The 55,793-nt window shown below is 69.3% G+C and carries 51 protein-coding genes and 1 pseudogene (2 of these 52 running past the window's edge); 20 read left to right on the plus strand and 32 right to left on the minus strand.

Annotated elements, in window-relative coordinates; genetic code table 11:
• Positions 1-2 carry a 2-nt sliver of a CaiB/BaiF CoA transferase family protein gene (locus tag J5T34_RS19160; protein WP_208581881.1) on the minus strand. It extends 1,240 nt beyond the left edge of the window, so only 2 of the gene's 1,242 nt are visible here; the start codon is cut by the window's left edge — 2 of its three bases fall inside, at positions 1-2; its stop codon lies off the left edge, out of view.
• A gap of 309 nt (positions 3-311) precedes the next feature.
• Here J5T34_RS19160 and shc point away from each other — a divergent pair, with 309 nt between their 5' ends.
• Entirely contained in the window at positions 312-2,354 is a 2,043-nt protein-coding gene (gene shc / locus J5T34_RS19165) for a squalene--hopene cyclase (RefSeq protein WP_432207686.1), read from the plus strand.
• A pseudogene (locus J5T34_RS19170) lies at positions 2,342-3,010 on the plus strand (phosphorylase); the annotation flags it as partial. The gene shc and the pseudogene J5T34_RS19170, both read left to right, overlap by 13 nt.
• A 53-nt stretch (positions 3,011-3,063) precedes the next feature.
• Here J5T34_RS19170 and J5T34_RS19175 read toward each other — a convergent pair.
• Together J5T34_RS19175 and J5T34_RS19180 are read right to left on the minus strand one after the other, a co-directional pair.
• Positions 3,064-3,918, minus strand: a complete 855-nt coding sequence (locus J5T34_RS19175) for an MlaA family lipoprotein (RefSeq protein ID WP_208582027.1) — start codon at positions 3,916-3,918, stop codon at positions 3,064-3,066.
• 106 nt (positions 3,919-4,024) lie between these two features.
• Positions 4,025-6,646, minus strand: coding sequence for an MMPL family transporter (locus tag J5T34_RS19180; protein WP_208581890.1), 2,622 nt, complete (start codon positions 6,644-6,646; stop codon positions 4,025-4,027).
• Between the two features lie 104 nt (positions 6,647-6,750).
• Here J5T34_RS19180 and J5T34_RS19185 point away from each other — a divergent pair, with 104 nt between their 5' ends.
• Positions 6,751-7,392, plus strand: coding sequence for an MlaC/ttg2D family ABC transporter substrate-binding protein (locus J5T34_RS19185; RefSeq protein ID WP_208581892.1), 642 nt, complete (start codon positions 6,751-6,753; stop codon positions 7,390-7,392).
• 11 nt (positions 7,393-7,403) lie between these two features.
• On the opposite strand, the gene J5T34_RS19190 is transcribed toward J5T34_RS19185, so the two are convergent.
• The 6 genes from J5T34_RS19190 to ispH all read right to left on the minus strand — a co-directional run bounded on the left by J5T34_RS19190 (position 7,404) and on the right by ispH (position 14,321).
• Entirely contained in the window at positions 7,404-8,450 is a 1,047-nt protein-coding gene (locus tag J5T34_RS19190) for a lysylphosphatidylglycerol synthase domain-containing protein (RefSeq protein WP_208581906.1), read from the minus strand.
• Positions 8,447-9,295: a hopanoid biosynthesis-associated protein HpnK gene (gene hpnK, locus J5T34_RS19195; RefSeq protein ID WP_208582035.1), complete on the minus strand. Its 849-nt coding sequence runs from the start codon at positions 9,293-9,295 to the stop codon at positions 8,447-8,449. Before hpnK ends, J5T34_RS19190 begins: the two co-directional genes overlap by 4 nt.
• Positions 9,296-9,384: 89 nt before the next feature.
• Positions 9,385-10,806 carry a hopanoid biosynthesis associated radical SAM protein HpnJ gene (gene hpnJ / locus J5T34_RS19200; protein WP_208581916.1) on the minus strand — a complete coding sequence of 474 codons (1,422 nt, stop codon included), beginning with the start codon at positions 10,804-10,806 and terminating at the stop codon, positions 9,385-9,387.
• Positions 10,803-12,143, minus strand: coding sequence for a bacteriohopanetetrol glucosamine biosynthesis glycosyltransferase HpnI (gene hpnI / locus J5T34_RS19205; RefSeq protein ID WP_208581925.1), 1,341 nt, complete (start codon positions 12,141-12,143; stop codon positions 10,803-10,805). The genes hpnJ and hpnI overlap by 4 nt, the downstream gene beginning before the upstream one ends.
• Positions 12,144-12,149: 6 nt before the next feature.
• On the minus strand, positions 12,150-13,319 hold the full coding sequence (gene hpnH, locus J5T34_RS19210; protein WP_208581934.1) for an adenosyl-hopene transferase HpnH: 1,170 nt from the start codon (positions 13,317-13,319) through the stop codon (positions 12,150-12,152).
• A gap of 66 nt (positions 13,320-13,385) precedes the next feature.
• On the minus strand, positions 13,386-14,321 hold the full coding sequence (gene ispH, locus J5T34_RS19215; protein WP_208581936.1) for a 4-hydroxy-3-methylbut-2-enyl diphosphate reductase: 936 nt from the start codon (positions 14,319-14,321) through the stop codon (positions 13,386-13,388).
• 253 nt (positions 14,322-14,574) lie between these two features.
• Here ispH and hpnA point away from each other — a divergent pair, with 253 nt between their 5' ends.
• Positions 14,575-15,588, plus strand: a complete 1,014-nt coding sequence (hpnA, locus tag J5T34_RS19220; RefSeq protein WP_208582037.1) for a hopanoid-associated sugar epimerase — start codon at positions 14,575-14,577, stop codon at positions 15,586-15,588.
• A 110-nt stretch (positions 15,589-15,698) separates the two neighbouring features.
• Positions 15,699-16,232 carry a hypothetical protein gene (locus tag J5T34_RS19225; protein ID WP_208581938.1) on the plus strand — a complete coding sequence of 178 codons (534 nt, stop codon included), beginning with the start codon at positions 15,699-15,701 and terminating at the stop codon, positions 16,230-16,232.
• Positions 16,233-16,324: 92 nt separating this feature from the next.
• On the opposite strand, the gene J5T34_RS19230 is transcribed toward J5T34_RS19225, so the two are convergent.
• The gene (locus tag J5T34_RS19230) at positions 16,325-16,798 is read right to left on the minus strand and encodes a hypothetical protein (protein ID WP_244259074.1); all 474 of its coding nucleotides are present in this window, start codon (positions 16,796-16,798) and stop codon (positions 16,325-16,327) included.
• Between the two features lie 249 nt (positions 16,799-17,047).
• Between J5T34_RS19230 and J5T34_RS19235 the strand changes: the two genes are divergently transcribed.
• Positions 17,048-17,386, plus strand: a complete 339-nt coding sequence (locus J5T34_RS19235) for a hypothetical protein (RefSeq protein WP_023265133.1) — start codon at positions 17,048-17,050, stop codon at positions 17,384-17,386.
• Positions 17,387-17,470: 84 nt separating this feature from the next.
• On the opposite strand, the gene J5T34_RS19240 is transcribed toward J5T34_RS19235, so the two are convergent.
• The gene (locus tag J5T34_RS19240) at positions 17,471-18,067 is read right to left on the minus strand and encodes a lipocalin family protein (protein WP_208581940.1); all 597 of its coding nucleotides are present in this window, start codon (positions 18,065-18,067) and stop codon (positions 17,471-17,473) included.
• A gap of 169 nt (positions 18,068-18,236) precedes the next feature.
• On the opposite strand from J5T34_RS19240, the gene mdtD reads away from it, so the two are divergent.
• Complete coding sequence (gene mdtD / locus J5T34_RS19245) at positions 18,237-19,685, plus strand: multidrug transporter subunit MdtD (RefSeq protein WP_208581943.1); 1,449 nt, start codon at positions 18,237-18,239, stop codon at positions 19,683-19,685.
• A 25-nt stretch (positions 19,686-19,710) separates the two neighbouring features.
• On the opposite strand, the gene J5T34_RS19250 is transcribed toward mdtD, so the two are convergent.
• Together J5T34_RS19250 and J5T34_RS19255 are read right to left on the minus strand one after the other, a co-directional pair.
• Positions 19,711-20,013, minus strand: a complete 303-nt coding sequence (locus tag J5T34_RS19250) for a hypothetical protein (RefSeq protein WP_208581945.1) — start codon at positions 20,011-20,013, stop codon at positions 19,711-19,713.
• Positions 20,014-20,259: 246 nt separating this feature from the next.
• Complete coding sequence (locus tag J5T34_RS19255; protein ID WP_174104779.1) at positions 20,260-20,499, minus strand: hypothetical protein; 240 nt, start codon at positions 20,497-20,499, stop codon at positions 20,260-20,262.
• A gap of 149 nt (positions 20,500-20,648) precedes the next feature.
• Between J5T34_RS19255 and J5T34_RS19260 the strand changes: the two genes are divergently transcribed.
• The gene (locus J5T34_RS19260) at positions 20,649-21,803 is read left to right on the plus strand and encodes an AGE family epimerase/isomerase (RefSeq protein ID WP_208581947.1); all 1,155 of its coding nucleotides are present in this window, start codon (positions 20,649-20,651) and stop codon (positions 21,801-21,803) included.
• Positions 21,804-21,828: 25 nt separating this feature from the next.
• On the opposite strand, the gene J5T34_RS19265 is transcribed toward J5T34_RS19260, so the two are convergent.
• The 3 genes from J5T34_RS19265 to J5T34_RS19275 all read right to left on the minus strand — a co-directional run bounded on the left by J5T34_RS19265 (position 21,829) and on the right by J5T34_RS19275 (position 23,460).
• On the minus strand, positions 21,829-22,200 hold the full coding sequence (locus tag J5T34_RS19265; protein ID WP_174104777.1) for a hypothetical protein: 372 nt from the start codon (positions 22,198-22,200) through the stop codon (positions 21,829-21,831).
• A gap of 81 nt (positions 22,201-22,281) precedes the next feature.
• Positions 22,282-23,004, minus strand: coding sequence for an alpha/beta hydrolase (locus J5T34_RS19270; RefSeq protein WP_208581949.1), 723 nt, complete (start codon positions 23,002-23,004; stop codon positions 22,282-22,284).
• Between the two features lie 105 nt (positions 23,005-23,109).
• A complete protein-coding gene (locus tag J5T34_RS19275) occupies positions 23,110-23,460 on the minus strand; it encodes a hypothetical protein (protein WP_208582041.1) in 351 nt (116 codons plus the stop codon).
• Positions 23,461-23,984: 524 nt separating this feature from the next.
• Between J5T34_RS19275 and J5T34_RS19280 the strand changes: the two genes are divergently transcribed.
• The 5 genes from J5T34_RS19280 to J5T34_RS19300 all read left to right on the plus strand — a co-directional run bounded on the left by J5T34_RS19280 (position 23,985) and on the right by J5T34_RS19300 (position 31,071).
• A complete protein-coding gene (locus tag J5T34_RS19280; protein ID WP_208581951.1) occupies positions 23,985-24,260 on the plus strand; it encodes a hypothetical protein in 276 nt (91 codons plus the stop codon).
• 299 nt (positions 24,261-24,559) lie between these two features.
• A complete protein-coding gene (locus tag J5T34_RS19285) occupies positions 24,560-25,180 on the plus strand; it encodes a TetR/AcrR family transcriptional regulator (RefSeq protein ID WP_208581953.1) in 621 nt (206 codons plus the stop codon).
• Between the two features lie 156 nt (positions 25,181-25,336).
• Positions 25,337-26,986 (plus strand): histidine kinase N-terminal 7TM domain-containing protein, encoded by a 1,650-nt coding sequence (locus tag J5T34_RS19290; RefSeq protein WP_208581960.1) that lies wholly within the window; start codon positions 25,337-25,339, stop codon positions 26,984-26,986.
• Positions 26,987-27,044: 58 nt separating this feature from the next.
• A complete protein-coding gene (locus tag J5T34_RS19295; RefSeq protein WP_208581962.1) occupies positions 27,045-27,671 on the plus strand; it encodes a LysE family translocator in 627 nt (208 codons plus the stop codon).
• A gap of 1,720 nt (positions 27,672-29,391) precedes the next feature.
• A complete protein-coding gene (locus tag J5T34_RS19300) occupies positions 29,392-31,071 on the plus strand; it encodes a hypothetical protein (RefSeq protein WP_208581964.1) in 1,680 nt (559 codons plus the stop codon).
• 72 nt (positions 31,072-31,143) lie between these two features.
• Here the strand turns inward: J5T34_RS19300 and J5T34_RS19305 are convergent, their stop codons facing one another.
• The 3 genes from J5T34_RS19305 to J5T34_RS19315 form a co-directional block, all read right to left on the minus strand.
• On the minus strand, positions 31,144-31,926 hold the full coding sequence (locus J5T34_RS19305) for an alpha/beta fold hydrolase (RefSeq protein WP_208581966.1): 783 nt from the start codon (positions 31,924-31,926) through the stop codon (positions 31,144-31,146).
• On the minus strand, positions 31,923-32,960 hold the full coding sequence (locus J5T34_RS19310; RefSeq protein WP_208581968.1) for a M14 family zinc carboxypeptidase: 1,038 nt from the start codon (positions 32,958-32,960) through the stop codon (positions 31,923-31,925). Before J5T34_RS19310 ends, J5T34_RS19305 begins: the two co-directional genes overlap by 4 nt.
• 197 nt (positions 32,961-33,157) lie before the next feature.
• Positions 33,158-34,045 carry a LysR family transcriptional regulator gene (locus tag J5T34_RS19315; RefSeq protein WP_208581970.1) on the minus strand — a complete coding sequence of 296 codons (888 nt, stop codon included), beginning with the start codon at positions 34,043-34,045 and terminating at the stop codon, positions 33,158-33,160.
• 167 nt (positions 34,046-34,212) lie between these two features.
• Between J5T34_RS19315 and J5T34_RS19320 the strand changes: the two genes are divergently transcribed.
• The gene (locus tag J5T34_RS19320; protein WP_208581973.1) at positions 34,213-34,614 is read left to right on the plus strand and encodes a tautomerase family protein; all 402 of its coding nucleotides are present in this window, start codon (positions 34,213-34,215) and stop codon (positions 34,612-34,614) included.
• A gap of 37 nt (positions 34,615-34,651) precedes the next feature.
• On the opposite strand, the gene J5T34_RS19325 is transcribed toward J5T34_RS19320, so the two are convergent.
• Both J5T34_RS19325 and J5T34_RS19330 read right to left on the minus strand, forming a co-directional pair.
• On the minus strand, positions 34,652-35,305 hold the full coding sequence (locus J5T34_RS19325; protein ID WP_208581975.1) for a phosphoglycerate mutase family protein: 654 nt from the start codon (positions 35,303-35,305) through the stop codon (positions 34,652-34,654).
• 73 nt (positions 35,306-35,378) lie between these two features.
• Complete coding sequence (locus tag J5T34_RS19330; RefSeq protein ID WP_208581977.1) at positions 35,379-36,632, minus strand: DSD1 family PLP-dependent enzyme; 1,254 nt, start codon at positions 36,630-36,632, stop codon at positions 35,379-35,381.
• Positions 36,633-36,933: 301 nt separating this feature from the next.
• Here J5T34_RS19330 and J5T34_RS19335 point away from each other — a divergent pair, with 301 nt between their 5' ends.
• The 3 genes from J5T34_RS19335 (at position 36,934) to J5T34_RS19345 (ending at position 39,890) form a co-directional block, all read left to right on the plus strand.
• Positions 36,934-38,301 carry an AI-2E family transporter gene (locus J5T34_RS19335; protein ID WP_244259075.1) on the plus strand — a complete coding sequence of 456 codons (1,368 nt, stop codon included), beginning with the start codon at positions 36,934-36,936 and terminating at the stop codon, positions 38,299-38,301.
• Between the two features lie 104 nt (positions 38,302-38,405).
• Positions 38,406-39,044: a PadR family transcriptional regulator gene (locus J5T34_RS19340; protein WP_208581979.1), complete on the plus strand. Its 639-nt coding sequence runs from the start codon at positions 38,406-38,408 to the stop codon at positions 39,042-39,044.
• 3 nt (positions 39,045-39,047) lie between these two features.
• On the plus strand, positions 39,048-39,890 hold the full coding sequence (locus J5T34_RS19345; protein WP_208581981.1) for a siderophore-interacting protein: 843 nt from the start codon (positions 39,048-39,050) through the stop codon (positions 39,888-39,890).
• A 42-nt stretch (positions 39,891-39,932) separates the two neighbouring features.
• Here the strand turns inward: J5T34_RS19345 and J5T34_RS19350 are convergent, their stop codons facing one another.
• Positions 39,933-40,217, minus strand: a complete 285-nt coding sequence (locus J5T34_RS19350) for a nicotinamide mononucleotide transporter (RefSeq protein ID WP_006577853.1) — start codon at positions 40,215-40,217, stop codon at positions 39,933-39,935.
• Positions 40,218-40,435: 218 nt separating this feature from the next.
• On the opposite strand from J5T34_RS19350, the gene alaC reads away from it, so the two are divergent.
• On the plus strand, positions 40,436-41,716 hold the full coding sequence (gene alaC / locus J5T34_RS19355; RefSeq protein ID WP_208581982.1) for an alanine transaminase: 1,281 nt from the start codon (positions 40,436-40,438) through the stop codon (positions 41,714-41,716).
• A gap of 28 nt (positions 41,717-41,744) precedes the next feature.
• On the opposite strand, the gene J5T34_RS19360 is transcribed toward alaC, so the two are convergent.
• The 4 genes from J5T34_RS19360 to J5T34_RS19375 are packed head-to-tail and all read right to left on the minus strand — an operon-like array spanning position 41,745 to position 46,598.
• Positions 41,745-42,941: an enoyl-CoA hydratase/isomerase family protein gene (locus tag J5T34_RS19360; protein WP_208581984.1), complete on the minus strand. Its 1,197-nt coding sequence runs from the start codon at positions 42,939-42,941 to the stop codon at positions 41,745-41,747.
• On the minus strand, positions 42,938-43,837 hold the full coding sequence (gene mmsB, locus J5T34_RS19365) for a 3-hydroxyisobutyrate dehydrogenase (protein WP_208581986.1): 900 nt from the start codon (positions 43,835-43,837) through the stop codon (positions 42,938-42,940). Before mmsB ends, J5T34_RS19360 begins: the two co-directional genes overlap by 4 nt.
• Positions 43,838-43,874: 37 nt before the next feature.
• Positions 43,875-45,407, minus strand: a complete 1,533-nt coding sequence (locus J5T34_RS19370; RefSeq protein WP_208581987.1) for a CoA-acylating methylmalonate-semialdehyde dehydrogenase — start codon at positions 45,405-45,407, stop codon at positions 43,875-43,877.
• A gap of 57 nt (positions 45,408-45,464) precedes the next feature.
• Entirely contained in the window at positions 45,465-46,598 is a 1,134-nt protein-coding gene (locus J5T34_RS19375) for an acyl-CoA dehydrogenase family protein (protein WP_208581989.1), read from the minus strand.
• Between the two features lie 195 nt (positions 46,599-46,793).
• On the opposite strand from J5T34_RS19375, the gene J5T34_RS19380 reads away from it, so the two are divergent.
• The gene (locus J5T34_RS19380; RefSeq protein ID WP_208581991.1) at positions 46,794-47,831 is read left to right on the plus strand and encodes an AraC family transcriptional regulator; all 1,038 of its coding nucleotides are present in this window, start codon (positions 46,794-46,796) and stop codon (positions 47,829-47,831) included.
• 33 nt (positions 47,832-47,864) lie between these two features.
• Here J5T34_RS19380 and ybaL read toward each other — a convergent pair whose 3' ends face one another.
• Entirely contained in the window at positions 47,865-49,673 is a 1,809-nt protein-coding gene (gene ybaL / locus J5T34_RS19385; RefSeq protein WP_208581993.1) for a YbaL family putative K(+) efflux transporter, read from the minus strand.
• A 373-nt stretch (positions 49,674-50,046) separates the two neighbouring features.
• Between ybaL and J5T34_RS19390 the strand changes: the two genes are divergently transcribed.
• A complete protein-coding gene (locus J5T34_RS19390; protein WP_208581995.1) occupies positions 50,047-51,039 on the plus strand; it encodes a GlxA family transcriptional regulator in 993 nt (330 codons plus the stop codon).
• On the opposite strand, the gene J5T34_RS19395 is transcribed toward J5T34_RS19390, so the two are convergent.
• The 5 genes from J5T34_RS19395 to fghA form a co-directional block, all read right to left on the minus strand.
• Positions 50,996-51,859, minus strand: coding sequence for an ABC transporter permease (locus tag J5T34_RS19395; RefSeq protein WP_208582045.1), 864 nt, complete (start codon positions 51,857-51,859; stop codon positions 50,996-50,998). The two genes, J5T34_RS19390 and J5T34_RS19395, sit on opposite strands and share 44 nt — an antisense overlap.
• Positions 51,860-51,918: 59 nt before the next feature.
• On the minus strand, positions 51,919-53,187 hold the full coding sequence (locus tag J5T34_RS19400) for an ABC transporter permease (RefSeq protein ID WP_208581997.1): 1,269 nt from the start codon (positions 53,185-53,187) through the stop codon (positions 51,919-51,921).
• A 48-nt stretch (positions 53,188-53,235) separates the two neighbouring features.
• Positions 53,236-54,288 (minus strand): ABC transporter substrate-binding protein, encoded by a 1,053-nt coding sequence (locus J5T34_RS19405; RefSeq protein ID WP_208581999.1) that lies wholly within the window; start codon positions 54,286-54,288, stop codon positions 53,236-53,238.
• Positions 54,289-54,351: 63 nt separating this feature from the next.
• Positions 54,352-55,440 carry an ABC transporter ATP-binding protein gene (locus J5T34_RS19410; RefSeq protein ID WP_208582001.1) on the minus strand — a complete coding sequence of 363 codons (1,089 nt, stop codon included), beginning with the start codon at positions 55,438-55,440 and terminating at the stop codon, positions 54,352-54,354.
• Positions 55,441-55,641: 201 nt separating this feature from the next.
• A protein-coding gene (fghA, locus tag J5T34_RS19415; RefSeq protein WP_208582003.1) for an S-formylglutathione hydrolase crosses the window boundary here: on the minus strand, positions 55,642-55,793 show its 3' end. It continues 739 nt past the right edge of the window; 152 of the gene's 891 nt are visible here — the last part of the coding sequence; its start codon lies beyond the right edge, outside the window; it ends in the stop codon at positions 55,642-55,644.

Consider the following 55,793-nt stretch of genomic DNA (forward strand, 5'->3'; position numbering starts at 1 on the left):
ATCGCGGTCGCTTCGATGTTTTGGTGTTTTGATGTTCTATACAACAGAACATCGGTCTTTTGAAAGGAACAATGCGCGCCAGCATAGAAGGCGGGCAGGGGAGCTGTCAAGGCGAGCCGGCACGGCCGGCCGGCTTCGGACCTTGTTGCTATAATCGCCCGACCCCCAACACCGATCGCGAGATTCCACGCGCGCCGGTCGTGGTCCCGCCCCGCCGGCTGCCCTCGCGATGTCATTGCGTGACGAGGAGTGATGTGGCTGAAATCCAGATCGCCTTGCGAGGTTCGCCGCAGGCCGCCGATGCGGCGGCTATCGCGAATCCGCCGGATCCCGCCGTCTACCCTTCGTCATCCCCCGCTTCATCGGGTCACAGCCGGCTCGGCCTCGATGCCGCGATCGCGCACGCCGTCGACGCGCTGATCGCGCGGCAACGGTCCGACGGCCACTGGGTGTTCGAGCTCGAGGCCGACACCACGATCCCTTCCGAATACGTGCTGCTGGTCCACTATCTGGGCGAGCCGGCCGATGCCACGCTGGAAGCGCGCATCGGGCGCTATCTGCTGCGCCGGCAGAACGAGGACGGCGGCTGGCCGCTGTTCCATGGCGGGGCGTCGGACATCAGCGCCAGCGTCAAGGCGTATTTCGCGCTGAAGATGATCGGCGAGCCGATCGAGGCGCCGGCGATGCGGGGCGCGCGCGAGCGCATCCTTGCGCTGGGCGGGGCCGAAGCCAGCAATGTGTTCACGCGCACGCTGCTGGCCTTGTACGGCGTGATGCCGTGGCGCGCAGTGCCGCTGATGCCGGTCGAGATCATGCTGCTGCCGCTGTGGTTTCCGTTTCATCTGTCGAAGATCTCGTACTGGGCGCGGACCGTGATCGTGCCGCTGCTGGTGTTGAACACGCTGCGTCCGTGTGCGCGCAATCCGCGCCGGGTCGGCATCGACGAACTGTTTCGCGGGCCCAGCCAGGCGGCCCGGATGCCGGGCAGGGCGCCGCACCAGAGCCGCCTCTGGTATGCGGTGTTCCGCGGGGTCGATGTCGCGCTGCGCGTGTTCGAGCCGTTGTCGCCGCGCCGGCTGCGTCAGCGGGCGATCCGGCGGGCCGAGCAGTTCGTGCGCGAACGCCTGAATGGCGACGATGGCCTGGGCGCGATCTTCCCGGCGATGGTCAATGCGGTGATGATGTTCGACGCGCTGGGCGTGCCGCGCGACGAGCCGGCGGTCGCGCAGGCGCGCGCGGCGCTGGATCGTCTGCTGGTCGTGCATGGCAACGACGGCGATGAGGCCTACTGCCAGCCGTGTTTCTCGCCGGTGTGGGACACCTCGCTGACTTGCCACGCGCTGCTCGAGGCCGGCGGGGAACGGGCGATGATGGCGGCGCGGCGGGCGCTCGACTGGCTGCTGCCCTTGCAGGTGCTCGACGTGCGCGGCGACTGGACGGTGCGCCGTCCGCATCTGCGCCCGGGCGGCTGGGCCTTTCAATATGCCAATCCCCACTATCCCGATGTCGACGATACCGCCGTGGTGGCGATGGCCATCGACCGCGCGGCACGCGGCGATACGCGCTGGCGCGCCCGCATCGCGCCGGCGCTGGGCAGGGCCTGCGAATGGATCGAAGGCATGCAAAGCAGCGACGGCGGCTGGGGCGCCTTCGAGCCGGAGAACACGCACCGCTATCTGAACAGCATCCCCTTCGCCGATCATGGCGCGCTGCTCGATCCGCCCACGGCCGACGTGTCGGCGCGCTGCCTGTCGATGCTCGCGCAGCTCGGCAAATTGCCGGCGAACAGCCGCGCGGCCGCGCAGGCGCTGCGCTATCTGCTGACGGAGCAGGAGGGCAACGGCAGCTGGTACGGCCGCTGGGGCACCAACTATCTGTATGGCACCTGGAGCGCGCTGTGCGCGCTGCAGGCGGCCGGGCTCGGGCCGGATGCCGCGCCGGTGCGGCGCGCCGCGCAGTGGCTGCTGTCGGTGCAGAACGACGACGGCGGCTGGGGCGAGGACGGCAGCAGCTACCGGCTCGATTACCGCGGCCACGAGCGCGCGCCCAGCACGCCGTCGCAGACCGCCTGGGCGCTGCTGGGCCTGATGGCCGCCGGTTGCCGCGATCTGCCGGCGGCCGCGCGCGGCATCGACTATCTGCTGCGGCAGCAGCGGGCCGACGGGCTGTGGGACGAGGCGCATTTCACCGCGGTGGGCTTTCCGCGCGTGTTCTATCTGCGCTATCACGGCTATGCGCGTTACTTCCCGCTGTGGGCGCTGGCGCGATATCGAAATCTCGGCAATGCCGGCAATGCCGGCAATCCCGCCGACGATGCCGCCCAAGATGCGAGCCGCATGCCATGGGGCATGTGAGCGAGCCCGCAAACCGCGTGGATGCGGCGGCGCCGCGCTGGCTCGTCGTGACCGGCATGGCGTTCGAGGCGCGGCTGCTGGCGTGGCCAGGCGCAGCCACGGTGTACGGCCTGCGTGGCGATGCCCTCGATGCGGCGCTGACCGCCGCCTTGCACGACAGCGAAGGATTGGCGCACCGCTGCATCGGGCTGATCAGCTTCGGTGTGGCCGGCGGGCTCGACCCCGCGCTGCCGCCGGGCAGCGTGATCGTGGCCGATGCCGTCGCGGCCGCAGATCGGCGCTTCGACACCGATGCCCGCTGGTCCAACGCGATTCGCATGGCCTTGCCCGAGGCGGTTGGCGGAACGGTGGCGGGCGTCGATGCGCCCGCCGCGGTCATTGCCGACAAGCGGGCCTTGCATGCGGCGACGGGCGCCGTGGCCGTCGATATGGAGTCGCACCGCATGGCGGCCGCGGCGCGCGCGGCCGGGCTGCCTTTCGTGGTCTGTCGGGCGATTGCCGATCCGGCTGCGCGCCGCGTTCCCGCGGCGGCGCTGGCCGCGTTCGGGCCGGATGGCGGCATCGATCTGCGCGCGCTATGCGCAACCCTGCTGAAGCAGCCTTCGCAGCTGGGCGAACTGCTGCGACTCGCGGCCGATGCCGCCGCGGCACGGCGTGGTTTGCGCCGGCTGGCGGCGGCGCTGCAGCGCGCGACGGACGATTCCCGCGATTATTTTGAGGCGGGTGCTGTCGCTGGTGCCGGGGCCGGAGCCGGAGCCGGAGCCGGAGCCGGCGCAGGCGCAGGCGCGGGCGCGGGCGAAGAAGGCGGCTGCGCTCCGGCCGCGCCTTCCTCCTCGTCGCCCTCGTCGCCATAGTCGGGCAGCTCGCCGCCCGCGGCGCCGCGCAGCCGTTGACGCCGCTGCTGCAGATAGGCGTCGCGCACGAAGCTGTATTTGTCCAGCGCGGCCTGCTCCAGCAGGCTGGTGGCATCGAGCAGGTTGCTGCGCGTATTGACGAACTGCAGCGCGAACAGGCTGTTGCGCCAGGCCGGATCCATATAGGTCACCGGGTAGGCGTAGGCATCGCCGACGCGCCCGACGCCATCGCGCACGGTGCTCGGCCCGAACAGCGGCAGCACCAGATACGGCCCCGACGGAATGCCCCAGGTGCCCAGCGTCAGGCCGAAATCCTGCGGATGGCGGGGCAGCCCGGCCGGCGTCGCGATATCGATCAGTCCGCCCAGGCCCAGCACGGTATTGACCGCCACGCGCATCACGCTCTCGGCCGCCGCCACGCCCTTGCCCTGCAGCAGGTTGTTGATCGCATTGCCGACGTCGCCCACATTGTTGAAGACATTGGTCACCGCGGTGCGCACCGGCTGCGGCGTGATGCGCCGATAGCCCCTGGCTACCGGCACCGCGACATAGGTATCGACCTTGTCGTTGACGGTGTAGATCGCGCGGTTCATCGGTTCGAGCGGGTCCGCCGGGTTGGCGTTCGGGCCGGTCGCGCAGGCCGCGCAGCACAGCACGGCAAGCGGGACCAGTCGGCGCAGCGGTAGCGAAGGAGGCGAGGGCTCTGGCATCGGGATCATGGTGGCGTCGTGATGGCGTCGTTGTTGTTGCGTCGTGGTGCGTCCGCGGCTTGGGGTCAAGGTTCAGGCAAGGCTCGGGCAAGGCTCGGGCAAGGCTTCATGGAACGCCGCGCGACTGTCGCGGCCGTCCCATCAGGATAGGCTGGAAAAACACTGCGCCGGCCAGCGTGCACACCAGCGACAGCGCCAGCAGCTTGCCCATGCTCGCGGTGCCGGCATGGTTCGACAGCCACAGGCTGCCGAACGCGGTCGCGGTCGTTGCCGCGCTGAACAGCACCGCGTGGGTCAGGCTGGACTGCAGCAGACCGGTCTTGCCCTCGCGCCACGCGATCACGTAGTAGATCTTGAAGGCGACGCCGATGCCGAGCAGCAACGGCAGCGCGATCACGTTGGCGAAGTTCAGCGCGATGCCGAACACCACGCACAGCTCCAGGGTCAGCACCGCCGATACCAGCAGCGGCACCAGCGTGCGCAGCACGTCGCCGAAGCGCCGCAGCGTCAGCCACAGCAGGATGGCGATCGACAGTACCGCCCAGGCGCCGGCCTGGGCGAATGCGCCGAGGATGGTGTGCGCCGAGCCCCGTACCGCGATCGGGCCGCCGGTCGCCTCCGGCGCGATCGCCAGTACGGTCGGCACGAAGACGTCGAGCGCCGCCTCGCGCGCGCGCTCGCCCGGCGGCAGCCGTGGGCTGACGGTGACCAGCGCGCGGCCGTCGGGCGTCAGCCAGTCGCGCACCAGCTCGCGCGGCAGCGAGTCGATGGTGATGCGCTCCGCCTGCAGTGCCTGTGTCAGGCCGGCCAGCCCGAGCTGCAAGGGCAGGGCGATGGCCCGTTCGGCGCGATCGCGGGCCGCGCCGTCGGCATCGGCCAGCTTGCGCAGCGCCTGCGCCAGCCGCCGTGCCTCGGCCACGCCGGCGGCCGGCGTGGTGCCCGGCGCCGAGCGGGCGTTCGCCGCCAGTTCGAGCCGGGTGGCGGTCAGGCGCAGCGCGGCCACGCGCAGTGCATCGGTGGCCGGCGGCGCGGCCGGCTGGGTCAACGCAGGCAGCAGCGCTTGCGCTGCGTTGGCGATCAACGGCAGCCTGGCGTCCTGATCGGGCGGCACGAAGCTGTCGAGCGTGGTGACGCGCGCAATCTCCGGCCGCGCCGACAGCCGCGTCGCCAGCGCGCGTGCCGCGTCGAGCGAGGGCGCCAGCACGCTGACATCCTCGGTGCCGGCCTGCGGCGCATCCTTCAGCGCGCGCAGCGTCGCCATCGATTCGGAGGCCGGGTCCTTCAGGTTCAGCGGATCGAAATCGAAGCGCAGCTGCGTCAGCAGCGGCGAGGCGGCCACGATGACCCCGCAGGTGACCCACAGCACCGGCGTACGATGGCGCTCGAAGAATGCGTCGGCCGGCGCCAGCCAGCGGATGCCCGGCGCGACGGTCTCGCCGTCGGGCCGCAGCACGCGAATCAATGCCGGCAGCAGCGTGACGGTGGTGAAGAATGCGACGAACATGCCGACGCCGGCGATCAGGCCGAGCTCGGCCACGCCGCGATAGTCGGTCGGCAGGAAGGCGAAGAACGCCGCCGCGGTGGCCGCGGCGGCCAGCGACAGCGGCACGGCCAGCGCCTGCGCGGTATGACAGAGCGCCGTGACGATATGGTCGCGGTCGTGCCGCTCGGCCCGGTAGCGCACGCCGAACTGGATGCCGAAGTCGACGCCGAGGCCGACGAACAGCACGGCAAAGGCGACCGAGATCATGTTCAGCGCGCCGACCATCGCCAGGCCCAGCGCCGCGGTGACGGCCAGGCCGGCGAACAGGCTCAGCAGCACGGCGACGATCAGCCGCGCCGATCGCAGCGCCAGCCACAGGATCAGGATCACGACCAGCACCGTCACCGCGCCGTTCAGTGCCGCGCCATCGGCCACCGACGCAAATTCCTCGTCGGACAGCGCCTGCGGCCCGGTCAGCCGCACGTCGGCACCGTAGCGCTGCGCCAGTTGCAGCTGCGCCGCGCTGGCGCGGATCGCCGCGGAGGCATCGGCTCCTGCCTGCAGGTCGCCATAATCGAGCACCGGACTGACCGCGACGAAGGCCAGCGCGGGCCCGGCCGCCGGGGTGGGATCGGCCAGCGTGCGCCACGACAGCGCCGCCGGCCGACCCGCCAGCACCTGCTCCAGCGTCATCGCGCTGCGGGCCAGCAACGGCGCCATCTGCGCCAGGGTGACCTGGCCCATCTGCAGCGGCAGGCCGAGCGTCACCGACAGCGTGTCGGCCAGCCCGCGCAAGGTGGGATCGCGCGCCAGTGCGTTCAGCAAGGGCCGCGCATCGGTCAGATCGCGCGTGACCCTGGCCAGCGTCGGCGTATCGAGAAACAGCAGCCCATGGCGGGCGAAGAAGGCGCCGCCGCCGGGCTGGCGCACCGCCTCGAAGTGCGACGGCTGCTTGCGCAGCGACTGCGCGAGCGCGTCGGCGGCGGCCTCGGCAAGTTCCGGCACGGGCGCCCGCACTACCGCGAGGATCAGGCGGTCGCGATCGGGGAAGGCTTCGTTCAGCGCGGCGTCGTAACGGGCCCACGGGGCATCGACATCGAGCAGCCGGCCGATATCGGTGTTGATCGCGAAGTGCCGCGCCGCATACCAGCTGCTGCCGGCACAGAGGACGGCGGCCAGCGCGATCGTCAGCCAGGCGCGGGTCGTCGCCAGCATGACGAGACGGGTGATCGCCGCGGTCAGCATGCCGCGAACCCGTGGGGGGCCGCCCCTGCAGCGGCCGCCGCCACGGGGCTATACTCGTTCGCTCGGATCGCCATGTTGATCGTCATGCCGTCGGATCGCTGCCCATGTTCCCTATCCGTTCCCATTCGCCGATTCCCGCGTTGGCCATCGCCGTACCGGCGCTGATCTGCCCGCTGCAGGGGAACGCCGCCGAGCGCGCCGCGCCCGACCGGCTGGTCCGCACCGCCGTGGAAGGGGTGATCTCCGCGGTCCGCGCCGATCCGTCGGCCAGTGCCGGCGATCAGGCCCGGGTCGTCGCCGTGGTGCGGCGCCAGTTCCTTCCCTATACCGATTTCGCTCGTACCACGCGGCTGGCGCTGGGCCCCGCGTGGCGCACGGCCAATCCTGTCCAGCAGCAGCAACTGGTCGAGCAGTTCCGCACGCTGCTGGTCCACACCTACGCGCTGTCGCTGTCGCAGCTGCGCGGGCAGAACGTCGATTTCCGCTATACGCCGACCGAGCCCGGCGCCAATGCCGACGACGTGGTGGTGCGCACCCGCGTGATCACCGCCGGCGACGAAAACCAGATCGACTATCGGCTGCGGCGCGGTGCCGACGGCTGGAAAATCTACGACATCAACATGATGGGCGCGTGGCTGATCGAGGTGTATCGCCGCCAGTTCGCCGACATCGTCGAGCGCGACGGCATCGACGGGCTGATCCGCTATCTGTCCGACCACAACGCGCGCCAGGCCGGCAGCCGCTGAAGCCCGGCCGCTCATCGCTGGGGTCTCCGCATCGTCGCTGCAGCGGCAGGCTGGCCGTGCCGGTCGCGCCAGCGGCGCACCTCGAACCACTGCCACGACAGCAGCGCCGGCACGCCGTACAGCACCTCGCGCGCGCGCCGCACCAGCGCCAGCGACAGCGCGGTTTGCGCGTCGATGCCAAGCAGCTGTCCGAGCAGCATCACCACCGCCTCCTGCACGCCAAGCCCGCCCGGCACGAAGAAGGCCATATTGCGCGCGGCCATCGTCAGCGACTCGATCGCCAGCGCCTCGCCAAACGAGACCGGATGACCGAGCAGCTGCAGCGCGAACCAGGTCTCGACGGTGCCCGCCGTCAGTCCCAGCAACTGCCAGACCGCCGCGGTGACCGGCGTGCGCAGGCGTCCCAGCAGCGCGCGGATGCGCTGGTCCAGGCCGGCCCCGAGGTCGGCGCCGGCGATGGCATCGACCATCCGGTGTTCCTCGCCCAGCAGGCGCCGGGCCAGCCGCTCCAGCCGTGCGAACAGCGCGCCATGGCGCAACGCCAGCGCAAACGCGACCGGCAGCGGCAGCGACAGCAGCAGCCCGCCGCCGATCGTCAAGGCGCGCTGTTCCTGATGACCGCCGGGAATCGCCGCGATCAGCAGCAGCACGCCCACCACGCAGAACAGGTACTGCGAGAACAGCGTGACCATGACCTCGACCACCACGCTGGCAGTGACCGCGCTGGTGTCGCCGACCTGCAGCCGGCCGAGGCGGATGCCGGCCAGCTCGCCGCCGACATTGGCCGTCGGCAGCAGCCGGTTGACCGCCTCGCGCACGCTGGCCACCCACCACAGGAACAGCATGCCGGGATGCGCGGCGGGCGCCGCGGCGCGCAGCAGTCCCTGCCAGGCGCGCGCGTCGAGCGCGATCGCCACGCCGTGCACCGGCAGCAGCCACAGCAGCGGCCAGCCGGCGCGCGCGACCGTAGTGGCGATCTGGCCCACGCCCTGATGGATCACCAGCGCGGCCAGTGCGATCAGGCCGGCGAGCCCGGCCAGCAGTCCGAGCCGCTTCATCGCGGCCACCCCGGCGAGGCACAGGACGCATGGCCTGAGGCTGGCGCCGGCAACTGATCGGCGAAGCCGCCGCGGCGCGGCGCGACCTGCTTCAGTGCGGTGCGCACGCGCGGCGACAGCAGCGCGGCCAGCTCGTCGGCATGGCGGTAGCCGCGCATTGATGGCGAGATGCGTGCGCCGGACACCGTGGCCGGATGCAGATAGAGTTCGCCGACCCCGGGCGGCAGCCTCCGCAAGGCGGCCAGCACGGTCTGTTCGTCCATCGCGCCGCTGCGCGCGATGCCGATCACATAGTCGTTATGCGCGATGCCGGCGGCATCGAGGCGCCGGCGCAGCCAGGCGAGCCACGGGCGCAGCCACCACGGCGCGCCGGCTTCGCGCGGCAGCCGCATCGCGTGCAGGCCGTAGTCGCGGCCGATGGCGAGGATCAGCGACAGCACGGTCGGATGCAGATGGAAATGCTTGTGCGTATTGACGTGATCGAGCGGCAGGCCGGTTGCGGCGAAGGCGGCGAACTGCGCGCGGATCTCGGCGGCCAGCTGGCGGCGCGCCGAAGCGGACATGACAAAGCGCAGGCCATCGCGCGCCATCGCCGCGCCGAAGCGCCCCTCGGCGTCGACCAGGTCCGGGATCGCGGCCGGCGGCAGCACCGACGGTCCGTCGGCCAGCACCAGATGCAGGCCGACGCGCAGCCGCGGCAGCCGATGCGCGCGCGATACCGCATCGGCCGCGGCCGGCGCGCCGACCATCAGGCTGGCGGCATCGAGTACGCCGTGCCGATGCGCCAGCTCGACCGCCTCGTTGACGGCCGGATGCAGGCCGAAGTCGTCGGCGGTCAGGATCAGCGCGCGCGCGGGCGTGGGACGCGTCGCGGTGCTGGCGGGCGAGGTCGGTGTCGTTGTCGAGGTCGGGGTCGGGATCGGGATCGGCAGAATCAGGCCTCGTGGGTATGCAGGAAGCGGAAGAACTCGACGCCCTCGCGCAGCCGGCGTCGCGTCATTTCCCAGCTGCCCATCATCTCGCGGGTGATTTCCCAGATCTTGGACGGCCGGAAATAGAAGCGCCGGTAGAAGGTCTCGACGCCGTGATAGATCTCGTCGCGCGACAGATGCGGATAGCTGATCGCCGCCAGCTGCACGCCATGGTCGTTGACCAGCGGGATCACCTTGTCGTCCGCCAGCCAGCCGTTGTCCAGCGCCTGCCGGTACAGCGCGGTGCCGGGGTAGGGCGCCGCCAGCGAGACCTGGATCGTATGCGGATTGATCTCCTGCGCGAAGGCGATGGTTTTCTCGATGGTTTCGCGCGTCTCGCCCGGCAGGCCGAGGATGAAGGTGCCGTGGATCGTGATGCCGAGCTTGCGGCAGTCCTCGGTGAAGCGCCGCGCGATATCGGTGCGCAAGCCCTTCTTGATGTTCAGCAGGATCTGATCGTCGCCGGACTCGTAGCCGACCAGCAGCAGCCGCAGCCCGTTGTCCTTCATGATCTTCAGCGTGCTGTACGGCACGTTGGCCTTGGCATTGCACGACCACGTCACGCCCAGCTTGCCGAGCCCGCGCGCGATTTCCTCCACGCGCGGCTTGAAGTCGGTGAAGGTGTCGTCGTCGAACATGATCTCGCGCACCTCGGGCATATTGCGCTGGATCCATTCGACCTCGGCCAGCACGTTCTCCGGCGAGCGCACGCGGTAGCGATGCCCGCCGACGGTCTGCGGCCACAGGCAGAAGGTGCAGCGCGAGCGGCAGCCCCGGCCGGTGTAGATCGATACGTAGGGGTGCAGCAGATAGCCGATGAAGTAGTTGCGGATATTCAGGTCGCGCTTGTAGATCGGTGAGACGAACGGCAGCGCGTCCATGTTCTCGATCATCGGCCGCGGCGGGTTGTGTTCGATCGTGCCGTCGGCTGCCCGATAGCTGAGCCCGGCGATCTGCGCGAGCGGCATGCCGGCGGCGACGTCCCGGCAGGTGTAGTCGAATTCCTCGCGGCAGACGAAGTCGATCGCCTCGCTGGCGGCCAGCGTGCTGCCGGGATCGACCGCGGCCTTGGCGCCGACCATGCCGATCCGGATGGCCGGATAGCGGGCCTTCAGCGCCTGCGCGAAGCGCACGTCGGCCGGGAACGACGGCGTGCTGGTATGCACGATCACCAGCTCGTGTTCGCTGGCGATGGCCAGCGTCTGCTCGAGGCTCAAGCCGTCGGCCGGTGCGTCGAGCAGACGGCTGTCTGGCACCAGCGCCGCCGGCTGCGCGAGCCAGGTCGGGTACCAGAACGAGCGGATTTCGCGCTTTGCCTGGTAGCGCGAGCCGGCGCCGCCGTCGAAGCCATCGAAGGAGGGGGCTTGCAGGAACAGGGTCTTCATCGGGGCCTCCGGGAGACGGGAGGGTGTCGTGGTTCCGCGCGGGCTTGCGGGCGTGTTCGGTCTGCGTGCGCCGGCCCTCTCCCCCGGCCCCTCTCCCACAAGTGGGAGAGGGGAGAAGACCGCCGGCCACTCGTCGAGCTCGCGGTTCTCTCCCCTCTCCCGCTCGCGGGAGAGGGGTTGGGGGAGAGGGCAGCGGCGCTCCCCATCCCATCGCGCGTCCATTGAATGGCAAGGCGCGAGCCGCGCCAGCGGACCTGCCGGCCTGTCATCGCGACGGCCCATTCGAGCAGCAGCAGCGTATCGCGCCACGGCGCACGCAGCGCCGCGCCCGCGTCGCGGCAACGCAGCGACCGGGCCAGCGCGCCGAGCGCGGCCACCAGCGCGATCGCACGGGAGGACGCCAGCAGCAGCCCGAGGACCAGCATCGGCCAGGTGAGGGTCACGAAGATCAGCGCGAAGCCCGCAGGATCGAGCGCGCGCAGCGTGCGCAGCCAGCGCAGTTCGTGCAACCACAGCGCGCGAGGCGTGGTTTCCGCGATATCGGTGCTGACCTCGACGTCGGACAGCACCGTGCGCAACCCTTGCCGGCGGCTCAGCTCGCCGAGCCAGTAGTCGTCGGCGAGGCGGTCCGCCACTGCCGCGAAGCCGCCGATCCGCAGCAGCACCTCGCGCCGCAACGCGATGGTCGCGCCGAAACCGAAGCGCTGGCTGCCGCCCGCCTGCGCGACACGGACTGCAGGAACGAACCAGTCGTCGATGAACTGCGCGCCGAGCCGCGCCCACGTTGCATGCCGCGACTGGCCCCGCAGCGGCCGGCCGCGATACAGGCAGGTCACGATGCCGACGCCCGGGTCGGCCAGCGGCGCGGTGACGCGCCGCAGATAGTCGGCACGTACCGCGATATCGCTGTCGGCGATCACCAGCCGATCGTGTCGCGCCAGCGGCAGCATGGCCTGCAGGTTGGCGACCTTCGGGTTGACGGTGGTGACGTTCGACAGCGCCGGCGCAGGATGACGCGCGCCGATCGCGACGGCGATATCGCAGTCTGGAAAGGCCCGCTGCAATCGCGCCACCACCGCCAGCGCGGGATCGTCGGCCTGCCACACGCCGAACACGATCTGAAAGCAGGGATGGCGCTGCCGGCAGAAGCTGGCCAGATTGCGGGTCAGACGCGGCTCGTCGCCGCACAGCGGCTTGAGCACCGTCACCGGCGCGAGGCCGTCATCGTTGTCCGCCGATGGTGTCGGCAGCGGATGCCGGGTGGCCCACCAGGCCACGATCGCATAGCCCGATGCGAGCACGGTAAGGATGCCGCCGGCCAGTCTCGCCCAGTCCATGCGCGTTCAATGCAGGGCCGTGGCCTGCCGGTCCGGCTTCGACGAGCTGGCGGGATTGCCGGCCTGACGACGGATCTGCTCGAGCTTGATCTCGACATGGCGCGAGAACACGTACTCGGCCGGCCGCTGTCCGTCCAGCGCAATGTCGGGCGCCATCGGCCCTTCGGTGCGCACGCCGCGCAGCGCGACGCGCATCGCCTTCAGCGGATGGGCCACGGTATCGGCGACCGCGGTGGCCTCATAACCGCTGTGCACCATGCAGTTGGCGCATTTCTCGTAGTTGCCGGTGCCATAGGCATCCCAGTCGGTGTCCTCCATCAGCTCGCGAAACGTCGCGGCGTAGCCTTCGCCGAGCAGATAGCACGGACGCTGCCAGCCGAACACGGTGCGCGCCGGATTGCCCCACGGCGTGCAGCGGTAGGTCTGGTTGCCGGCGAGGAAATCGAGAAACAGCGTCGACTGGCTGAAGGCCCATTGGCGGCCGCGTCGGCCACGCGCCAGGATGTCGCGAAACAGCTGACGCGTCTTGCCGCGGTGCAGGAAATGCTGCTGATCGGGCGCGCGCTCGTAGGCATAGCCTGGCGAGACGGTGATGCCATCCACGCCCATCGCCTTGACCGAGTCGAAGAAGCGGGCCACCCGCTCGGGATCGGCATCGTTGAACAGCGTGCAATTGATGTTGACGCGAAAGCCGCGCTGCTTGGCGGCGCGGATCGCGGCGACCGCGCGCTCGTAGACGCCGGGCTGGCAGACTGCGCGGTCGTGCATCTCCGGGTCGCCGTCCAGATGCACCGACCAGACGAAGTAGGGGCTGGGCCGGTAGGCGTCGAGCTTCTTCTCCATCAGCAGCGCATTGGTGCACAGGTAGACGAACTTGCGCCGCGCGACGATGCCTTCGACGATGGCCGGCATCTCCTTGTGCAGCAGCGGCTCGCCGCCGGCGATCGATACCACCGGCGCCCCGCATTCGTCGACCGCCGCCAGGCATTCGTCGACCGACAGGCGCTGGTTCAGGATCGGTTCCGGATAGTCGATCTTGCCGCAGCCGGCGCAGGCGAGATTGCAGCGGAACAGCGGCTCGAGCATCAGCGCCAGCGGGTAGCGCTGGCGACCGGCCAGCCGCTGGCGGACCACATAGGCGCCCACGCGGGCGACCTGGAGCAGGGGGATGGCCAAGGCGCGCTTCCTCCTTCGATGTGGGTGGATGGGTGCCTGGGCGGCGTCGCGCCTCGCCCGGCGGCTTCAGGCCACGGTGACGTCGGCCAGTTCGGCGGGCAGCCGGAACTGCGCGTGTTCCTCGCGGCCGCTCATGGTGCTGACTTCGACGGGCCCCAGCCTGCGCAGCGCGGCCAGCACGTCCTCGACCATCGCTTCCGGCGCCGACGCCCCGGCGGTGATGCCGACCACGGCGGCATCGCGCACCCAGGCGGCGTCGAGCTCGCTGCCATCGGCGATCAGATAGGACGGCACGCCGCTCTCGGTGCCGATCTCGCGCAGACGGTTGGAGTTCGAACTGTTGGGCGCGCCGATCACCAGCAGCACGTCGACCTGCGTGGCGAGTTCGCGCACCGCGCTCTGGCGATTCTGCGTGGCATAGCAGATGTCGCGCGTATCGGGTCCGACCAGATCGGGGAAGCGCCGTTCCAGCGCGGCGATGATGCCGCGCGTATCGTCGACGCTCAGCGTGGTCTGCGTGACATAGGCGACCGGCGTATCGGCCGCCAGATCGAGCTGCGCGACCTCCGCCTCGTTCTGCACCAGGATGACCCGGCCGGGGATCTGGCCCATGGTGCCGACCACCTCGGGATGGCCGGCGTGGCCGATCAGGATGACGATGCGGCCGCTGGCCGCATATTGCCGGCCCTGGTTATGGACCTTGATGACCAGCGGGCAGGTCGCGTCGATCGCATGCAGCTGGCGGGTCCGGGCTTCTTCCTCGACGCTGCGCGCGACGCCGTGCGCGCTGAAGATGGTCACCGCGTCGGCCGGCACCTCGTCGAGCTCCTCGACGAAGCGCGCGCCCTTGCCGCGCAGGGTGTCGACGACATGCCGGTTGTGGACGATCTCGTGCCGCACGTAGACCGGTGCACCGTGCTTGACCAGCGCGCGATCGACGATCTCGATCGCCCGTACCACGCCCGCGCAGAAGCCGCGCGGCTGAGCCAGAATCACCCGCATGGAGACGTTCCCCCTGGCAATACACCCTTGACGTCGCGCCCTCGTCACCGCGCCGTTGACGCAGCGTTGCCGGCCCAAACCGCCGTGGAGCCGGCGCGTTGTCCGGTGTGCGGGAAGCGCTTCCCGTCGCACGGTGGTTACTATATACCCGCGCCAGCGCCTTTGCCCGGCCGGCCCGGCGCACCCGGTGAGCCCCGACGAGACGATCGAAAGCGCGAAGGACAGCACGATGGAGAGCCCGATGGAGAGCCCGATGGAGAGCCCGATCGACAGCAGCGACGACGACGTTCTGGTCACGGGGGCATCGGGCTTTCTCGGTTCCGCTGTGGCGCGGCAAGGCCTCGCGCGCGGCTGGCGCGTGCGCGTGCTGGTTCGCGCCGGCAGCCGGCGCGGCAATCTCGAAGGGTTGCCCGTGCGCATCGTCGAAGGCGATATGTGCGATCCGAAGGCGGTCGAGCGCGCCATGCGCGGCGTCCGCTATCTGTTCCACGTGGCGGCGGACTACCGGCTGTGGGCGCCCGAGCCCGAGGCCATCGTCCGCACCAATGTGGTCGGCGCCGAGACGATGATGGGCGCGGCCCGGCGCTGCGGCGTCGAGAAGGTCGTCTATACCAGCAGCGTCGCCACGCTGCGCGTGCAGGGTGCGACCGCGCCGGTCACCGAGACCGCCACGCTGTCGCCGCAGCAGGCGATCGGCGCGTACAAGCGCAGCAAGGTGCTGGCCGAACGCGCAGTCGAACGCGAGATCGCGGCGGGCTTGCCGGCCGTGATCGTCAATCCGTCGACCCCGATCGGGCCGCGCGACATCCGCCCCACGCCGACCGGCCGCGTGATCGTCGAAGCGGCCAGCGGCCGCATTCCGGCCTTCGTCGATACCGGCCTCAATCTCGCGCATGTGGACGATGTCGCCGAGGGGCATTGGCTCGCGCTGGAGCGCGGGCGCATCGGCGAGCGCTACATCCTCGGCGGCGAGGACGTGCCGCTGCGCCAGATGCTGCGCGACATCGCCGAGCTGACCGGACGCCGCGGTCCGCTGGTGCCGTTGCCGCGCTGGCCGCTGATCCCGTTTGCGCATCTGTCCGAGGCGATCGCGCGGCGGCGCGGCACCGAGCCGCTGCTGACGGTCGACGGGCTGGCGATGTCGCGCTATCGCATGTACTTCAGCTCGGACAAGGCGCGCCGCGAACTGGACTACCGGCCGCGGCCGTATCGGGAAGGGCTGCGCGATGCGGTGGAGTGGTTCCGGGAGGCGGGGTATTTGCGTTGAACGGTGCGGGCGTTGTGATCTCCGACGCAAACTTTCAATGTTCCGGCGCATTCTGTTACATCATCGTGCGGCATACGCGGGAGAATCGCGCATTGCCTGCTTGCGGCGCTATGCAAGCTTCCATCCCGTTGTACACCTCTGCCGATGCCGGCCTGCTTGCCATGAACGCGACTTCCGCCCACGCTGACCCGTCCTCCCACAATCACCGTCACGCCGGAGAGCCCGGCAGGCTGCGGCCGTTTCGCCGTGGTCACGGCGACATCACCCGGCAAGAGCTGCTGGAACTGCTGCGGCAAAGCGAACGGCCGCCGCAGCGCGGATGCAGGGACGCTTCCTTCTGGCAGGTGGCCGGGGGCGTCGGAGCGGCTCTCGCCGTTTTGCTGTCCGCGATGAACTTCATGAACGCCGTGACGCAGGACCGGTTCGACCGCGCATTCGCCTCCATGCACGCGGAACTGGCGGAACTGGACAAGCGCACGTCGGAGCGGCTCGATTCGATCGATAAGCGTATGTCAGACCAATTTGCCGCAATGAGGACGCTGATGGATGTGCGATTCGACGGCGTCGAAGCGCGTGTGAAATCGCTGGATGAGCGAGTGGCTTCGTTGGAGGCCCGCCTCGGAGCAACCCGCGCGCACCGGTAGTTCTCATCGGTGGACGGCCGAGCGTCCGGGAAGACGGAGCGACGCCAATGTGCGTCGGCGGCCCTCAGGGCCGCCGACCTTGCCGTGGCGCCTTACCAGCGCAGCTGCTTGTTGCGCTGGCCGGCGCTCAGCGTGGTGCGCTTGGTGGTGCCCTGATAGGCCGCCGTGACCTGGTAGGTGCCCTTCGGGCCCTTGATCAGGCAGCGCGGACCGGTGGAGCGGAAATTGGCGACCTGCTTGCCGCCACGCGACAGCGTGATATCGACGTCGGACAGGTATTCCCCGCGCGGGCCTTCGGTCATCAGCAGGCCCATATCGTAGTTGCGGGCCTCGGCGCGCATCGCTTGTTGCTCGTCTTCGGCCACGCCGCCGCAAACATAGGTGAAGGGGCCGGCGGTCTGCGGCGTCAGATCCGCCGCCAGGGCCGGCGCGCTCAATGCCAGCGCACCGAGCGCGGCGGCGCCCAGGCGGACAAGACGGCGGGACTGGCGGGGAAGGTCGGAGCGGCCGGAACGGCTGGAACGGCAAAGGCAGGACGATTCGGATGCAAGAGTCAGTGTCTTCATCGATGTTCTCCTGTGACGGGGATAGCAGTTTGACGATGCGGATGCCGGGTCGTTCTCCGCTCGCCGGCAATTCGTCGACGTTTTTCAGCTTTCTTGCCGATCCTGCAAGAGTGCGCCGGCCCCGCTGACCGCCGGGCCGGCGTCCGGACCCGTAATACAGCGTCACAAATGCAACACTTCCCGAGGCCAATATTACGGCGCCGCCGCATACAGTACGGCCATGTTCAACGGTTCCTCAGGGGGACAACCATGAAACGGATTCTCGCAATGGTCGCTGTGGGCGGTGCCATGCTGGCAGCCAGCGCCGCGGCGCATGCCGGGGTGGACATCCATATCGGCGTCGGCGTGCCCGGCGTGGTGGTGGCGCCGGCGCCGGTCTACCGGCCGGCTCCTGTCTATGCCCCCGCGCCCGTCTATGCGCCGGCACCGGTGGCCTACGCGCCGGCGCCCGTGGTCGTGGCGCCCCGCCCGGTGGTGGTCGCCCCGGCGCCGGTGCGTTACGGCCCGCCGTACGGCTACGCCCGCGGCTGGCACCGCCACGACGGCTATCGCGAGGCACGCTGGCGCGATCACGGCCGCTGGCACTGATCCCCGCCGGCCCCGCCGCCGTACCGGCCCAAGCCTCAAGGCTCACGCCTCAAGCCCAAGCCTTGAAGCCTGGGCCGTCAAGCCTCAAGCCGGCGCGGCGGGCGCCGGCGCTTCCTGCAGCATGGCGTGTTCGGTCATGCGCAACGCGTCGACGTCGTAGCCGAGCTCGGCGACCCGATGCAGCAATTGCGAGCGCAGCGCCGGCTCCGGGTCGCGCGCCCGCGTCAGAATCCACAGATAGCGTCCCGACGGCTCGCCGACGATCGACCAGCTGTAGTCTTCGGCGTGGTCGAGAATCCAGTAGTCGCCGACGTAGAACGAGCCGAAGAACGACACCTTGAATTTGGCGTTGCGGCTGTCCGGAACGACGCGCGCCTTGCCGCGCGAGATGCGGGGCTTGCCGGTCGCGTCCCGGCCGGCGCGGTTGACGATGTCGATCAGCCCGTCCGGGCGCAGGCTGTATTCGGCGGTGACCGCGTCGGAGCCTTGCTCGAAGTGGTTCTCGTACCGCGCCATCTCGTACCAGCGGCCCAGGTAAGGGTCCAGTTCCACGTCCTTGTCCGGCTCGGGCACGTGCGGATTGCGCACGGGTTCGCGCGAGCGCGCGGCCAGCAGCAATGCCGCGCCGACGCTGGCAACGCCGGCGAGCGTGGCCAGCGTGGTCATGCGAGCCTTGTTCATGTCTGCCTCCTTGCGGTCGGGTCATCGGCCAGTCTAGGCAGCGATGACGGCGGGCGGCATCCGTCCGCGTCCTACGCGGCCGGCGCGCCGGTTCCCCGGTCTTGTCGTGTCCGAGTGAAGTGGCGTATCGTGCTGTCTTGACGTTTTTTCTTCATGGATTGCCAGCAGCATGACGCCCACCGAGGACAGCGAAGCGCGCACGCGCAAGGTGATGTTGTGGGTCGTGGCGGTCGGCTTCTTCATGCAGACGCTGGACAGCACCATCGTCAATACCGCACTGCCGGCGATGGCGGCCAGCCTCGGCGAAAGCCCGCTGCGCATGCAGTCGGTGATCATCGCGTACTCGCTGACGATGGCGGTGATCATCCCGGCATCGGGCTGGCTGGCCGATCGCTTCGGCACCCGCCGAATCTTTCAACTGGCGATCGCGCTGTTCGTGCTGGGATCGCTGCTGTGCGCCTATGCGCCGACCCTGCCGTTCCTCGTCGGCGCGCGGGTCGTACAGGGCGTCGGTGGCGCGATGCTGCTGCCGGTGGGGCGCCTGGCGGTGCTGCGGACCTTTCCGCGCGAGCAGTTCCTGCAGGCGCTGAGCTTCGTCGCGATTCCGGGCATGATCGGTCCGCTGATCGGGCCGACGCTGGGCGGCTGGCTGACCCAGGCGCTGTCCTGGCACTGGATCTTCCTGATCAACGTGCCGGTCGGCCTGCTGGGCGGGCTTGCCACGCTGCGCTACATGCCGGACAGCCGTCTGCCCGATACGGGCCGTTTCGATCTGGCGGGCTACGCGTTCCTCGCCACGGCGATGGTGACGATCTCCTTCGCGCTCGACGGCCTGGCCGATTTCGGCTTCGAGCACGCGACCGTGCTGATGCTGCTGATCGCCAGCCTGGCCGCGCTGACCGCCTATGCCCTGCATGCGGCGCGGCGCGCGCAGCCGCTGTTTCCGTTGTCGCTGTTCCGTATCCACAGTTTCAGCGTGGGGCTGCTGGGCAATCTGTTCGCCCGCATCGGCAATGGCGCCATGCCGTTCCTGATCCCGCTGACGCTGCAGGTCTGCCTCGGCTACTCGCCGCTGTACGCCGGCCTGATGATGCTTCCCGTGACCGCAGCCGGCATGCTGTCCAAGCGGCTGGCGACCCGCCTGATCGAAGGGCATGGCTATCGCCGCGTGCTGGTCACCAATACCTTCGTGGTCGGCCTGGTGATCGCCTCGTTCGGGCTGATCTCGCCGACCTTGCCGCTGCCCCTGGTGCTGTGCCAGCTGGCACTGTTCGGCGCCGTCAATTCGATCCAGTTCACCGCGATGAACACGGTCACGCTGAAGGATCTCGGCGGGGCCAGCGCCAGCGGCGGCAACAGCCTGCTGTCGATGGTGCAGATGCTGGCGATGAGTCTGGCGGTCACGTCCGCCGGGGCCTTGCTGGGGACCTTCAACCGCGTCCTGCAGGAGCATGCGCAGGCCGGGCCGCTGCCGGCGTTTCATGCGACCTTCGTCTGCGTGGGATTGATTACGTCGGCCTCCGCGTGGATTTTCATGCAGCTGACGGCAGAGGACGATACCGGGACCGGAAAGGCCACCCGGGAAACGCGCGAAACCGCCGAGGCGGCCGAGGTCTGAGACCGCGGCCCCGGCCGACGCCCGCTCAGGGCTGCCGTTGCTGCGGCACCGAATGCGCGCGGCGGATATTCGGCGCGCAGGGCGGGATGTCGTGGTGCCACTCGCGCGGGATGTCCGGCTCGACATCGAACTCGTTGCGCACGATGGTTTCGATCGCGGTACAGACACCGACCGTGCCCTTGGGCCCGACACAGACCAGGCTGCGGGGATGTTCGGCGTGGCGCGGCACGGCGTACACGTGCATGCCTTCGCGATACAGCGGATGTGTCGGCAGCCGCGCGTTGACCACTTCGACAAAGCGGCGGGGACTGATCACTGGCTTTTCCATGGCGGTCTCCCGGCGAGCGGAACAGCCCCTCTTGCCGGTGCGCCGTCGCGCCGGTGGCAGGGGGTGTCTCCCGTCGTGGTGAGAGTCGGTCGGAGCGGGTCCAGTGAGACGCCGACGGCGTTCGCGCCCTGCCGGCAAGGTGCCGTCAAGCCAGGTCGCGAGCGCGCAGCAGACCCGCGTCGGACAGATGCCCGACGCCTTCAGGGTAGTGCATATCGGCCGGCGTTCAAGCGCCGGCGCCCGGACTCAGTGCTCGGTGGCGATGCGCGGGCCGTTCAGCAGCCGGTTGCACTCGGCCCAGCCGGCCGCTTGCGCCTCCGCTTGCGTGGGCCATTCGGCATGGGCGTCGATGATGCAGTCGCAGTCGGCGCTGCCGCAGTGTTCCTCGAGCACCATCTGCCAGGTGTAGGCCTGCGGCTGCAGTTCGATCACGTGCAGCACCACGGTGCGGTGCCGGTCGGACAGGGACAGGGATGTGTTCGGCATGGCGGGTACCCCCTTGCTACCTGATTCATCGTAGCAGTTGGGCAGCGGCGTTCGGCTCGGTGGCGCCGGGCGGTCCGCCGCTTTTGTTTCGTGGGCATTTACAGTATCTTCTGCGCTTGCCCGTGCCCGCCGCCGATTCCTCTGCCTCGATGAGCCGCATTACCCCCTCCGCCGCCGCGTCGGCAACCACTGCTTTCGCCTCGTCCGCTTCCGGTCCTGGCGCCGCCATTGCCGCGCTGCTGGCGCACTACGACACCACCGTATTGCCGCTGTGGACCGGACCGGGCTGGCACGAGTCCATCGGCCTGCCCTACGAGGCGCTGGCCGGGCGCGATGCCAGCCCGCTGCCGGTGCAGCGCTATCGGGCGATGGCCTGCGCCCGGCAGCTCTACGTCTTTGCGCGGCAACCGGACGGCCTGGCGCATGCCGATACGCTGTTCGCCGCGCTGCGCCGCCGCTTCGCCGATCCGGAAGGGGGCTGGTACTACAGCATCGATGCCGACGGCGCGCCGCTCGATACCGGCAAGGACCTGTACACGCACGCCTTCATCGTGTTTGCCTGCGCCGCGTACTGGCGGCGCGGCGGCAATCCGCAGGCACGCGCTGTGCTGAACGATACCGTCGCGTTGATCGAAGAGAAGTTCGGGATCCCCGGCGGCCTGTACCACGCCGCACTGGCGCGCGACTTCACCGTCGAGCGCGACGCGGTGCTGCAGAACCCGGTGATGCATCTGACCGAGGCCTATCTGGCCGCATTCGAGGCCACCGGCGACGACTGGTACGCGCAGCGGCTGCGGGAGATCGCGCGGCAGGTTCAGCGGACCTTCGTCGATCCTGCCAATGGCTGCATCGCCGAGCTGCCATTGGGCGCGCCCGGCAATCGCATCGAGCCGGGCCACCAGTTCGAGTGGTATTCGCTGCTGGCGATGGCGCCCTCGGTGTTCGGCGCATGCGAACTTGCCGAGTCGCTGACGCGCGGCTGTGCCTTCGCCCAGCGGCATGGGGTGGCACAGCAAACACAGGGCGTTGCCGCGGCGCTGGATGCAGACGGACGCATCATCGATGCCACGCAACGCATCTGGGCGCAGACCGAATATGCCCGCGCGCTGGCACTGCGCGGCGACGACGAGGGACGTGCCGCGCTGGCGGCGTGGCTGACGGCTTTCCCCGGCCGTTTTCTGCACGCCCGCGGCTGGCACGAATGCATCGGCCCGGACGGCGCGGTGTTGCGCGGCGAGATGCCGTCGACCACGCCGTACCATCTCGCCACCGCCTACGAGGCGCTGCGCAAGCTCGCCGATTGATTCAGCCGCGATAGAGCGGGGCCGCTCAGTCCTGCACGCCGTTCTCGCGCAGCAGCCGCTCGCATTCGTCGAGCATGTCGTGCGCGAAGGCCGACTGGTAGTTCGGGTCCAGCGCTTCCATCATTTCATGCGCGGCGTACAGCCCTGCCGAGCGCGACAGCGTCTCGGCGAGTTGGCGTGCGAGCTGATCGCTCAATTCCGACAGCAGACGGCGCTCGGTCAGCGCGAGCTGCAGCTTCGAGCGCGACAGCCATTGCGCAGCCAGGGTGGCGGCCTGTGCGTCGGTCATCCATTTGCCGTGCTCGTAGTAGGCCGACAGACGTTCAGCGGCCAGCGCGAACAGCAGGGCCTTGCGGGTATTGAAGTCGAGCAGGGGAGCGGGGGGAATTGCTGACATCGGAAACGAATCGGATTGGCCCGTGCGGGCGGGGCGCGCCCGACCGAGGGAAATCATGCGATCAGGCGGGCACGGACATGCTTACGCTGCGGGACCGGCGCCGATCGCCGCAAGGCGCTGGCCGAGCCAGACGCCGATGTCGGCGATCTCTTCGAGGCAGACCGAATGCGGCATCGGGTAGGTCTGCCACGTCAGCGGATAGCCGCGTTGCTGCAGCAGATCGCGGGCCTGCGTACCGAGCGCCAGCAGCACCACGTCGTCCTGCGCGCCGTGCGCGGCGAAGATCGGCGTGGCGGCGTTGGCCGGCGCGGCCTCGGCGTCCAGCAGCGTGGGCGACGCCAGATAGGTCGACAGCGCGATGATCCCGGCCAGCGGCTCGGGGTGGGTCAGTCCGGCCAGATACGCCATCGCGCCGCCCTGCGAGAAGCCTGCCAGCACAATGCGCGAACTCGGAATGCCGCGCGCGTTCTCGCGGGCGATCAGTGCGCGGACCATGTCGCGTGAGGCCCGGATGCCGCTCTCGTCGGCGTGGCGGCGGGCATCGCTGAGCGACACGATGTCGTACCAGGCGCGCATGATATAGCCGCCGTTGCAGGTGACCGGGATCAGCGGCGCGTGCGGGAAGATGAAGCGCACCGCGGCGCTGTCGGCCAGGCCCAGTTCGGGGACCACCGGCACGAAATCGCTGCCGTCGGCGCCCAGGCCGTGCATCCAGATCACGGCAAAGCGCGGCGCGGGCGCGGTTTCGATTTCGATCGGGGCGTCGGCGGCGGGGGATTGTGCGGCGTGGAAAGCTTCGGTCATGGCAAGGCGCGGGGGTCATCAATAGCGCCAGGCAGCGCGGCTGCGCAGTATCGCATAGATGCGGCGCGCGCCCGCCGCGGGGCGCGCGCCGGTGACAGCGAGGGCTCAGGCGGCGGAAGGCACGATCGGCACGGTGGTCAGTCCAGCTGCGATGCGCGAAGGCTGCGAGGCGGTCTGCGGCGGTACCGGCACGGTCTGCGAAGCGGCCGCTTCCGCCCGCTCGGCCTGCTCGGCCGCCGCCGCCTCGCTGGCGCGGCGTTTGTCGACGACCTGTTCGACCCCGGCGGCGGCGACCTCTTCCAGGAAGCCGACCATATCGCGGTAGTAGTCGACCTGCATCTGCGCCTCCAGCAGGCGCCGTTCCGCCTGGAACAGCGCGAGCCGCATGTCCTGCAACTCCTTGGCGGCGATTTTCTCCGGGCTTGGCGCAATGAACAACGATGCAAGCGAACGCATGGCGGTGTACCTCCCGTACTGGATTCGATGATCCTTGTGGTCGAAAAACCTCTCAGGCCATGCGATCCAATATAGACGCCAAAGCACGTCGACCATGTGCGGCGGACCGCATCCGTCGCGGATCGCCCACAGCCGCTCGGCATGCCGGATTGTCGGATCGGCAGCGGGCGGGGTAGATTTGTCCGATGTGCCTTACCCCGGCACGCCAATTTATGAGCTTGGCTTCACGTGGCGCTGGGCGAGGTGAGATGTGGAAGACACATCGGATGGCGCCATCCTATTTTCCTTGACTATCTATCTATCGGTAGATAACATGCAGGGCATGGAAGGCGCAGTCCGTTGGAGCCATCGACGAACTGCCTGGTCCAGCCGCATTACCGAGCCGCCGAGGCTATTTTTTTGGCAGTGGGTATCTATCTACGAGTAGATAACCGATGCCAGGGAAAACGCCGGTGCAACCATAGCCAGGGTCCACACGGGCACCACGAGCCGCCCGCCAGCCCACCGAAGCCAGGAGAAGCATCATGCAAGCCAAGTTCGCCAAGACGCTGATCGCCATCGCCACCGTGGCTGCCGCAACCGTCGCCGGTCAGGCCGCCGCCGCCTCCGCGGGCAGCGTGCCGGCCGACCGTTACGGCTACGAACTGCGTACCGGCAAGTTCGACCCGTACAGCGAGGGCGCCCGCACCGGCAAGTTCGACGTCTACAGCGAGGGCGCCCGCACCGGCAAGTTCGATGTCTACAGCGAAGGCGCGCGTGCCGGCAAATTCGACGTGTTCACCGAAGGCGCCCGCGGCTGAGGCGTAGCGGGCCGCAGCCCGACCTCAACATCATGGCCGGCCGCCAGTGCGGCGGCCCGGCTTGTTTCAGGAGTGGATCATGGGAATTCGCGACAGTGTTCTGATTGTGTCCGGCTGGCTGTTGCTCTGTGGGGCAAGTGGTTGGGTCGTCACGGCGATCGCGCAGGTGTTGCCGGCTTGAGGCCCGCCGCAGGGCCGCGCAATGGCTCGCATCTTGCATGACGCTAAACGGCACGCGTGCCGGCAATCCGGGGGTATCCCTCATTGCTAACCTATCTCTTGGTAGATAAAGTGGCGTCATGAAAGCGCAATCCGTCCGCGAGCAACTGCTCGACCATACCTTCGCCTTGATCCGCCGGCGCGGTTTCAATGGTTTCAGCTATCGCGACCTTGCCGACCTGGTCGGCGTCAAGACGTCCAGCATCCACTATTACTTCCCCTGCAAGGAAGACCTGGCGCTGGAAGCCACCCGGCAATACACCGCAAGGATCGCCGAAGAGCTGAGCCATATCGACCCGGCGCTGAGCCCGGTCGAACGCGCCGAGCTTTATCTGAATGGCTGGCGCCGCAAGCTCGATCCGGACCAGATCTGCATGTGCGGCATGCTGGCGACCGAAACCGAGTGCTTGCCCGAGGCCGTCCATGCCGTGCTGAAGGACTTCTTCCTGCTGCATGAGCGCCTGCTGACCGGCATGATCGAACAGGCGCGCGCCGAAGGCGCACCGGCCCAGCCGATACCGGCTGCCGAGCTCGCCATGGTGATCTTCGGCGCGCTGCAGAGCGGTCTGATCTCGGCACGGCTGTTCCGCTCGCCGGAGCGCTGGGAAGCCGCGGCGCAGATGCTGCTCGCCGCGGTCGGCAAGCCCGGCGGCGCCAAGGCCGCCGCGACCGAACAGCCCGCCGAAGCGGCCGCGGGTTGAGCGCGGCGGCGCCGAGCTCCGGCACCGGTGGCGGTCGATCCTGACCGGCCGTCCGGTGCCACGTCGGGTCCGCCACCCGACCGATCCCGCTCCCGATATCCACTCCGCTCCTGCACCGATTGCCCACCCGGGCCAGGCGTGCTGCAATCCTGCCCGATGGCGATCTCCCTGCTGATTCTGCTGATGGCCGGCGCACTGGTGGTGTGCGCGGCGGTAGCTATCGCGAGTTGGCCACGGCGCGACGATCCCACCGTGCGCGCGTTTCTGCTTCTGGCCGTCGGCGCGGGCATCTGGTGCGCGGGACGCATGCTGGAAATCCAGGCGCCCAATGTGTCGGAACGCATCGTCTGGGCCAAGCTGCAATACCCGGGCATCCTGATGGTGCCGGTGGGCTGGCTGCTGGCCATCGTGCGGCTGACGCGTCCGCACTATCTGGTCGGCCGCGGCTGGCTGACCCTGGCGCTGGCGATCGGCATCGCCGGCATGGCGCTGGTGCTGACCAACGAACGCCACGGGCTGGTCTGGCCCCAGGTCCAATGGTTCGGCGGCGAAGGGCTGCATACGCGCGCCGTGTTCTCCCACGGCCCCGGCTATTGGGTATTGGCCGCCTACAGCTACGGCCTGCTGCTGTTGAGCCTGTATTTCCTGGCGACGGCATCCGCGCACGGCAAGCTGTCGCGCGGCGGCAGGGTGGTGCTGATTGCCGGGCTGCTGCTGCCGATGTTCGCCAACATCGCCTATCTGCGCGGCTGGACCACGCCGGTGGGCGGCGATCTGACGCCCGCGACGTTCTCCGTGATGGCGCTGCTGGTCTGGCTGTGCGCGCTGCGGCCGCATCTGGGCGATGTCGGCCACTATGCGCGGCTGCGCGTATTCGACGCGCTGCGCGAAGGTTGCGTGATCGTCGACCACCGCGGCCGGATCGCCGATCTGAATCGTACCGCCCAACGCATGTTGCCCGGAATGCGGCGCGGGGACCCTGCGCCGGCTTCGTGGCTGGCTACCCGGCCCTATGTGGCGGGCGTGCCGGACTACGAACTGACCGTCGAGCCGGTGCGCAATCTGGAAGAGCGGGACATCGGCCGCATCGTCTTCGTGCGCGATGTCAGCGCCTTCCGCACGCGCGAACATGCGCTGGTGGAGGAGAACTCCAATCTCGCGGTCCGGCTCAATGAAACCGTCGACAAGCTGCTGCGCATCGAAGGCGATCTGTATCGCGACCCGCTGACCGGCCTGTTCAACCGGCGCTTCTTCCAGCGCGAGGCGCAGGTGTTGCTGGCCGCGGCACAGGAACGCGGCACGCCGCTCGGCCTGATGCTGATCGACGTCGACTTCTTCAAGCAGTACAACGACATCTACGGCCACCTGCGCGGCGACGAATGCCTGCGCGCGATCGGCGCCACGCTGGCACAGACGCTCGACGAGGCGGCAAGCTTCTGCGCGCGCGTAGGCGGCGAGGAGTTTGCCGTGGTGCTGCACCAGGCCGATGCCGATCGCACCCGCGCCCTCGGTCTGCGCATGCTGCAAGCGGTCAGGTCGCTGCAGATGCCGCATATCGGCGCCGAGTCTTCGCATCCGTTCCTGAGCATCAGCGTCGGCGCGGTTTCGCGCATTCCGGACTCGCCGCTGGTCGAGGAGCTGGTGGCGGCCGCCGATGTCGCCCTCTATGCGGCCAAGCGCGGCGGCCGCAACCGCCTCGTGATGGCTGGCGGTCCATCGCCCGCGCCAGTTCACAGCGACCGGGCCGACGACACCGACAACACGGACCAGACGGACCACACGGATCCATCCCGACCGCTGGTCTGACTGCGAGGCCGGGCCGCCGGCCCGCAGTCTTTCAAGCAGGCACCGTCAAGGAGACAAGATGCCGACGCTCGATACGCTGATCGCCTTCTTCGGCATTGCCGTGCTGCTTGGGCTCGCGCCCGGTCCCGACAATGTCTTCGTGCTGCTGCAGTCCGCCATGCGCGGCCCGCGCGCGGGTTTGACGGTGGTAGTTGGCCTGTGCACCGGCCTGCTGTTCCATACGGCCGCGGTGGCGCTCGGGCTGGCGACGTTGTTCGCGGCATCGGCCACGGCCTTTACCGTGCTGAAGATCTGCGGCGCACTGTATCTGGCATGGCTGGCGTGGCAGGCGTTTCGCGCGCCGGTCGATGCCCCGGTGCAGACGAGCCAGCGCGCCGGGGATGGCTGGCAGATGTATCGGCGCGGGGTGGTGATGAATGTCACCAATCCCAAGGTCGCGATTTTCTTTCTCGCTTTCCTGCCCCAGTTCGTTTCCCCGGCGCAGGGACCGATCGCAATGCAGATTGCGGTGCTCGGCGCGGTCTTCATGCTGGCCACGTTGCTGGTATTCGGTGCCATTGCCTGGTTTTCCGGGCTGTTCGGCACGCTGCTGCTGCGTTCGGCGCGCGCGCGGCGGGCGCTGAACTGGTTCGCGGGCACCGTCTTTGCCGGCCTGGCGATACGGCTGGCGACGGCGCAGCGTTAGGCCGGCTCGGCCCGCAGCATGCAATCGCGACATACATCGCGACATACATCGCGACATACATCGCGACATGGCACGCCGATGTTGTCTGTATAGATTCGGAAACATTGGGTCGCCGCACGTTGGCGGGACGCTATAGAGACGGGCCAGTATCGACAGCAGGCCTGCACGGGAGCGCTACATTGCGCCATCCCGCTCGACTCCCCAGGCGACCCCATCGTGATTCCATCCGGCTATCCTTCCCTCGGCTGTCCGCTCGGCCGGCCGCCTATCGGACCCGAACGGCTCGGCTTATCCCACTGTGATGGCGAGCGGGCCGAGCCCGCCGTCGATACGATGCATCCGTGCGCGGCACAGGACCTGCTCCAGCCGCCGCCTCCCTCCGAGCCCGTGGCATCGGACGTTCCGCTCGACGCGCCAGACCCCGCGAGCCATGTCGATGCCGCGCTGGCCCTGCTGCGCCGGCGTACCGGCGTGCCGCTTGCCGAGCGTCTCGCGTCCGGCTTGCCGAGCGACCGGGCCGCCGCCGTCGCGCTGCTCGACGGCCTGCTGGCCGAGGGCGAGCAGGCCGGTCCACTGGCATCGTCCAGCCCGCTTGCCGCTTCGGAGCAAGGGCGCAGCGCCATCGCGCAGACCCTGGCGCTGCGCGGCCGCCTGACGAGCGGGGCATCGGCAGACGCCGGCACGTTGCAGCACGCGGTGGACGAACTGGTGAGCACCCTGGAGGCGATTCCCTGCGACCGTGAACATGCCCGGTTGCGCGAGCGGGCCAATACCGCGCTACGCGCCATCCTCGGCGATCCTCCCTGGGACCTTGTCGCCATGATCAACAGCGACCGGCTGCCGGATCGGCAGGCCGCCGCGGCGCAGATCGACACGCTGTTGGGGCATCTCCGGGTGCTGGCCGACCGCCGCACGGAAGCATCGGGCCCCGACGTCTTTCCGGCCGCGCTGCGGGCGGCGGTGCACCGACTGGTGCTGGAGGGCGGCCACGGCCTCAGCCCCGCGCAGCGGACGGCGTTGCAGCAGTGTCCAGTCCTCGGCCCGGAGCTGGAAGCGGTGCTGCTGGCGGGCGGCTCGCTGTCGCGCGTGGCAACCGACGTGGTGGAGGGGCTTTGTCGGCAGGCCAGCCGCTGTGCGGCCGACGAGAGCGAGCACGCCGGCGATGCGGTCCTTCTGGCGGAATTCACCACGCTCGGGGCCAGCGCTCGCGAACTGGCAGAGAGCGCACGTTCTCTCCCCGGCGATGCGGTTCGGGCCGCTGCCAATTCCCGCTGGCCCGTTTCCGCCAACTCGCAGCAGACGCTGCTGCACGACGCGCTGGCGACACGGCTGTCGACGATGAAGCCGGACGATCTGGCAAACGTGCATCGCTGGCTGACGACGCCAACCATGCTGGCGCTCAGGGCCATGGTCCATCGCTCGGCGCTGGCCGGCGAGCGCCATGACGTGGGCACGTCCCGCGCCGCCAGCGCTATCGCGGCGCAACGTCGCTTGCTGGGCGACTGGCTGGCAGGCTATGACGAACTGGCCGCCTTGCTTGCCTTGCGCATGTCCTTGCAAAGCGAGCCGGGTGTCAGGCGCAAGACCGGAAAGGAGACCGCAACACCTGGAGGGACGCCCGCAACCGGTACAAGGCAGGGCAGGGCACGCGCAGCAGGCAAGGAGCCCGCCACGGACCAGGACGCTGGCAATGCCGGCCGGGCCGATTCCGCTTGCGTCGATGAGACGCACCAAGCGTCGCCAGCAGCCGAACGATCGCCCGCGATCACTGCAGCGACCGCCCTGTTCCGGCAGCTTTTCGCCACCGACCCCGCATCGAAGACACCGCCCGCATCGCGGGCCGATTGGGTCAGAGTCTGAAACCGAAAGCCGAGGGAGACACGCGGCCCGAAGCGGGTCGTGTGGAGAGCCGTTTCGTTTTTGTTTTCTGTTCGTTCGTTCCTTTGTGGGGGATGGGATGTTGCAAGCCGTGTTCAGATTCTTCGGCCCGTGCCTGGGCGTCAGGCACAAGGAGCGGCCCGAAGCCGCCCAGTCCCCGCGCATTGCACGCGACGCGCCGATCCCGCGCTCCGGCCTGTGGTACCGAGTTCTGTGCACGCTGTTCTTCTGGCGCGGCCGGCGTGCCGATCCGGCGCGCACTTGCCGTCAGCCCTTGCCTCGAATCTGCTACGTCTCCACGCCGCCGCCCTTGTCCCACGACGACACGGCGAAGTCGCTCGCCGAGAAGCTGGCGCCGATGGCCCCCGATGCGCTGCAAGCGTTCTGTGCCGGATGTCGGAAGGACACCCTGCTGGCGATGGTGGACTGGTGCCGCTCCGCCGGCAACGATCCGGCGGCGGGCGATGCGGCCACGGCAGCGGCGCGCGCCACGATCGAGGCGAGCGCCAGGGAGGCACTGCGCAAGTTCGAACGCGACGCCGTGCCCGCGCCCGGCGTCAAGCACGTGCTGACGCTGCTGCAGCGCGACCTCGCCGATGTGCGCGGCAACAAGGGCGTCCTGACGTTGGCGCGCCGTCGTGACGACTGGGTCAGCCGGCACCCGCGCGACCGCGAGTTTGTGGCCGGCGGTCAGCATGCCGTGGACACATTCGAGTTGTTCCGGCGCTCGATCGAGGCGCTGTGCCGCTTCGAGATGGCGGGCGGCGAGCGCGAAATCACGCAGGCGCTGGCGGGGCCATGGGCCGATGCCGCCGACAGGCTATGCGCGGCGTTGAAAGCCGAGGGCGCGACCATGGCAGCGCTGGCCGAGTTGGCGAACGGGCTTCGCTTGCAGGAGCGAGACACCGCGCTGGCGTTGATTCACAAGCAACTCGGCATCGCGCACGAACGGCCGCAATCGTCCAGGGCCGCCGGCGCGGAGCCCGATGAAGCGGCCGGCGCCGCCGGCACTGTGTCTGACCAGGCTCGGGTACCGCGCGGCAGTGGTCCACCGCCGCTCACCGTGACGACGCTGACCGACCTCCTGGTCGATCCCGGCAGCGATGCGCATCGGGTCGCGGCTGCCGTCGATCTATTGGTCCACAACCTTCGCACGGTGGCGCGGCTGCGCGCGCGCGAAGCGATATCCGCCCAGATCGAGCAGCGCCTGGACGATCTGCTGGCCCGGGCCGGGGCTTGCCTGACGGAGCCGCAGTTGCATCGTCTCGGCGACGCGCTGCAGCGGCTCGATCTGAAAGCCTGGGGCACCTGTCGAAAGCTGCTGGACATCCGTGAGGTGCTGTACGACTCCGGCAAGCAGGCCTTGCGCGATGCGATGGCGGGGAGCGCCGGCGTGCGGGCGCGACAAGCCGCGGTGCGCGCGCAGGCGCAGCAGCTATGGCAGAGCATCGGCAAGGTCGATGCTGCGGTCGCATCGGAAGCTGGCCAGTCCGGTCCGCACCATGGCGCTGCAATCGGCTAGCACTTCAAGTGCAGGGTCGCGTTGGGCAAACGTATTGCTGCTGCCTCCGGCCCGCCGCGCCGGCGACGATGCCTAGCCCGGCGATGCCTGGCCTGTCGATATCGCGATCCAGCTGGCCACCTCGCGCGCCACCCAGTCCGGATCGTCGTGCGGCAGGTCGTGTCCCGCCCAGGGGTGCACCCGATGGGGCACCGACCATGCCGCGGCCAGTCGCGCCGAGCAGGCCGGGGACACCAGCCGGTCCGCCGCCGAGGACAGCAGCAGGGTGGGGCAGCGCGGCGGTACCTCCCCGGCCCGGAAGCGGGCTGCGGCAAGCAATTGGCGCAGCGCATTGCCGCGGCTGACCGGTGCGTCGGCGCGGATCGCGGCCCAGCGTGCCAGATCGGTGTCGCGCGTATCGGTGTTGGCGCAGGTCAGCCGGTGGACGATGGCCTCGCAGCGTGGACCGTCGCGCCACGATTGCATCAGGCCGAGCACCGCAGGCCAGGCCCCGGGGCGCATGCGCTGATGCAGCGCGCCGAACGGCCGCATGCTGGTATTGATCAGCACCAGCCGTTCGACTTCATCGACATGCCCCTGCGCCCAGGCGGTCGCCACCATGCCTCCCAGCGACATGGCAAGCAGTCGATACGGCGGGCGCAGGCCGGCCTCTGCGGCATCGGCGCGCAAGCGGGACACGATTTGCGCCACCGTCCCCGGCGAGCGTTGGCCGGCATGCTTGCCGTTGCCGGGCAGATCGAGCATGGTCAGCCGATCGTCATCGGCGAGCGCGCCGCTGCGCCGCAGTGCCGCCGGCAGTTCGCCCCAATGGCGCGCCTCACGGGTCAGGCCGCGCAGCAGGATCCAGTCGCTCATCGTGCGGGCCTGCCGGCAGGGGCGCGCCAATGTTCGCTGGCCTCGCGCCAGATCGCCTGCCGCGCCGCGCCGGTCGGCAGCCAGCGCGCCGGTGCGAAGGCGGCGCGGGCCAGGAAATCGAACAGGCTGACATGGCGGCGCAGCACGCGGGCGGTGCGATGCGCCTTGATCGGATTGAAGAAACCGTCGCGCGAGAACAGCTGCCGTGGGTTCTTCTTGATCCAGAGCCACGAGCCCAGTTCGAGCGTCATCGGCAGAAAGATGTGCGGCGCGGGCGTGCGGTCATAGGCGTAGTCCCACAGATCGCCGTGGACCAGGTACTGATGGCTCTGCGGCTCGAAGGCATAGCCGTGATGCGGGTGGGCCTGCTCGAACAGCGTCTTCAGCACGTACATCTCGGGCAGGTGCGGCATCGCGGCCTGCGTCCTCGCGTACGGAAACCAGATGCTGTCGCGCCAGCCGTAGCCGGAATGGCAATCGACGGCGAAGCTCAGCGGCCGCGTCAGCAATTGGGCCTGCACCACGCGCAGCAGCGCGGTGCTTTCGGCCTCCATCGGCATGCCGGCCTTGCCGCGGTACCACGGCAGCCACGGGCCGATGCGCTGGCCGCCGGCCAGGAATGGCACACGGCCCTCTGCGTCTTGCGGGGCGTTGCGCATCAGGTCGACGCCATTCGGATTCGCGCGCCGGCCCGCCCACATGCCGGCCGGATTGACGATCGGCATGAACAGCAGCCGGACCTTTTGCAGTTGCAGATGCAGCAACTCGTCCCATTCCAGGCGCTTGAGCAGCGCGCGCATGTAGTCGAGCAGCAGCTGCGTGCCGATCCGCTCGAGGCCGTGAATGCCGCCAAACAGTCCGATCGCGGGCGCGCGCGGATCGCGCGAGCCGATGCCGGCCAGGTACACCGGAAAGCGCCGTCCATGGCTGCTGGCCTCGCATGCCACCTCGATATCGAAGTGGTCCGCGCCGACTTCCAGCAGTGCGCGCAGCAGATCGAGCTCGGCGAAACTGTCGGAGGCGGGAAGGGGCATCGGGGCAAATGGGCTGGAAGCGGGCGAAGGTGAGTGGCGTGGAGCCGTGACGGCGTTGGTCCGTACGACGGAACGATGTTGCAGTCTACTCGCGCAATATGACAGTGCCTTGTGACAACACACGGCTGTCATGTTGCCGCGGGCGGGCGGGTCCTTGATCGGCCAGGCCGATCAACCAGGCCGATCAACCAGGCCGATCAACCAAGCTGCTCGGCCAGGACCTCGCGCGCCGCCTGCACCACCGGCGCCTCGCCGCGACGCGGCGGCAACAGACAGAACTCGACCTGCGGCAGCGCCGGCAGGTGCAGCGACGAGGCGGTCGCCGCGTCGAGCGAAGCGACGCCCGCCGGAATGGCCGACCGGTTCAGGCAGGAGATGCCAAGCCCCGCCACGAGGGCCATCTGCAGGCCCGCCACGCCGGACGCCGAGTGCGAAACCCGGTACGGCAAGCGGGCGCGCTTCAGCGCCCGCACCACGTACTGGTGCAGCGAACAGGTGTCGGGCAGCAGCACCAGCGGCAGCGGCGTACCGATCGCGTCCGTTTCGCCGCGGGCGGCGACCCAGGCCAGCGGCTCGCGCCGCAACGGACGCCAGCCGGTGCGGGAACGCCCGCCGGCGCTGCCGCGCGCTCCGACCACCCGCATGGTCAGACCGATATCGAAGGCGTCGTCGTCGGCGCTGGCGTCGATCGCCGCGCTCTTCATCACCGTCACGTGCAGCCGCAGTTGCGGATGGCGCTCGCGCAGGCGGCGCAGCATGCCGGCAATCTCGCTGGTGCGGTAGTAGTCGGTGATGGCCAGCCGCAGCTCGCCCGTCAGCGTTTCGCCGCGGATGTCCTGCATCGCCAGTGCGTCCAGGTCGAGCATGCGGCGGGCGTGGCCGAGCAGCCGTTCGCCGGCCGGGGTCGGCTGCACGCCGCGGCGGCCGCGCAGCAGCAGCGGCACGCCCGCGCGCTCCTCGAGCTTGCGCAGCTGCTCGCTGACCGAGGACTGCGACAGAAACAGCCGCGGCGCCGCGGCCGACAGGCTGCCGCTGTCGGCGACCGCGACGAAGGTACGCAATTGTTCGAGATCGAAGCCGCGCATGGCTCGCTCCTGGTTTCGGCAATACCGATGGATAGTATCGTATCTTCCCGCTTTTCCGATGGCAGGGCGCGCACTAGGATCGAGTCGGTGGCGGTCGGCAAGGCGATATCGGACCGGCCCCCGCCACCTTTCATTCCCTGCACCGACCATTCGAAGAGGAAACCGCGATGCCGCATCTCCAGCTGCAGATCTCCGGACAACCCGACGCCGCGCTGACCGCAAAGGCCGCCGCCACCGTTGCCGAATTGACCCGTACCGTGCTGGGCAAGAAGCCCGAGGTGATGGCCGTGGCGGTCCAGTACGTGCCGCACGACGCCTGGTTCATCGACGGCCAGCCGCTGTCCGCGCTCCGGCGCAATGCCTTTCATCTCGATATCAGCGTCACCGACGAGACCAATACCAAGGCCGAGAAGGCGCGCTATCTGGAGGCGGTGCACCACGCGCTGTCCGAGCTGATCGGCAATGTGCACGACTGCTCGTACATCCATGTGATCGACGCCCGTGCGGCGGCGTACGGCTATGGCGGGCGGACGCAGGAATACCGCCATCAGCACGGCTCGACGCTGTAGAGGGACGCGGCCGGCAGCGGGCGACCGCAGGGCGGCTTCAACCGGCCGGCAGGCGATACAGGCGCCGTGGCCGCCCATCCGGCGGCAGTTCGAACACGACGCCGCCGCCGCTGTCGGCCCCGAGTCCCGTCAGGGCGGTGATGACGATCTGATGCGTCACCATCAGATACGGCCCGCCGCGCGGATCGAGCTGATCGATGAAGCGCGACAGCGCGGCGTTCTGGTTCGTACGGGCGCCGGCGTCGCCGAAGAAGGAATTGAGCAGCGGCAGCACCGTCACGGGGCCGAGGTCCATCAGCCGCGCGGTGTCCTGGCAACGGCACCAGGCGCTGCTCCAGACCGCACCGGGACGAAACCCCGCCGCCCGCCACGCGGCCCCGAGGCGCTGTGCCTGCGCGCGGCCGCTGGCGTCGAGATTGCGCTGTGTCGGACAGGACTGCAGGTCGAAGCCGGGCGGGTCGCCGATGCCGGGCGCGTTGGCATGCCGCAGCAGCACCACCACGTTGGGGCGGGCCAGCGCCGAGACGGGCAGTGTGCCGGTCGATTGCGCGAGGGCGCTGGACATGCTGGCCGGCAAGGCCGATGCCAGCGTTGCGAAACAGACGATGCGAGCGATGCGGGCGGCGATGGCGAGTGCGTCGCGCCGCCGCGTGGAGGGTGTGCCGATGGCCGCTCTGCTGCGCTCAATCATGGTCTTACTCCTTGCGGCCGGCGCAGGGCCGCGCCAAGCCGCGCATCCGCGGACTGTATCGAGCCGCTCGCCTCTAACGGCTAAGCCCGCGCGCCGAGATCGGCCACAGCGACTCCACCTTGCCGTCGCGTACGCCGACCAGCGTGTCGTACAGGTTCAGCGTCGGATCGCAATGACCCGGCACCAGCCACAGCGGCTCGCCCAGTTGCGGCAGCGCCGGCATCTCGCCGCCCACACCCGGCACCGGCCGCACGATGCCGTGTTCGTCGTTGGCCGCGACATAGGCCAACCGTGTGCTGCGCTGCCCGCCTTCTCGTTGCCATACCCACGGTAGCCCCGAGTCCACCGCCATCGACTTCAGGCCCGCGTCCACCACGACCTGGCCCGGCGCCGCCGTGCTCATCACCGTGGTGGCGATAAACAGGCTGTGCTCGAAGCGCAGCGCGTCGGCCGCGCCGTTGCAGCCGTTGCCGCCGCTGTCGGGGCTCCGTTCATTGCTGCCGTAGTCGCCATCCATGAACACATACGAACCGGGCTGGATCTCGGTGAAGACGCCGCTGGCCAGATCGAATTCCACGCTGCCGCTGCCGCCCCCGGTCACCACCTGGCAAGGCGCGCCGGCCGCCGCCAGCCGGGCGGCCACCGCGCCGGCCCGCTCGGCCGCACGCGCCGCGGCCTCGCGCCGGGCGGCGTGCCCGCGCACATGCTGGATGCCGCCATGGTAGGCCTGCAAGCCGCCGAACGACAGGCGCGGCTGCGCAGCGATCCGTTCGGCCAGGCGCAGCGCGGCGTCGGCGTCGGCCACGCCGCAACGGCCCTGGCCGATGTCCAGCTCGACCAGCACCGTCAGCCCGCTTTGCTCGCGCTCGACCGCCTCCGCCAGCGCGCGGACCTGGACGACGGCGTCGACGCAGACGCTGATCCGCGCGTGGCGCGCCATCCGCGCGAGCAGCGTGGCCTTGGCCGGGCCGGCGATCTCGTTGCTGATGTGGATATCGGCGACGCCGGCGCGCAGGAAGGGCAGCGCCTCGCTGACCTTCTGGCAGCAGATGCCGACCGCGCCGCGCGTCAGCTGGGCCAGCGCGATGTCCGGGCATTTGTGCGCCTTGGCGTGGGGCCGCAGCGCGACGCCGGCACGGTCCGCGGCCTGCTGCATCCGGTGCAGATTGCGTTCGAAGGCATCGAGCACGAGCACGAGCGCCGGCGTGTCGATCGCCTGCCAGGGCTGGCCCGGCTCGGCGATCGGGGGCAGCGCGGGAAGTCCCGCCGGATCGCGCAGGACGGGCAGATCGGTGGCAGAGGAAGTCGCGGAGCGGTGGTCTGGCATGGCGGGCGAGGTCTCCATTGGGGTCGTCGGCCGGATGGCCGTTGGCGCGGGGGATCATCGGCCGATCGTGGCGGACTGTCAAACGCACAGATGCCCGGGCCCAGTCGCGCCGCATGGTCGCGCTGCACAGCCGATGTGCGATCCGGCAGGGTGCCGAGATCCGGCCGGGCCGCTGTCGCGCTTGTCCTACACGGCTTGCGGCGCCCGTCCGACTGCGTGAGGCGCAGGCCGCCGACTATGCTGACAGTAATGCACCGCGCGCCCGCGCGGTGCTGGCCAAGCCCCGCACCGTCCCCTCGCCATGCAAGCCACGCCCAACCCGCCTGCGCAGTCCGGTGCGTCGTCCAGTGCACCGTCCGGTGCGCCGTCGCGCGCGCCATCCGCGGCGCGCACCGGGGCGCGCACCGGGGCGACGCGGCCGGCGCCATCGCGGGACGAGACGGTCGTCGACCCGCTGATTGCATCGACGGCGGCGGGCCCGGGAACCGCAACCCATCCCGAGACCGCGGCGATCGGCACGGACGCGCACGACGAGGCGGCGGCGGCATCGACCGCGGCCGAATCGCCCCGCGGTCCGGGCAGTGCCCGTACGCTGCCGCTCGCGATCCAGCGGGGCAGCCTCGCGCTGGTGGTGCTGGCGACGCTGGCCTGCTTGTATGCGCTGCATGTCGCCAAGGCCTTCGTGATCCCGGTGGTGCTGGCGGTCATCCTGACCTATCTGCTCGATCCGCTGGTGTCGGCGCTCCATCGGCAGCGATTGCCGCGCCCGATCGGCGCCGCATTGGTGCTGCTGGGCGTGGTCGCGCTGCTGCTGTGCGGCGCCTATCTGCTGCAGGGCCAGGTCGAAGCCATCGTCGACCGCTTGCCAGAGATCGCACGCAAGCTCTCGCGCAGCCTGTCGGCGCTGCTCAGCGGCGACGACTCGATGTGGCAGAAGATCCAGCGCGCCGCGACGGTGCTGACTGGCGGCACGCAGCACCCGCTGTCGCGCGGTGCGCCGGTGGTGATCGAGAAGCCGGCGGGCGCGCTGCACGACATGGTGCTGGCCGGCTCGGTCAGCGCGTTCGCCGCGGCGGGCCAGGCGGTGGTGGTGCTGTTCCTGACCTTCTTTCTGCTGGTGTCGGGCGACATGTTCAAGCGCAAGTTCGTCAAGATGACGGGCCGCACGCTGACGCAGAAGAAAGTCAACGTCCACATGCTGGGCGAGATCAATCGGCAGATTCAGCGCTACATGCTGATGCTGCTGATCACCAATGCGGCGCTGGGCCTGTGCACGTGGTTCCTGTTGAAGGCGATCGGCCTGCAGCATGCCGGCACCTGGGCGCTGGCCGCGGCGGCGCTGCATCTGATCCCGTATTTCGGCTCGGGCGCGACCGCGATCGGGCTCGGCGTGGCCGCCTTCATGCAGTTCGGCACGCTGGGACTGGCTGCGGCGGCGGCGGGCGGCTCGATCCTGATCGCGACGCTGATCGGCTCGGTCGTGCAGACCTGGATGACAGGGCGGATGGCAAAGATGAACCCCGTGGCGGTGTTCGTGGCATTGCTGCTGTTCACCTGGCTATGGGGCGCATGGGGGATGCTGCTGGCGATTCCGCTCGCGGTGATCGCCAAGGTGGTGGCCGACCATATCGAGGGGCTGGAGTTCGTGGCGGAATTCCTCGGCGAATAAGGAACCGGCGGCAAGACCCTGCCGGCGGCAGGGCTGAAGGTTGACCTTCGGTGCGGCGATATATATCGTACGATATGTTTTTCGATATAACGTGCGACTGACCCATGCCCCCTCGTCATCATCACGGCCGGCACGGCCACGGCCTCGGCGGTCCCTTCGGCGGATTGGGCGCCGACGCCGACAGCCTGCGCCGCGGGCGCAAGCTCGGTGCCGACGACCTGCAGCTGCTGCTGCTCGACCTGCTGGCCGAGCAGCCCAGCCACGGCTACGAACTGATCAAGGCGCTCGAAGCGCGTAGCGCCGGCTTCTACAAGCCGAGCCCCGGTGTGATCTACCCGGCGCTGACCTATCTGGAAGAGATCGGCCACGCGGCGGTCGACGTCGACGGCAATCGCAAGTGCTATCGGCTGGCCGAGCCGGGCCGCGAGTTCCTGCAGGCCAACCGCGAGCGCCTGGCGTTGCTGTGGAGCGGGCTGCGTCATGCCGCCCGCAAGATGGAGTGGGTGCGCCGTGCCCTCGCCGGCGAGCCGTCACCCGAGCCGGACGAGCAGGGCAGCGGCTGGCTGCCCGAGTTCGTGCAGGCGCGGATGGCGCTCAAGCGCGCGCTGCTGCTGCGCACCGATGCCTCGCCCGCCGAACAGCGGCGCGTGGCGGACATCCTGATGCGCGCCGTCGCCGACATCGAAGACATCGAGGCGGCCGCCGCGCCGCCGCATCCCGCCCGACCACGAAACCCGAGGTAATGCATGTCCACTACCGACCGCGCCAATACCCGCGAAACGATTGACAGCCGCAACGGCGCGCTCACCGTCGAGCGCGTCCGTCATCCGCTGAAGTTTCGCCATATCCAGGTGGTCCGCCTGCAGCGGATTTCTCCCGCGCTGCTGCGCGTGACCTTCACCGGCGACGATCTCGCCGACTTTGTCTCGGCATCGTTCGACGACCACATCAAGGTGTTCCTGCCCGCGCCGGGACAGCAGCGCCCGGTGCTGCCCGAGATGGGCGCGGACGGTCCGATGTTCCCCGAGGGACAGCCGCGGCCGATCGCGCGCGACTACACGCCGCGCCGCTACGACGCCGCGGCGCGCGAGCTCGATATCGAATTCGTGCTGCACGGCGATGGCCCCGGCGCCAGTTGGGCGGCGCAGGCGCAGCCGGGCCAATGGCTGGGCATCGGCGGGCCGCGCGGTTCCTTCGTGATCCCGTCGGCGTTCGACTGGCACCTGCTGATCGGCGACGAAGCGGCACTGCCCGCCATCGCGCGCCGCCTTGAAGAACTACCCGCGGGCAAGCGCGTGGTGGTGGTCGCCGAGGTCGACGATCGCGATGCTCGCCTCGATCTGCGCAGCGACGCCGACTGCGAACTGCATTGGCTGTATCGCGCCGAGGGCGACGAATTGCTGACGGCCGTGCGCCGACTGGAACTGCCTGCAGGGGAAGGCTATGTCTGGGCCGCGGGCGAGGCGGCGGCCATGCGCGCGGTGCGTGCCTGCCTGGTCGACGAGCGCGGCATCGACAAGCGCCGCATCCGCGCGTCAGCCTACTGGAAGCACGGCGCCGTCGGCGTGCACGAGACGCTCGACGATTGAGCGGCCGCGCATTGCCGTGCCGGGGTGGCGCTCCGGCTCAGCTCAGTGCGAGCCGGCGTGTCCGCCTTGACGATGGAATTGCGTATGCCGGTAGAGTCCGTACAGGCTGGTCGCGGTGAAGCCGAGCTGCTGCACGAACAGGCCATAGGTGCCTGTCACCAGCGCAAAGACGCTCCATACGATGTTCGAGCACAGATAGGAAATCCAGCCCCAGCGCGACGCCTTGTTATGCAGCGCCACCAGCAGCGAGCCGCTCATCGCGAGCGCGCAGCCCGACCATTCCAGACCATTGAGCACCATTGGCAGTTGAGCGGCAGCGAGATCCATCGCGCTATGTCTCCTTGTTTTGTGTTCATGTTTTGCATACAAAGCGTGCGAAGCTTAACGCCGAAGCGCGCCGCGGGCAAGAGGGGATCGACCCGGCATGGCCCTGCGATGGACGTGACGATGGACGTGCGCCCGTAACCCGATTAACATCGTCGCCGGCGGCAGACAACCGCCAACGTCGCTCGGACGGTTCCGGGCGCTTACGTACAAGGACAACCATGTCAGCCATTCCGGCATCCCCGGGCCCGCGCTCGTCGAGCGCATCGGGCCAGCGCCGCTTCGCGCGCATCGATCGTCTTCCCCCCTACGTCTTCAATATCACCGCCGAGCTCAAGATGGCCGCACGCCGTCGCGGCGAGGACATCATCGACATGAGCATGGGCAACCCCGATGGCGCGACGCCCGCGCATATCGTGGCCAAGCTCACCGAGGCGGCGCAGCGTCCCGATACCCACGGCTATTCGACCTCGCGCGGCATTCCGCGGCTGCGCCGGGCGATCTCGCACTGGTATCGCGAGCGCTATGCGGTCGATATCGATCCCGAGCGCGAGGCCATCGTGACGATCGGTTCGAAGGAGGGGCTGTCGCACCTGATGCTGGCGACGCTCGATCGCGGCGACACCGTGCTGGTGCCGGATCCGAGCTATCCGATCCATATCTATGGCGCGGTGATTGCCGGCGCCGATATCCGTTCGGTACCGCTGATTCCCGGCGTCGACTTTTTCGCCGAACTCGAGCGCGCGATCCGCGGCAGCTATCCGAAGCCGAAGATGATCGTGCTGGGCTTCCCGTCCAACCCGACCGCGCAATGCGTCGAGCTCGATTTCTTCGAGCGCGTGATCGCGCTGGCGCGCAAGCACGACATCCTCGTCGTACACGACCTTGCCTATGCCGACATCGTGTTCGACGGCTGGAAGGCGCCGTCGATCCTGCAGGTGCCCGGCGCCAAGGACATCGCGGTGGAGTTCTTCACGCTGTCGAAGAGCTACAACATGGCCGGCTGGCGCATCGGCTTCATGGCCGGCAACGCCGACCTGGTAACGGCGCTGGCACGGATCAAGAGCTATCACGACTACGGCACGTTCACGCCGCTGCAGATCGCCGCGATCGCCGCGCTCGAAGGCGATCAGCAGTGCGTGCGCGAGATCGCCGCGCAATACCAGTCGCGCCGCGACGTGCTGGCGCGCGGCCTGAACGAAGCCGGCTGGCCGGTGGAGTTGCCGAAGGCCTCGATGTATATCTGGGCGCGGATTCCCGAACCGTATCGCGCGCTGGGCTCGCTGGAATTCGCCAGGCAGCTGCTGGAGAAGGCCAAGGTGTCGGTATCGCCAGGCATCGGCTTCGGCGACTTCGGCGACGACTACGTCCGCTTTGCGTTGATCGAGAACGAGTCGCGGATTCGGCAGGCGGTACGGGGGATCAAGGCGATGTTCCGTGCCGATGGGCTGGTTGCGCCGGCGGCGAATGAGCCGGCGCGCGGGGCCGGGGCGAAGGGGTAGTTCGCCGGCGACCACGCGGATCGAAGGATCACGACGTCAAGGCGGGCGGTGCCAGCGGGTGCCGCTTGCCTTGCCAGGGCGACTCGAAGAATGCCCGCACCGCTTTTGAATCGACTTCATCGTGGCTCGCCACCCGCCAGCGCGGCGTCTGGTCCTTGTCGACGATCAGCGCGCGCACGCCCTCGATAAAGTCGCCATCGGTGAACGCATGGCCGACCACGTCAAGCTCCATGCGGAAGCAGTCGGCCAGATCGAGCCGGCGGCCGCGCAGCAGCAGTTCGCGCGTAACCGCGGTCATCAGCGGCGAGCGTCCGCGCAGCAGTGCCGCGGTCTTCGCCGCCCAGTCCGCGCAGGTCGGATCGTGTTCGCCTGCGAGTCCGTGCAGGATCGCGGCGGGCGTCGCGTCGGGGCGGAAGTGCCGCAGCAGGGCGGGCAAGACCTGCAGCAGCGGGGCGTCGGCGGCGGTCGTCGACGATCCTGGGGCCAGCGCGTGGCGCAGGCTCGCCAGCACCGTGTCGCCGTCGTTGGCGTTGTCGTTGGTGTTGCCGGGCCAGGCGATGTCCGCCAGCGTCGTCCCCAACGCGGACAACGAGGCGCTGTCGACCGCGACATCCGCGAGGCCGCACAGCAGCGTGTCGGCCGCGCCGAGCGTCACGCCGGTCAGGCCCACATAGAGGGCCAGTTCGGGTGTCATGCGCGCCAGGAAGTGGCTGGCGCCGACATCGGGCACCAGGCCGATGCCGGTCTCGGGCATCGCGACGCGGGAGCGTTCGGTGACGATGCGCAGCGGCGCGGCCTGCGCCAGGCCCATGCCGCCGCCCATCACGATGCCATCCATCAGCGCCACTACCGGCTTCGGGTAGCGATGCAGTTCGAAATCGAGCTGGTATTCGTCGACAAAGAAACGGCGGTACAGCGGTTCGCCATCCTCGCCCCCATTGCCGGCTACGTGATCGCGATAACTGTCGTACAGCGCGCGGATATCGCCGCCGGCGCAGAACGCCTTTTCGCCCGCGCCGCGCAGCACCACGGCGACGATCTCGTCCTGCGATGCCCATTGCCGCAGTTGCGAGCGCAGCGCCAGGATCATCGGATACGACAGCGCGTTGCGTTGATGCGGCCGGTTCAGCGTCACCAGCCCGACGCGATTGATGACTTCGAAGAGGACTTCGTCGGTGCCAACGGCATCCCTTTCCGGACGCAGGGATTCAGCTGGCGCGTTCACGCCGCACCTCCATCGGCATCGAGGTATTGCCGAATCACGCCGGAGAAATCGAGCTGGCCGTCGCCGCGCTGGCACATCGCCTGATACAGCTGCTGCGCCAGCGCGCCGAGAAAGATCGGCTGCCGCACGGCGCGGGCGGCATCGTTGGCCAACCCCAGGTCTTTCAGCATCAGCTCGGCGCCGAAGCCGCCGCTGTAGCCGCGCGCGGCCGGCGCGGTGTCGATCACGCCGGGGTAGGGGTTACAGGTGTCGGAGGACCAGCAGCGTCCGGTCGAGGTATTGACGATGCCGGCGAGCACCTTGGCATCGATGCCGAGCCGCGCGCCCAGCGCCATCGCCTCCGACACGCCGATCATCGAGATGCCGAGGATCAGGTTGTTGCAGATCTTGGCGACCTGACCCGTGCCGGTATCGCCGCAGCGGACCACGTTCCTGCCCATGCCGGACAGCACGGGCTGCAGGCGCGCGAACAGCGCGGTATCGGCACCGACCATGAAGGTCAGCGTCCCGGCCTGCGCGCCGCCGGTGCCGCCGGACACCGGGGCATCGGCGAACGGGTTGCCGTGGCCTGCGGCGAGCGTGGCCAGTTCACGCACCGTCGCCGGGTCGATGGTGCTCGAATCGACCAGCGGCACGCCGGTACGCACGCCCGCCAGCACGCCATCCTCACCGGTGTAGACGCGCCGTACATGCGCCGCCGCCGGCAGCATCGTGATCACGACATCGGCTTCGGCGGCCGCCTGCCGCGGCGAATCGGCGCCGCTCGCGCCCGCTTCGCGCAAGGCGGCAAGGGCCTGCGCGTTCAGATCGAATACCGTCAGCGTGTGGCCCGCCTTCAGCAGGTTGCGGGCCATCGGCGCGCCCATGTTGCCGAGGCCGATAAAGGCGATATGCATCGAAGTCTCCAGTGCGTTTGCGCGGCGTTGGCGTGCTTCAGCGCAGCGCGATGGTGGTGTTGACGCCCTGGTTCACGGTTTCGTCATCGAACCAGCGCGCCGTCACGGTCTTGGTCTGCGTGTAGAACTGCACCACCTGCCTGCCGTAGGGGCCGAGGTCGCCGAGCTTGGAGCCGCGCGAGCCGGTGAAGCTGAAATACGGCACCGGCACCGGAATCGGGATATTGATGCCGACCTGGCCGACGTCGATCTCGCTCTGGAACTTGCGCGCCGCGGCGCCGCTCTGCGTGAACACGCCGGTGCCGTTGCCGAAGGGATTGCGGTTGACCAGCGCGATGGCCTCGTCGAGCGTGTCGACACCGATCACCACCAGCACCGGCCCGAAGATTTCCTGCGTGTAGATCGACATCTCGGTCGTCACGTCGGTGAAGACCGTCGGCCCGATGAAGTTGCCGTCCGGATAGCCCGGCACGCCGACGTCGCGGCCATCGAGCGCGAGCGTCGCGCCTTCCTTCACGCCGGCCTCGATCAGGCCGAGGATGCGCTGCTTCGCCGCGACCGACACCACCGGTCCGACGTCGGTGCCGGGCTCGGCGCCGGCACCGACCTTCAGCGTGCGCGCCTTGGCGATCAGGTCGGGCACCCAGTCGCGCGCCGCGCCGACCAGCACCGCGACCGAGGTCGCCATGCAGCGCTGGCCCGCCGCGCCGAAGGCGGCGCCGACCAGCGCGTTCAGCGTCTGCTCCTTGTGCGCGTCGGGCAGCACCACCGCATGGTTCTTGGCGCCCATCATCGACTGCACACGCTTGCCGTGGCTGCCGGCCAGGTTGTAGACATGGGTGCCGACCGCGGTCGAGCCGACGAAGGACACCGCCTTGACATCGGGATGTGTGCACAGCGCGTCGACCACGTCCCTGGCGCCATGCACGACGTTCAGCACGCCGGGCGGCACGCCGGCTTCGAGCGCCAGCGCTACCAGTTCCATCGTCGACAGCGGGTCCTGCTCGGAGGGCTTGAGCACGAAGGTGTTGCCGCAGACGATCGCCATCGGGAACATCCACAGCGGAATCATGGCGGGGAAATTGAACGGCGTGATGCCGACGCAGACGCCGATCGGCTGCTGCAGCGTGTAGGTGTCCACCGTCGCCGCGACGTTCTCGGCGAAGCCGCCTTGCTGCAGCGTGCCGATCGAGGCGGCATGCTCGACGACCTCCAGCCCGCGGAAGATGTCGCCCTCGGCGTCGGACAGCGTCTTGCCCTGTTCGGCGGTCAGGATCGCGGCGATGCGCTTGCTGTGCTCGCGGATCAGCGCCTGGTACTTCAGCATGATGCGCAGGCGCGCGCCGATCGGCGTATGGCGCCAGGTGGCGAAGGCGCGCTGCGCGGCGCCGACCGCGGCATCGACCTCGGCCCGCGTGGCCAGCGGCACGCGCGCCAGCACCTGCTGCGTGGCCGGGTTGACGACCTGGCGGTATTCGGTGGCGGCCGATTCGACCCATTCGCCGTTGATCAGCAGCTTGACGGTCGGGATCGCGGGTTCGGGTGCGGCGGGTGCGGGCTGATTGCTCATGGTGTCTCCGTCGGTTTGTTGTAGCCGGTAAGCCGTAGGGGAAAGGCCGGGTTGGAATTACAGCGAGCGCGCGATCAGCATGCGCTGGATCTCGCTGGTGCCCTCATAGATTTGCGTGATGCGCGCGTCCCGGTAGTGGCGCTCGACCGGGTAGTCCTCGAGGTAGCCATAGCCGCCGTGGATCTGCAGCGCCTTGGAGCAGACGCGCTCGGCCAGTTCCGAGGCATAGAGCTTGGCCTGCGATGCTTCGGACAGGCAGGGCTGGCCATCGCTGCGCATGCGCGCGGCGCGATGCACCAGCAGCCGCGCGGCATTGAGCTCGGTCGCCATGTCGGCCAGCATGTTGGCGATCGGCGCGTGCTCGCGCAGCGGCCGGCCGAACTGCACGCGTTCGCCGGCATAGCGGCAGGCCGCATCGAAGGCCGAGCGTGCGATGCCGATCGCCTGCGCGGCGATGCCGATGCGGCCGCCTTCGAGATTCGACAGCGCGATGCGCAGGCCCTCGCCGGTGTCGCCGAGCAGCGCGTCGTGCGGTACGGCGCAGTCCTCCAGCGTGATTGCGCAGGTGTCGGAGGCGCGGATGCCGAGCTTCTTCTCGGGGGCATGGACATGAAAGCCCGGTGTGCCGGTCGGCACCAGGAAGGCCGACAGCCCGCGCTTGCCGCGCTCGGGCTCGGTCGCGGCAAAGACGATGGCGATGCCGGCGCGCTGCCCGTTGGTGACGAATTGCTTGTTGCCCGACAGCACCCAGCCATCATCGGTCGGACGCGCACGCGTACGCAGGTTGTGGGCCTCGGAGCCGGCCTGCGGTTCGGTCAGGCAGAACGCGCCAATCAGCTCGCCGCTGGCCAGCGCCGGCAGATAGCGTTCCTTCTGTGCCTCGGTGCCGTAGTGCAGGATCGGGCCGCAGCCGACCGAGCTGTGCACGCTCATCAGCGTCGCGCAGGCCGCGCAGCCGGCCGCAATCTCCTCGATCGCCAGCGCGTAGGCAATGTAGTCGGTATAGGTGCCGCCCCATTGCTCGGGCACGATCATGCCGAGCAGGCCGAGCGCGCCCATCTCGGTGACGATCTCGTCGGGCAGTTGTCCGCTGCGGTCCCATTGCGCGGCGTTCGGCTTCAGCCGTTCCTCGGCGAAGGCGCGCGCGGTGTCGCGGATCATGCGTTGCTGCTCGGTGTATTCGCTGTACATGGCGCTGTCGTGGTGGCATCGGGGCGGTCGACGATTGACCGCAGTGTAGAAACGAGATGCCGGCGCGCGCTATGCCAAAATCCGTCAACTGCGCTGAACTGATTTGCCACTGCCGGCGGCCTTGCCGCGGCCCACCCACCCCTCGGACCGTCTCCATGCCCTCGCCGTTGCGTCCCGTTCCTGCCGACCGTGCCGATGGAAAAAGGTAGCGTCGCGATCTGCTTTGTCCATCATGCGATCTCCGGCCTGCGGGCACGCGGCATCGACGCCGAGCCGGTGCTGCGCGCCGCCGGGATCGCGCCCGCGATGCTCGCCGTGCCGCAGGCGCGCGTGTCGGCCACCAGCTACGGCGCGCTGTGGCTGGCGGTATCTGCAACCCTTGGCGACGAATTCTTCGGCCAGGACTCGCGCGGGATGAAGCCCGGCAGCTTCGCGCTGCTGTGCCATGCGGTGGCCGGCAGCCGCACGGTGGGGCAGGGGCTCGAGCGGGTCGCGCGCGGCTTCGGGCTGCTGCTCGACGACATCGGCGTGCGGCTGCTGCGCCGCTACGATGGCGATGCGCCCGGCGCCGGGCCCGAGCGTGCCGCGCTGGTGCTGACCGAGCCGTCGCGCCGCCGCCCCGGCGTGTTCGCGCAGGAGACGCTGCTGATCATGCTGCATGGGCTGATGTGCTGGCTGGCGCGGCGGCGCGTGCCGGTGCGGCTGGCGACGTTCCGCTATCCCGAGCCCCGCTATAGCGCCGAGTACCGCGTCATGTATTCGCGCCAGCTCGCCTTCGATGCGCCCGGCACCGCGCTGATCTTCGACGCTGCGTGGCTGGACCATCCGGTGCGGCACGACGAGCGCAGCGTCAAGGCCTTCCTGCGCGACGCGCCGCATAACGTGGTGGTCAAGTATTCCGACCGCAGCAGCGTGGCGGCACGCGTGCGGCGGCTGCTGCGGCAGTCGCGGCCGGACGTGTGGCCGACCTTCGAGGGGCTGGCGGCGGCGTTGCATCTGTCCGCATCGTCGTTGCGGCGGCGCTTGATGGAGGAGGGCGCCACCTATCAGCAGCTGAAGGACGAATTGCGGCGCGATCTGGCGATCGAGGCGTTGAGCCATACCGCGTTGCCGATCACCGAGATCGCCGCCGAGATGGGGTTTGCCGAGCCGGGGGCCTTCCATCGCGCGTTCCGGCGCTGGACCGGGCTGCGGCCCGGCGTCTATCGCGGCATGCATGCCGGCGCGGACTGAGGGGGCGAACCCCGGCCCGGGGACCGCGGCGAATCAGTTCGGCGCGTCGGCGCGCTGGCCGCTGGTGTCGGCAGCGCTGCCGGCGCCGGCATTCGGCCGTGCCGTGGCGTCCTGCCGCGCGGTTTCCAGCACGCGCCGGATCATCGCCGTTGCCAACTCCTGCTCGCCGAGAAACACCTCGCCGACGCGGTCCTGCAGCAGCAGCGCGGCCTCGTCCTCGCTGTGCGTGCGCACCAGGATGCGAATGCCCGGGTTCAGCGTGCGAGCGATCTCGACCATGCGCCGCACGCCGACGGTATCGGGCGTGGCGATCACCAGCATGCCGGCGTGCGCGATATGGGCCTGGATCAACACGGATGGTTCTGCCGCATCGCCCGATACCGCGGGCACGCCTTGCTCGCGCAGCGCTTCGACGATCTCGCGGTTCTGCTCGGCCACGACCACCGGCACGCCATGCGAGCGCAGCGCGGCGGCGATGCGGCGCCCGACGCGGCCATGGCCCACCAGCACCACCTGCCGTCTCAGCATCGCCTGATCGACGGTGGCCGGCAGCTCGGCCAGCGGATCGGCGCTGCGTTCGAGCTTGCGCGCCAGCGCCGAGCGCCCGCGGATCCAGCGCTGCAGCGGCTCGACCGAGCGAAACACCAGCGGGTTCAGGGCGATCGAGATCAGCGAGCTGGCCAGCACCAGATTGTGGGCGTGCGGGGTCAGCATGCCCAGCGTGACGCCCAGCCCGGCGAGGATGAAGGAGAACTCGCCGATCTGCGCGAGGCTGGCCGATACCGTCAGCGCCGTGTTCAACGGATAGCGCATGGTCAGCACCAGCGCAAGCGCGGCCAGCGACTTGCCGACGATCACGATGGCCAGCGTGGCAACGACCTGCAGCGGCGCGTCGATCAGCACGCGCGGATCGAACAGCATGCCGACCGAGACGAAGAACAGCACCGAGAAGGCGTCGCGCAGCGGCAGCGTCTCCTGCGCGGCGCGATGGCTCAGCGCCGAGCCGCGCAGCACCATGCCGGCGAAGAAGGCGCCGAGCGCGAACGACACGCCGAACAGCACCGCCGAGCCGTAGGCGATGCCCACGGCGGCCGCGACCAGGCACAGCGTGAACAGCTCGTTCGAGCCGGTGCGCGCGACCTGCCACAGCAGCCACGGAAACACCCGGCGGCCCACCAGCAGCATCAGCGCGATAAAGATCGCGACGCGGCCCAGCGTGGCGCCGACCGTGGCCCATAGCGAGGCGCCGGCGTCGGGCTGCACGGCGCCGTTGCCGCCGGACGCGATCGCCGCCGCCTGGCCGGCAGGCACCGTGCCGAAGACCTCGGCCAGCGCGGGCAGCATCACCAGCACCAGCACCATCACCAGATCCTCGACCACCAGCCAGCCGACCGCGATCCGGCCATTGACCGACTCCAGCGTGCCGCGCTGCTCCAGCGCGCGCAGCAGCACCACGGTGCTGGCGACCGACAGGCACAGCCCGAACACCAGCGCATCGGCCAGCGGCCAGCCCCATAGCCGCGTCACGCCGGCCCCGAGCGCGGTGGCAAAGGCGATCTGCACGATCGCACCGGGCAGCGCGATCCGGCGCACCGACAGCAGGTCTTCCAGCGAAAAATGCAGGCCGACGCCGAACATCAGCAGCATCACGCCGATCTCGGCCAGCTGGCCCGCCAGGGCCATGTCGGCGACGAAGCCGGGCGTGGCGGGCCCGATCACGATGCCGGCCAGCAGATAGCCGACCAGCGCCGGCGCGCCGAAGCGGGCGCAGATGAAGCCGAAGACGAGCGCCAGACCGAGGCCGGCGGCGATGGTGGTGATCAGACTGACTTCATGGGGCACGGGCGGCTCGCAGCGAAGTGATCAGGCGGTGATCGGGAGGGTGGGGGCGCGACGGTCTGCAGTTCATGATAGCAAGCGGGCGTGGCGGTCCGATGTTGCTGTCCTCTCCCGCCTGCAGCAGGCAGATGTGTTCTCCCTCTCCCCACCGGGGAGAGGGTCGGGGAGAGGGGGGCGGCGGTCGCACTGCCAACGCCGCTTGCCCTCTCCCCCGACCCCTCTCCCGCAAGCGGGAGAGGGGAGAGAACCGGCGCGAGTGGAATCGCGCAGCAAGATGCATCGCTGAAAGCCGGAACACTGCCTCGTTTACACTGTGGCCTTTCGTTTTTCACCATCCCGCCAGCCGGTCGCGCCGGCCGCTCGCGCTCGCCGCTTCATGTCCCAGCCGTCCCCCGCACCCCATCAGATCGATCTCGTCGTCTATCCCGGCTTCAAGGCCATGGAGGCGGTCGGGCCGATGACGGTGTTCGACTATGCGAACCTGCAGCTGGCCAGGCGCGGCCGGCCGCCCGCCTATCGCACGCGGATCGTCTCGACGCGCGTGGGCCCGGTGCGTTCCGACACGCTGATGACGCTGGAGGCGACCGCGCGGCTCGACACCGTGCTGCTGCCCGATACCGCGGTGATCGTCGGCGCGCGCGATATCGAAGGCGCGTTGCGGGAAGCGGAGGAGATCGTGCCGTGGGCGCGCGCAGTGGCGCCGCGCATCGGCCGGCTGGTGGCGCTGTGTTCGGGGTCGTTCTTTCTCGCCGCCGCCGGCCTGCTCGACGGCAAGCGCGCGACCACGCACTGGAGCGTCGCGCCGCTGCTGAGGCAGCGCTTTCCCGCGGTGACCGTCGATCCCGATGCGATCTTCGTGCGCCAGGGCAAGCTGTGGACGTCGGCGGGCGTCACGGCCGGCATCGACCTGGCGCTGGCCATCGTCGAAGAGGATCTGGGACGCGAGATCGCGCTCGATCTGGCCCGCGAGCTGGTGGTGTTCCTGAAGCGGCCCGGCGGCCAGTCGCAATTCAGCGTGCATCTGGCCAGCCAGACCACCGGCCACGCGGGCGTCAGGGAGGTGCAGGACTGGATCCTGCGCGATCTGACGCGCGCCTTCACGATGAGCGAGATGGCCGCGCGGGCGGCGATGAGCGAGCGCAATTTCCGCCGCGTGTTTGCGCGCGAGACCGGCGCGAGTCCGAGCGCCTTCATCGAATCGGCGCGGCTCGAATCGGCGCGCCGCCTGCTCGAACAGGGCGAGTTGCCGTTGAAGGCGGTGGCCGCGCGCAGCGGCTTCGGTTCCGACGAAGCGCTGCGGCGCGCCTTTCTGCGTCATCTCGGCATCACGCCGCGCGACTATCGCCAGCGCTTCGGTGCGGCGGCGTAGGCCGCGTGTCGGTACTTCCCGCACCGGCCGTTCCAGCCGATTGACGGGCAGCGCGTCCCTGCAGCCATTGCGCCGCGGCCAGCGAGGCGCACGACAGCACGATCAGCAGGCTCGCCACCGCCGTGATGGTGGGGCTGATCGATTCCCGCATGCCGCTCCACATCTGCCGCGGCAAGGTTCGCTGCTCCGGTCCGGCCAGGAAGAGCGCAATCACGACTTCATCGAGCGACGTCACGAACGCGAACACCATGCCTGCGGCAATGCCGGGCGCGATGGCGGGCAGCATGACGCGCCGGAATGCCGTGCCCGGCCCCGCGCCGAGGCTCGCGGCCGCCCACATCAGCCTGTTGTCGAAGCGGGACAGCGTCGCGGTGACGGTGATGACCACGAACGGGGCGCCCAATGCGGTGTGGGCGACGATCAGACCGGCGAGGGAGTTCAGCAGGCCAAGTTGCGCGAAGACGGCGTAGAACCCCACCGCCGTGATGACGACGGGCACGACCATCGGCGCGATGAGTACCGCCATCAGGCCGGCGCGCAGCGGGCACTGGCGCTGGCTCAGGCCAAGCGCCGCCAGCGTGCCGAGTACACCCGCGGCAAGCGTGCTGCCGACGGCCACGATCACGCTGTTCTTCAGCGCCAGCTGCCATGCCTCCGAGCCAAGAAAATCGCGGTACCACCGCAGCGACCAGCCTGCCATCGGATAAGTGAATGACGGCTCCGCATTGAACGACAGCGGGATGATCGACAGGATCGGCGCCAGCAGATAGATCAGGACGCCGGCGCAGAACAGCCGGAGCAGGAGAGACGAGGCGGGCATGGCAACGCGGGTGGGTTGGCGGTGGGACGGCAGCGGGGTAGCAGCGGGGCGGGGCGCGGTCATCCGATCCGCAGGCGATCGATGCCCACGACCCGATGGAACACCGCGTAGAGCAGCACGATGGCGGCGAGCAGGATGGCGCTCAGTGCCGCCGCCATGCCCCAGTTGCTGACCTGGTTGGCGAAGTAGGCGATGTAGAAGCCCAGCATCTGGTCCTGCGTGCCGCCCACCAGCGAGGGCGTGATGTAGTACCCCAGCGCCAGGATGAACACCATCAAGGTCCCGGCGACGACTCCGGGCATGCTCAAGGGAAGGAAGACACGAAGGAAGGCTTTGCGAGGCGGCGCGCCGAGCGAAGCGGCAGCGCGCAGGTAATTGGCCGGTATGGCCTTCATGGCGCCATGCACCGGCAGGATCATGAACGGCAGCAGGATATGGATCATCGCGATCAGCACGCCCGTCCGGTTGTAGATCAGCTCGGGCGGGTGGCCTGGATCGATCAGGCCGGTCCAGGCCAGCAGCGTGTTCAGCACACCCTGGTTCTGCAGCACGACGGCCCATGCGGTGGTGCGCACCAGCAGCGAGGTCCAGAACGGCAGCAGCACGAGCAGCAGCAGGATGCGCGCCGTGCGGGGTCCGGCCTGGGCCATCAGATAGGCCAGCGGATAGCCGAGCAGCAGACAGCCGACGGTCACGCTGAGGCTGACCCCCAGCGTCCGTCCAAGCACGTCGCGATAGATGGCGCTGTCCGGCTCGACGGCGACGATGGCGCCCGACGCTTCGCGGCGCAGATCGAGCGCGGCGAGCAGATAGTGATCGGTGAAGGGCGGCAGGGCTCGGCGCAGCGCCTGCCAGATCGGCGCCTCGTTCCAGGCCGGGTCGATCCGGACCAGCCGGCCCCGAGGCGCGGGCGCGTCGATGCCGTCGTGTTGTGCGATCGTCCGGGCCGTTCGGATCAGCAGCGAGCGTGCGCCGGGGTGATACGTATTGAGCAGGCGCGCTACCGCTGCAACGTCTTCCCGCGAGCCGCTCCGCAGGTCGTCCGCCAGGGCGGCGAAGGCGTGTTCATCGGGAAGCCCGGTGCCATCCCATGCGTGCAATGCCTTGGCCGTGTGCGGCAGCACGCGGCCGATCTCGCGGTTGTCGACGCTTCGTACCAGCAGCGTCGCGACTGGCGCGACGAAGGTGGCGAGCAGAAACAGGAACAGGGGCGCCACCAGTGCCAGCGCCATCAGCCCGCGGCGCGGCGCGATGGCCTGTCGGAATCGGCGGCGTGCTGCGCCGGCGATGGCACCGGCCGGATCGGCGTCGCGCAATGAAATCGACATCTGTGTCCCGTCACGCGGTAGAGGGTATCCGGAGTCCGACCCGCCGCGTCAGCGCGCGAGCCACTGGTTGAAGCGCTCGGTCAGTTCCTGATCGTTGTCCGCCCAGAAGCGGGCCGACACCACGAAGGCGTTCTTGCTGTTCTGGGGCGCGCTGGGCAGGTCCTTGAGAATGTCCGGCGACAAGCGCTGTACCGCTGCCTTGGTGGTGGGCGCGTACCGCAGATAGGCGGGGTGCTTGCTCATGATGTCGGGCCGCGAGGCGAAGGCAATGAACTGCTGGGCCGCGGCCCGCTGCGGCGTGCCCTTGGGAATGGCCCACAGGTCAAAATCCATTGCCTGCCCGTCCCAGACGATCCTGAAGTTCTTGCCGTTGTTCTTGACCGCGTCGAAGACCCGGCCATTCCATGCGGTGGTCATCACGACCTGGCCGTCGGCCAGCAGCTGTACGGGCTGGGCACCGGCGGTCCACCAGACCTTGACGTAAGGCTTGATCTCGTCCAGCTTGCGAAATGCCCGCGCGACGCCTTCCCTGGTGCCGAGTACCCGGTAGACGTCGCGTGCCGGCACGCCATCGGCGATCAAGGCGAACTCCAGCGTCGTGCGCGGCGTCTTCTGCATGGCCCGCGGTCCCGGATATTTCTTGACGTTCCAGAAGTCGGCCATGGTCGTCGGTCCGCCTGCTGGAAAGCGGTCGGCGTTGTACGCGTAGATGGTCGAGTACAGCACGGTGCCGACCGCGCATTCCATGGCAGCACCCTCGACGAATGCCTGCTTGCCGCCGAGCTGGCTGTAGTCGATCTTCTCGAGCCAACCCTCCTCGCAACCCTGCAGCGCCTCGACCGGAAAGATGTCGACCACGCCCCAGGAGACATGACGGCTGTCGACCATCGCGCGGATCCGGGCGACCGAGCCGTCCCACTCGTCCTCGCGGACCGCGATGCCGGTGGCCTTCGCGAACGGCTCGAAGTAGACCTCGCGCTGGCTCTTGCTGTAGGCGCCGCCCCAGGACGCCACGGTCAGCGAGGGCTGGGCCGGCACCGCGGCGGCCCAGATCAGAAACGGCGCGACGGCACCGGCATGGAGCAGGGATGGGATACGCATGGTCGAGAGCGAAAGTACAGGGATGGTGTCGGGAGGGTGGATCGTGCCGGGAGGTTCCGGCATTCAATGCAGGGGCAGAGCGAGGCAGTGGTCCCGCATCCAGCCGATGGCGACGCTGCCGCCGGGGACGAAGGGAGCGCCGGCGCCCTGCGTCGGCGCCTTGATCAGAACCTCGCCCAGGCCGCAGCTGTCCACCCACACCCGCAGGTGGTCGCCGCAGTAGACGACGCCGGCGATCTGCGCCGATGCCGTGTTCAAGCCCGCGGCCGCCGCGGGTGCGAGCACGATCTTCTCGGGACGCAGCGTCAGCGAGGCGGCCTGGCCCTCGCGCAAGCCGGCACCGGCTCGCGCCTGTACCAGCGAACCGTCGGCCAGCCGCAGCGTGCAATGGCCGCCGTCGATGGCGGCGACCTGCGCGGTCAGGACATTGTTCTCGCCGACGAAGCGCGCGACGAAGGCGTTCGCGGGGTTGTCGTAAAGGTCGGCCGGCGTGGCGAGCTGCTGCAGCACGCCCTCGTTCATCACGCCGATCCGGTCGGACATCGTCAGCGCCTCGGCCTGGTCGTGCGTCACGTAGACCACGGTGATACCGACGCGGGCATGCAGCTGCTTGATTTCCCACTGCATCTGCTCGCGCAGCTGCTTGTCCAGCGCGCTCAGCGGTTCGTCCATCAGGATCAGGCTGGGCCGGTACACCAGCGCCCGTGCCAGCGCCACCCGTTGCTGTTGCCCGCCGGAAAGTTGTGCCGGCCGGCGATGCGCGTACGGCTGCAGGCGCACCATCTCCAGTGCCTCGCCGACGCGTTCGCGGATCTGGCGGTTGGCCAGATGGCGCATCTGCAGGGGAAAGGCGACGTTCTCCGCCACCGTCATATGGGGAAACAGCGCGTAGTTCTGGAACACCATGCCGATGTTGCGCCGGTGCGGCGGCACGCGGTCGATGCGTTCGCCGTCCAGATGGATCTCGCCGTGGGTCGGGGCCTCGAAGCCCGCCAGCATCATCAGGGTGGTGGTCTTGCCGCAGCCCGACGGGCCGAGCAGGGTCAGGAATTCGCCCTCGCGCACGCACAGGTCCAGTGCGCGGACGACGGCATGAGCGCCGTCGTAAGTCTTGGAAACCGATGCGAACCTGATGAAATCCCCGCGTGCCATGTGCCGATCCCGTTGTCAGCAGGCATCACCGCGATGCCTGGTGCTGCCGAACGCGATCACGTCTCTGGCAGTTCTGATTCGCGGCGCATGTTGAGCGATCCCGCCTGGCGCGGCTATCGCATTCGGGATTCGGGCTTTAGATAACGCGAAGCGGCGCCGGGAGGGCACCGGCCCGGTGCCCTCCCGCGGGTGGTCTGTCGATCAGTTGCCGGGCGTGCCGTTGGCGCGGGGCGCGCCGTCGCCAAGCTGGCTGGCGTGATGGCGCAGATGGTCCTCCATCCACGTCGCGATGAAGTAATACCCGTGGTCGTAGCCCTGGTGCCGCCGCAGGGTCAGCGGCTGGCCGACCGCGG

This window comes from Cupriavidus gilardii (assembly GCF_017598945.1).
Lineage (GTDB): Bacteria > Pseudomonadota > Gammaproteobacteria > Burkholderiales > Burkholderiaceae > Cupriavidus > Cupriavidus gilardii_E.

Excerpts from the sequence above, each read along its gene's own strand:
- ispH (WP_208581936.1), bottom strand. The coding sequence starts at position 14,321 with ATGCGGGTGATTCTGGCTCAGCCGCGCGGCTTCTGCGCGGGCGTGGTA.
- J5T34_RS19295 (WP_208581962.1), top strand. The coding sequence starts at position 27,045 with ATGCCGACGCTCGATACGCTGATCGCCTTCTTCGGCATTGCCGTGCTG.
- J5T34_RS19265 (WP_174104777.1), bottom strand. The coding sequence starts at position 22,200 with ATGTCAGCAATTCCCCCCGCTCCCCTGCTCGACTTCAATACCCGCAAG.
- J5T34_RS19370 (WP_208581987.1), bottom strand. The coding sequence starts at position 45,407 with ATGAGCAATCAGCCCGCACCCGCCGCACCCGAACCCGCGATCCCGACC.
- J5T34_RS19410 (WP_208582001.1), bottom strand. The coding sequence starts at position 55,440 with ATGGCACGCGGGGATTTCATCAGGTTCGCATCGGTTTCCAAGACTTAC.
- J5T34_RS19350 (WP_006577853.1), bottom strand. The coding sequence starts at position 40,217 with ATGGATCTCGCTGCCGCTCAACTGCCAATGGTGCTCAATGGTCTGGAA.
- mdtD (WP_208581943.1), top strand. The coding sequence starts at position 18,237 with ATGACGCCCACCGAGGACAGCGAAGCGCGCACGCGCAAGGTGATGTTG.
- J5T34_RS19285 (WP_208581953.1), top strand. The coding sequence starts at position 24,560 with ATGAAAGCGCAATCCGTCCGCGAGCAACTGCTCGACCATACCTTCGCC.
- J5T34_RS19315 (WP_208581970.1), bottom strand. The coding sequence starts at position 34,045 with ATGCGCGGCTTCGATCTCGAACAATTGCGTACCTTCGTCGCGGTCGCC.
- J5T34_RS19235 (WP_023265133.1), top strand. The coding sequence starts at position 17,048 with ATGAAACGGATTCTCGCAATGGTCGCTGTGGGCGGTGCCATGCTGGCA.
- J5T34_RS19405 (WP_208581999.1), bottom strand. The coding sequence starts at position 54,288 with ATGCGTATCCCATCCCTGCTCCATGCCGGTGCCGTCGCGCCGTTTCTG.
- J5T34_RS19190 (WP_208581906.1), bottom strand. The coding sequence starts at position 8,450 with ATGAAGCGGCTCGGACTGCTGGCCGGGCTCGCCGGCCTGATCGCACTG.
- J5T34_RS19400 (WP_208581997.1), bottom strand. The coding sequence starts at position 53,187 with ATGTCGATTTCATTGCGCGACGCCGATCCGGCCGGTGCCATCGCCGGC.
- alaC (WP_208581982.1), top strand. The coding sequence starts at position 40,436 with ATGTCAGCCATTCCGGCATCCCCGGGCCCGCGCTCGTCGAGCGCATCG.
- J5T34_RS19335 (WP_244259075.1), top strand. The coding sequence starts at position 36,934 with ATGCAAGCCACGCCCAACCCGCCTGCGCAGTCCGGTGCGTCGTCCAGT.
- J5T34_RS19250 (WP_208581945.1), bottom strand. The coding sequence starts at position 20,013 with ATGGAAAAGCCAGTGATCAGTCCCCGCCGCTTTGTCGAAGTGGTCAAC.
- J5T34_RS19275 (WP_208582041.1), bottom strand. The coding sequence starts at position 23,460 with ATGCGTTCGCTTGCATCGTTGTTCATTGCGCCAAGCCCGGAGAAAATC.
- J5T34_RS19260 (WP_208581947.1), top strand. The coding sequence starts at position 20,649 with ATGAGCCGCATTACCCCCTCCGCCGCCGCGTCGGCAACCACTGCTTTC.
- J5T34_RS19300 (WP_208581964.1), top strand. The coding sequence starts at position 29,392 with ATGAGACGCACCAAGCGTCGCCAGCAGCCGAACGATCGCCCGCGATCA.
- J5T34_RS19270 (WP_208581949.1), bottom strand. The coding sequence starts at position 23,004 with ATGACCGAAGCTTTCCACGCCGCACAATCCCCCGCCGCCGACGCCCCG.
- hpnA (WP_208582037.1), top strand. The coding sequence starts at position 14,575 with ATGGAGAGCCCGATCGACAGCAGCGACGACGACGTTCTGGTCACGGGG.
- J5T34_RS19225 (WP_208581938.1), top strand. The coding sequence starts at position 15,699 with ATGCAAGCTTCCATCCCGTTGTACACCTCTGCCGATGCCGGCCTGCTT.
- J5T34_RS19185 (WP_208581892.1), top strand. The coding sequence starts at position 6,751 with ATGTTCCCTATCCGTTCCCATTCGCCGATTCCCGCGTTGGCCATCGCC.
- J5T34_RS19305 (WP_208581966.1), bottom strand. The coding sequence starts at position 31,926 with ATGAGCGACTGGATCCTGCTGCGCGGCCTGACCCGTGAGGCGCGCCAT.
- J5T34_RS19280 (WP_208581951.1), top strand. The coding sequence starts at position 23,985 with ATGCAAGCCAAGTTCGCCAAGACGCTGATCGCCATCGCCACCGTGGCT.
- J5T34_RS19395 (WP_208582045.1), bottom strand. The coding sequence starts at position 51,859 with ATGCCCGCCTCGTCTCTCCTGCTCCGGCTGTTCTGCGCCGGCGTCCTG.
- J5T34_RS19175 (WP_208582027.1), bottom strand. The coding sequence starts at position 3,918 with ATGCCAGAGCCCTCGCCTCCTTCGCTACCGCTGCGCCGACTGGTCCCG.
- J5T34_RS19380 (WP_208581991.1), top strand. The coding sequence starts at position 46,794 with ATGGAAAAAGGTAGCGTCGCGATCTGCTTTGTCCATCATGCGATCTCC.
- hpnI (WP_208581925.1), bottom strand. The coding sequence starts at position 12,143 with ATGGACTGGGCGAGACTGGCCGGCGGCATCCTTACCGTGCTCGCATCG.
- J5T34_RS19180 (WP_208581890.1), bottom strand. The coding sequence starts at position 6,646 with ATGCTGACCGCGGCGATCACCCGTCTCGTCATGCTGGCGACGACCCGC.
- mmsB (WP_208581986.1), bottom strand. The coding sequence starts at position 43,837 with ATGCATATCGCCTTTATCGGCCTCGGCAACATGGGCGCGCCGATGGCC.
- J5T34_RS19345 (WP_208581981.1), top strand. The coding sequence starts at position 39,048 with ATGTCCACTACCGACCGCGCCAATACCCGCGAAACGATTGACAGCCGC.
- J5T34_RS19230 (WP_244259074.1), bottom strand. The coding sequence starts at position 16,798 with ATGAAGACACTGACTCTTGCATCCGAATCGTCCTGCCTTTGCCGTTCC.
- J5T34_RS19320 (WP_208581973.1), top strand. The coding sequence starts at position 34,213 with ATGCCGCATCTCCAGCTGCAGATCTCCGGACAACCCGACGCCGCGCTG.
- J5T34_RS19325 (WP_208581975.1), bottom strand. The coding sequence starts at position 35,305 with ATGATTGAGCGCAGCAGAGCGGCCATCGGCACACCCTCCACGCGGCGG.
- J5T34_RS19240 (WP_208581940.1), bottom strand. The coding sequence starts at position 18,067 with ATGAACAAGGCTCGCATGACCACGCTGGCCACGCTCGCCGGCGTTGCC.
- J5T34_RS19330 (WP_208581977.1), bottom strand. The coding sequence starts at position 36,632 with ATGCCAGACCACCGCTCCGCGACTTCCTCTGCCACCGATCTGCCCGTC.
- J5T34_RS19340 (WP_208581979.1), top strand. The coding sequence starts at position 38,406 with ATGCCCCCTCGTCATCATCACGGCCGGCACGGCCACGGCCTCGGCGGT.
- J5T34_RS19290 (WP_208581960.1), top strand. The coding sequence starts at position 25,337 with ATGGCGATCTCCCTGCTGATTCTGCTGATGGCCGGCGCACTGGTGGTG.
- J5T34_RS19375 (WP_208581989.1), bottom strand. The coding sequence starts at position 46,598 with ATGTACAGCGAATACACCGAGCAGCAACGCATGATCCGCGACACCGCG.
- hpnJ (WP_208581916.1), bottom strand. The coding sequence starts at position 10,806 with ATGAAGACCCTGTTCCTGCAAGCCCCCTCCTTCGATGGCTTCGACGGC.
- J5T34_RS19310 (WP_208581968.1), bottom strand. The coding sequence starts at position 32,960 with ATGCCCCTTCCCGCCTCCGACAGTTTCGCCGAGCTCGATCTGCTGCGC.
- J5T34_RS19255 (WP_174104779.1), bottom strand. The coding sequence starts at position 20,499 with ATGCCGAACACATCCCTGTCCCTGTCCGACCGGCACCGCACCGTGGTG.
- J5T34_RS19390 (WP_208581995.1), top strand. The coding sequence starts at position 50,047 with ATGTCCCAGCCGTCCCCCGCACCCCATCAGATCGATCTCGTCGTCTAT.